Origin of the sequence: Variovorax stachyos, from assembly GCF_051400855.1 — a bacterium.
Lineage (GTDB): Bacteria > Pseudomonadota > Gammaproteobacteria > Burkholderiales > Burkholderiaceae_C > Variovorax.
Genome location: NZ_JBLFFN010000014.1, coordinates 54,060 through 108,297 on the forward strand (window position 1 = coordinate 54,060; position 54,238 = coordinate 108,297).

The window sequence follows — 54,238 nt, forward strand, 5'->3', positions numbered from 1 at the left end:
GCGCCGCAGCGCCTTGATGCGCGGCCCCACGCTCTGGAAGGCGGCGACCGGCGTGGCGTCGTCGGGCGGCAAGGCTGAAGCCGCAAGCGTGCGCGGCTTCCTCGCCGACGGTGCGGCTGCAGGGGCACTGCGGACAGAGGTTCTGGTGGCCATGGTGCTTTCGATGTTGACACAGGTCAACACGTTGACCAGAATAGGTCAACAAGTTGACCTGGAGAGCACATGCAAGACGATCAGGACATCAAGGCCGCGGTCTACCGCGACCTGCAGGACAAGACCAGCCCTTCGTCGTGGAGCACCGTCGAGCAGCTGGTGCTGGCCTGCCGCATGCTCGCGGCCGAAGGGCACTGGGCCAACGGCCTGGCGGGGCAGATCACGGCGCGCGGCGAGCGGCCGGGCACGTACTACACGCTGAAGTTCGGCATCGGCGCGGACGAGGCGACGCCGCAAGGCTTCATCCTGACCGACGACGACCTGCGACCGCTCGACGGCGTGTCGCTGCCCAACCCCGCGACGCGCTTCCACCTGTGGGTCTATCGCGCCAACCCGGCGGTGCAGTGCATCGTCCACACCCATCCGGCGGCGGTGTCGGCGCTGTCCATCATCGGCCAGCCGCTGGTCGTGGCCGGCATGGACGCCACCCCTTTCTTCGAGAACTGCGGCTACCTGTCGGAGTGGCCCGGGCTGCCGATCGGCAACGACGAGGGGCGCCTCATTTCCGAGGCCCTGGACGGACGCAAGGCACTGCTGCTGGCGCATCACGGCCTGTTGACCGCGGGTGCCACGGTGGCCGAGGCCGCGACGCTGGCGATCTGGATGGAGCAGGCCGCGGCGGTTCAGCTGCGCGCCGCGGCGGCCGGCACCATCAAGCCGGTGCCCGCGCACCTCGCGCGCGAGTCGCGCGACTTCCTGCTGAAGCCGCAGATCACCGATCTCACCTTCCAGTACTTCGCGCGCCGCGTGCTGCGCGCGGACCCCGCCTGTCTCACCGCCTGAGGAAAAGCGCCATGCAACGACGTTCCCTGCTCGCCGGCGCTGCCGTCGCCGCCGCCGTATCCGCACCTGCCATCGCGCAGGGCACGCCGACCGTCCGCTGGCGCATGCCTTCGAGCTTTCCGAAGTCGCTGGACACCGTGTTCGGCGGGGCCGTCGCCATCGCGGAGATCGTGCGCAAGCTGACCGACGGCCGCTTCACCATCTCGCCGTTTGCCGCCGGCGAGCTGATGCCGCCGCTGGCGGTGCTCGACGGCGTGCAGAACCGCAGCGTCGAGTGCGGCCACACCGCCGGCTTCTACTACGTCGGCAAGGAGCCGGCCCTCGCCTTCGACACCGGCATCCCCTTCGGCATGACGCCGCGCCAGCACACGGCCTGGATGATCCACGGCGGCGGGCTGTCGCTGATGCGGGAGATCTACGAGCGCTTCGACGCCGTGCAGATCCCCTGCGGCAACACGGGCGCGCAGATGGGCGGCTGGTTCCGCAAGGAGATCAAGCGGGTGGAAGATTTCCAGGGGCTGCGCATGCGCGTGCCGGGGCTGCTGGGCCGCGTCTACGCGAAGCTCGGCGTGACGCCGCTGCAGCTGGCCGCTGCCGACGTCTACCCGGCGCTCGAAAAGGGGACGCTCGACGCCGTGGAATTCGTCGGCCCTTATGACGACGAGAAGCTGGGCCTGGCCAAGGTGGCGCGCTACTACTACGGGCCGGGCGTGATGGAGCTCGGCGCCTCGCTGTGCTTCATCGCCAACAAGAAGGCCTGGGCCGAGCTGCCCGACAGCTATCGCGCCGCGCTGGAGGCCGCGTGCGCGCAGGCCGGCGCCGACATGCTGGCCAAGTACGACGTGGGCAACGTGCCGGCGCTGAAGCGGCTGGTGGGCAGCGGCGCCAAGCTCAACTACTGGTCCAGGCCCATCATGGATGCGCTGCACAAGGCCACGCAGGAGGTGCTGAAGGACGAGGCCGCAGCCAACCCGGTCTTCGCCAAGGTGCACGGCAAATGGCGCGAGTTCCTCGACGAACAGCTGGTCTGGTCCTCGGTCAACGACGGCGCTGCGGAGCAGTACATGCTGGGCACCAAGCGGACGGTGGCGGCGGCGCGCTGAAGCTCAGCCTGCGAGCGATTCTCAGAAGAACAGCCAGTAGAACAACCCACCGAAGATCGCCCACTTGACGAGGTAGTAGCTGGGCTTGTTCCAGGCCTTCAGCCGCTTGCCCAGCACGCGGATCTTGTAGACCTGTGCAAAGGCCTTGTTCAGGCCGCCGATCGGCTCGCCCTCCACGTTCTGGGTGGCGGCGGCCTTGATCATGCGCCAGCCGATCTCGCGATTGATCCAGCGCGCGATCCGGTTGTTCAGCGGCCGCTCGACGTCGCAGAACAGGATGAGCCGGGTTTCATCGGTGAGGTTCTCGGCGTGGTGGATGTAGGTCTCGTCGAACATCACCGCCTCGCCGTCCTTCCAGTGGTAAGGCTGGCCGTCGACGAAGATCCTGCAGTTCGGCGCATCCTGCGGCACCTTGAGACCCAGGTGGTAGCGCAGCGAACCCGCGAACGGGTCGCGGTGCCGCACCAGGTTGCTGCCCGGCGGCAGGACCGCGAACATCGCCGCGCGCACCGAGGGAATGCCCGCCAGCAGCTCGGTCGTTTTCGGACACAAGCCCTTGGCCGAGGGCAGGAAGTCGCCGTACCAGTTCAGATAGAAGCGCTTCCAGCCGGTGCGAAAGAAGGAGTTGAAGCCGATGTCGGTGTAGCCCGCCGCCGCCTTGATGTGTCCCTCGTCGAACAGCGCCAGGCCTTCGTCGCGGATGGTCTCCCAGTTCTGCTGGAGCACGTCGAGCTCGGGGAACTGCTTCAGGTCGATGTAGGGCTTCGACGGCACCGACGAGAACCAGTACATCAGCACGTTCAGGGGCGCGAAGAAGGTCGAGTGGTCGCCCAGCTGCCGCCCGAGCCGGTGCCGCACCTGGCCGCGAAAGTGCACGTAAAGGCCGGAGGCCAAAAAGGTAAGGGGGATGAGGAGCTTGTACGACAGGAAGGCGGGCATCGATGGGCGACGTGCGGTCGTCGTCGGGGTGAAGCGAAGCCGCGGATTCTCCCCGAATCTCGCGCGAAGCGCCCGACGAGAGCCTGGCGCCTCAGGCCCTGGCTGAAAAATGCTCGAAGGCTGCGAATTGCTGCGCAAGCGGCGAGCCGTGCGCATCGACGATGCGCAAGCCGGCCGCGGCCTCGATGCGGCCGATGCGCGCGACCGGAGTGGCGCTCTGGCGTGCGGCCTCGAGCACGGCGGCGGCGGCAGAGGCCGGTGCGGCGAAGAGCAGCTCGTAGTCGTCGCCGCCCGCGAGCGCGCAGCTGCGGCGCAACGCCGGCTCCAGCGCCGCCGCGGCGGGGATGCCGATGAGGGCGCAGGCGGCATCCGCGTCCACCGTCGCGCCCACGCCGCTGGCGGCAAGGATGTGGCCGAGGTCGCCGACCAGCCCATCGCTCAGGTCCACCGCGGCGCTCGCGATGCCGCGCAGCGCCTGGCCCAGCGCGACGCGCGGCTCGGGCTGCTCCATGCGAAGGCGCGCCTGTTCGAAGGCCTCGGGCGGCAGCGCCAGCGTGCCGCGAAAGACCTCCAGCGCGAGACGTGCGTCGCCCAGCGTGCCGCTGGCCCAGAGCTCGTCCCCGGCCTTGGCGCCGGAGCGCAGCAGCGCCGCCCCGGCGGGCACCTCGCCGAAGACCGTGATGCAGAGATTGAGCGGACCGCGCGTGGTGTCGCCGCCGACCAGCTCGCAGCCGTGCGCATCGGCCAGCGCGAACAGGCCGCGCGAGAAGGCCTCGAGCCAGGCCTCGTCGACCGCGGGCAGCGCCAGCGCGAGGGAAAAGGCCAGCGGCTTCGCGCCGCAGGCCGCCAGGTCGCTCAGGTTGACGGCGAGCGCCTTGTGGCCCAGGCGCGCAGGGTCGACCGTGGAGAGGAAATGCCGGCCCTCCACCAGCATGTCGGTAGACACCGCGAGCTGCATGCCGGGTGCCGGCGCGAGCAGCGCGCAGTCGTCGCCGATGCCGAGGGGGGAACGCGCGGCCGGGCGCTTGAAGTACCGGTCGATGAGGTCGAACTCGCCCATCGTCGTCACCCTCATCCGTGCCGGAAGCGCATTGCGGCCTGCCGCACCACCTCCGCCAGCAGCCGCTCCTTGGCCTGGCGCTCGCGCAGCCAGCGCGCGTCGTTGCGGTTGGCCTCGACGCTGGTGCGCAGCTGGCCCAGCGCCGCGGTGGCATCCAGCGCCTCGCTATGCCATTCGAGCTGCGTCATGGTCATGAGGATGTGGTCGCGCAACGGCATGTGGCTGCCGGTGGCCGGGTCGACGTAGAGCGCGTCGAGGCCGAAGCGGCAGGCCTGGAAACGGTTGTAGGTGTAGACCAGGTAGTCGTCCTCCGTCGGCGTGAAGGGCTGCTCCTGCAGGAACCAGGCGGCCAGCGACTGCACGTAGCCGGCCAGCGCGGCGGCGCGCTCCACCGTTAGCGGCGTGTCGAAGACGCGGATCTCGATGGTGCCGAACTCGGGCTTGGGCCGGATGTCCCAGTAGAAGTCCTTCATGCTGCGCACCACGCCGGTGCGGGTCATGCGCTCGAAGTAGTTGCCGAATTCGCGCCAGCTGAGCGTGAAGGGCGCGCGGCCCGACAGGGGGAAGGCGAAGACGGAGTTGAGCCGTGCCGAGTCGAACTGCGTGTCCTGCCCCTGCACGAAGGGCGAGGAGGCCGACAACGCGATGAAGTGCGGGATGTAGCGCGACATGCGGTGCAGCATCAGCAGGGCGCCGTCGGCATCGGGGCAGCCGATGTGCACGTGCTGGCCGAAGATGGTGAACTGCTTCGACAGGTATCCGTAGAGCTCCGACAGCTCGCGAAAGCGCGGCTTGTCGTAGATGCGCCGCTCGTGCCATTGCTGGAAGGCGTGCGTGCCGCCGCCCACCACCGCGATATTGAGCTTGTCGGCGTTCTTCACCAGCGCGTCGCGAATGGGCGTGAGCTGTGCCACCACGTCCTTGGCCGAGTGGCAGATGTCGGTCGAGATCTCGATCATGCTCGAGGTCATCTCAGGCACCACGCTGCCGGGCAGCGGGGTCAGGGCCATCAGGCGCAGCATGTCCTCGGCATAGGGCGCGAGGTCGTAGTCGTGGGTGTTGACCAGCTGCAGCTCCAGCTCGACGCCCAGCGACAGCGCGACCGACTTGTTGAAGGGCTCCAGCGGCACCACGCGGCTCTCCGGGGAGCCGGGGATCGGCGGCGTTCCCTCTGGCGGCCTGCCGGGTTCGAAGACGCTCATACCGGCCCCCTCATCGCTGCGTGTCTTCCGTGATGCTGAACGCCTCGGGCAGCCAGGGCCTGGAGCTTTCGCCGGCGCCGTGGATGGCGACGGTGGCGAGCACGGCGCCGAGCACCTCCATCAGCAGGATGGCGGGCAGCGCGATCTGGGTGATCATCGCGCCCAGCAGCGGCGAGGCGGTGACGAAGGCCGAGGTGATCAGGAGCGCGATGGACGACAGCGGCGACATCGCGCAGCCGACCCACAGCGCCTGGCGCCAGCTCGCGCCGCTGCCGGGATTGGCAATGGCCACGCCCGCGATCTTGGCGACCGTGCGCACGGCGATCACCGCCAGCACCACGCTGGCGACGGGCAGGCTCCAGTCGGCTTGCGCCGCCACCACCGACACCAGCACGAACATCAGCATGGTGAGCAGCGAGGCCGCGGTGCCCAGCTGCCGCGGCCAGACCCAGGGCTTGGGATGCAGGGCCTTGAGCAGCACTCCGCCGATCAGCGCCGCCAGCGGTGCCGAGCCGCCGAAGTGCGCGGCCAGCGCGGCGCCGGCCGCGATGATCGCGAGCAGCAGGATGGAGGTGTTCTCGCTGGCCGGGCTCATCACCCGCAACGCCGAGCGCAGCGACAACGCCATCAGCGCGCCCACCACGAAGGACAGGCCCAGCACCACCGCCACCGGGTAGAGCTTCTGGAACAGGCCCAGCGGCGCGTGCTCGATCAGCCCGGCCTGCGCGTAGCCCAGCGCCAGCGCGTAGAAGGTGTTGAGCGTGGCCAGCGTCAGCGCGCGCTCCGTTACCGGGCCGGAGCCGCGGGTGTCCATCACGACCCGGCTCAGCACCGCCGGCGAGGCCACGATTGCCATCAGCGCGATCGGGTTGGCCACCGGGTCCGGCACGTCCATCCAGTGCAGCGTCCAGAACACGCCGAGGTAGGTCAGCGTGGCTTCGAGCAGGCTTTGCACCAGCACCATCGGGTTGTGGCGGAACCAGCGCAGCGGCAGCCGGCCGCCGGCTTCGAACAACACGATCGCCACGCCGAGCTCGAGCAGGAACAGGCTGATGCCTTGCAGCGGCCACATCGCCCCCTCGAAGCCCAAGAGGCCGACGACCGTGCCGACCACCGAGTAGCCGACCACCTTGGGCATGCCCGTGTAGCGCTGCACCAGGTGGCCGGCAGCGGCGGCCGCGGCCAGCAGCAGCGACCACAGCACCGTGGGCAGGCCCGCCGAGGGCCGCACCCACTCGGACCAGAAACCCAGCAGGTCGTTGGGAATGAAAGAACTCATCAAGCCAATCTGTTCAACAAAGGACGCGGGCGCCGGGCAGGCACCGCGCATCGAGCAGAGCGCACGGGGGCGTTCATGGCTCGAGGAAGAAGGTTGCGTTCAGTGCAGCACGCGCGAGACGGGCGGGCCGCCCGTGTCGGCTTCCAGCACGAACACGGGAATTGCGACATCGAAGCGCTCGCCGTGCTCGGTCACGAAGAAGTAGCTGCCATGCATGGTACCGCTCGGCGCCTGCAGCCGGCATCCGCTGGTGTAGCGGAAGGACTGCCCCGGCGCCAGGAGCGGCTGCTGGCCGATCACGCCGAGGCCCTTGACCTCCTGCGTCTTCCCGGCCGCGTCGCTGATGAGCCAGTGCCGGGAGATCAGCTGCGCCGCCACGCGACCCGTGTTGGTCACGGTGATCGTGTAGGCGAAGGTGTAGACCCGGTCTTCGGGCGAAGACTGGTCCGGCAGGTAGCGCGGGTCGACCTGGATGTTGATCGGTTGGCTGGACATCGGGGTGATGTTAACAATGGATGAAAGACGGCCTGCGACAATCCACGCCCATGAGCAGCAGCCGCACCTTCCGCATCGCCCCTTCCATCCTCTCGGCCGATTTCGCGCGCCTCGGCGCCGAAGTGAGCGATGTGATCGCCGCCGGCGCCGACTGGATCCATTTCGACGTCATGGACAACCACTACGTGCCGAACCTCACCTTCGGCCCCATGGTCTGCCAGGCGCTCAAGCCCCATGCGAAGACGGCCGACGGCACGCCGGTGCCGATCGACGTGCACCTGATGATCGAACCGGTGGATGCGCTGGCCGCCGCCTTCGCCCAGGCCGGGGCCGACTACATCAGCTTCCACCCCGACGCCTCGCCCCACACGCACCGCAGCATCCAGGCCATCAAGGCAGCCGGCTGCAAGGCCGGGCTGGTGTTCAACCCGGGCGCGGGCCTGGAGCCGCTGGACTGGGCCATCGACGACATCGACCTGATCCTGATCATGAGCGTGAACCCGGGCTTCGGAGGCCAGAGCTTCATCGATTCGGCGCTGCGCAAGATCGAGCTCGCGCGCAAGCGCATCGAGGCCAGCGGGCGCGACATCCGCCTGGAAGTCGATGGCGGCATCAAGGCCGACAACATCGCGCGCGTGGCCAGTGCCGGTGCGGACACCTTCGTGGCCGGCAGCGCGATCTTCAATGCCAAGGACTACGCGGGCGTGATCGCGGAGATGCGCGCCCGCCTCGAAGCTAGCGCCTGACCTTTTCGTTGTAGACACGGTCGGCTTCGGGACCGCGGTCGGTGTCGACCACGCCGCGTTCCACATCTTCCATCGCCTTGCGACCCATCGCCGAGCCGTCCTGGTTCTGCTGGCTGTCCGAAGACTCGTCTCGCTCGTGCGGCAGCCGCGGGGCCGACTCGCCGCCCTGCTGGGTCTTGGTCTTGCCCTCGCCCGCATCCTTCAGGGGATCTGCCTTCGCTGGCGCCTTCTTGCTGGCCATTGCTTGCTCCTTGGTCATTCCACCCTTCTGGCACGCCATCGCGGAAAGCCCGGTAGGACCGCCATGCGCCGCCCTGTAGGATCTGCGGCCAGATGAGCGAGCAGCCACCACCCGCACCCGACCACCTTCGCATCCACGGCTTCGCCTCCCTCGAGCCCGGGCCGAGGCTGATCGTCCTGGGCGGCGTGCATGGCGACGAGACCTGCGGAACGGTGGGCATCGAGCGCACCCTCGCCGAGCTCGACAGCGGCGCGCTGCAGCTGCTGCGCGGCGAGCTCACGCTGGTACCCGTGGCCAACCCGCTGGCGCGCAGGCTGATGCGGCGCGAAGGGGAGCGCAACCTCAACCGCCTGTTCAAGCCCACCCCCGCCGACCAGGCTCCGGCCGACTACGAGGCCCGCATCACCGACCTGCTGTGCCCGCTGCTCGAGCGGCACGACGTGCTGCTGGACCTGCATTCCTTCCAGAGCGCGGGCGAGGCCTTCGCGATGATCGGCCCGCGCGACAACACCGGCACGCTCGAACCCTTCGCCCGCGCCTTCGAGGAAGGGCAGCTCGCGCTGCACATGGGCACGTCGCGCGTGGTCGAGGGCTGGCTCGACATCTATGCGGCCGGCCTGGCGCAGCGTGCCGGTGGCAAGCCGGCCGACGAGGCGGCGCTCGCATTCGGCTGGGGCACCAACGAATACATGCGCAGCCGCGGCGGCTACGGCGTCACGCTCGAGTGCGGCCAGCACCAGGACCCGGCCGCGCCAGAGATTGCGCACCGCGCCATTCATGCGGCGCTGCGCCTGCTCGGCATGATCGCGGCCGATCCGGCCGCCGAGCCGCCGGCAGCGCCTGCGCTGCTGCGCCTGGTCAGCGTGACCGACCGCGACAGCGAGGACGACCAGTTCGTGCGCGAATGGGCCACCTTCGACCCGGTGGCGAAGGGCGAGCCCATCGGCGTGCGCGCCGACGGGAGCGTCATCGCGGCCGAGCGCGACGGGTTCATCGTGTTCCCGAACTCGGCCGCGCTGCCGGGCACCGAGTGGTTCTACTTCGCGGTCGCGAGCGAGCGCGACCTGCGGCGGGCTTCCTTGCCGTAGCTGTTTCCAGCGACGAACGGCCGGCAGGTTGGCTCCGGAACGGAACCCGCGGCACCGACGTGTTACGAAGGGTGGCCGGCAAACCCGCCGGGAGACAACACGAGGACCTCATCCTGGCCGCACCCATCGAATCACCATCGCGCTTGGCCCATGAATAGAAATAGCTTCAATGGCCCGGGGCCCGCGCCTATCTTGCGGAATTCCGGCGAGAACGCGGCACGGGCGCAGCAAGGCCATTGGCCGGCCGTTCAAGTTCCATGGCCGCCGAACGCGGGAGGCGCTCATCATTTGCAGGGGTATCTCGTTCCCACTGCAATTGCTGCTCACATGCAAGTCGCCGAGTTTGTGACGAATGCACCTCCGGCCGGGTTTCCGCCACCTCTGCCGTCTGCGCTTCCGGACGAAAGACCACTCATTCCAGCGGATGAAGAATCCTCGTACGGAGAGGAGTACGGAGAGGAGTACGGAGAGGAGTTCGGAGAGGAGTTCGGACACGCGCCGGGTGAGGTATCGGCTCTCGCGGACCAGGAATTCCATTCGAGCAAGCGGCGGCGCACGGCGGAAACCTCGGCTGAGGGCGGTGATGGCGTCGCGGCTTGCTGGTCCCCTGAACAGCTACGGGATCTGCATCGCCGAAAGCCTGCATCCGCACCCGCCGCGATTCCCCATCGTGCAGCAGAAGCGGGGCGTTGTTCCCCCGGTGCAGGAGCAGTTCGCTGTAAGGAAAATACTGCCGCCGGGCGAGGCGCGTCAGCCTCAGCTACAGGAGCAACTGGAGGCAAGAATTCTGCACTTGTCGCCCAGCGAATTCTCGGTCGCAAGCGGCAGGCCCATGCTCACGCAATCCATTGCAGCCAGCTCCAACGGCGCAGCACCGCAGCAGCAGCCACAGGAAAGCTCCGGCACCGTGCTTGCCAAGGCATTCCGGAGCCGGCGGATGAAGGCCGGCACGAACAACGAGTCAGCCCACCTCCTCGTGCTGGAGAGGCTGACCTCATTCGGCGCCATGGTGAGCTACGCCGACAAGCTCGACACGCTCGCGCTGCAGACTCTCGCCAAAACGCTGCTTACGTTTAGTCAGACAGTGCGAACGAGTGGGCAGGCGGAAGATGTTCGCGTGTCACGTTTGGCAGCCATTCTGTACCTATTCACTCGCCGCGGATTTCCCAGCGGGCTCAAGAACAACTTGGCGGAGTTGCTGTCTGACGACGAACTTTGGCCCGCCGACATCGACGATCTGCGACCAGAGTGCGTCGAGCGCTGGCAGAACGTGCAGCCATGCACGCCGCAACGGAAGATCGTTCAAGACATCGTTTTGCGTCTCTACGGGAATGCTTGACACGCAGGCGAGCCCCTTGCTCGCCGGCACCGGGCCGTCGTTGCGCTACGACAACCCGTCCGAATGCCACGGCTGTGCGCCGCGCAAACGCCCAGCCCTGACGCAGGCGCCCGCCGCGTTCCTACATGAGCGCCGGCATGGCCGCCCTAGGGTGCCTTCCGGAGACCGCCCATGCCTGCCGTCAAGACCATGACCCCGAAGCCGCGCGTACTGCGGAAAGGCGCGATCAACTTCGGCCTGGCCCATGTCCCGGTCGCGCTCCATGCGGCCTCTGTGGCACGCAAGACGGCCATGCGCCGCAAGGCCGCCTGAGGCGCCACCGTGGCAAGAAGCCCACGTGCAAGCGAGGCGCTGGCGCCCTACCGCCGCAAGCGCGATTTCAGGAAGACCCCGGAGCCGCACCAGGTCGGCCGAGCCACCCAGGGCGGCCATGCCTTCGTGGTGCAGAAGCACCATGCCCGCCAGCTTCACTACGACTTCCGGCTCGAGCTCGACGGCACGCTCAAGAGCTGGGCCGTGCCCAAGGGGCCCTGCCTCGATCCGTCGGTCAAGCGCATGGCGGTGCATGTCGAGGACCACCCGGTGTCCTATGCCGACTTCGAAGGCACCATCCCGCCGCAGCAGTACGGCGCCGGCACGGTGATCGTCTGGGACCGCGGCGAATGGGAGCCCGAGGGCGATGCGGCGCGCGGCCTGGCCGAGGGCAAGCTCAAGTTCGAGCTGCGCGGCGACAAGCTGCGCGGCCGCTGGACGCTGGTGCGCATGCGCGGCAAGGGCGAGAAGCAGGAGCCGTGGCTGCTGATCAAGGAACAGGACGAGGAGGCGCGCCCGCTCGCGGACTACGACATCGTCGAGGCCGAGCCCGACAGCGTGCTGAGCGGCAGCGATGTCGATCACCCGCCGGCGGTGACCTACGGCCGCAACGCCGAGGCCGAGGCCGAGCCCGCGCCCAAGCCCAAGCCCGCGCCTGCCCGGGCGCCACGCAAGGCCGCCGCGCCCAAGCGCCGTCAGGCCGCGCTGCCCGAGCGCCTCGAGCCGGAGCTCGCCACGCTGGCGTCGACGCCGCCCGCAGTGCCCGGCGACTGGCTCTACGAGCTGAAGTTCGACGGCTACCGCGTGCTGGCCCGCATCGAGGGCGACGAGGTCCGGTGCATCACGCGCAACGGCAACGACTGGACATCGAAGCTGCCGACGCTGGCAAAGGCATTGGCGAAGCTGCCCACCCGATCGGCATGGCTCGACGGCGAGATCGTGGTCGCCGGCAAGAACGGCGCGCCGGACTTCCAGGCGCTGCAGAACGCCTTCGATCGCCACGCGACGGCCGACATCGTGTATTGGCTCTTCGATGCACCCTTTCTGGATGGCGAGGACCTGCGCGAGCTGCCCGTGGAAGAGCGCCGGGCCCGGCTCGCGAAGTTGCTGGGCGCAAAGCCGCCCGCCGGCCTGCGGCTGTCCGAGGCCTTCGGGGCTTCGCCGCGCGAGCTGCTGGCGTCCTCCGCGGAACTGGGCTTCGAGGGGATCATCGCCAAGCGCAAGGGCTCGGCCTATGTGTCGCGCCGCTCGTCGGAGTGGATCAAGCTCAAGAACCAGCGGCGCCAGGAGTTCGTGATCGGCGGCTACACGGCGCCCCAGGGCTCGCGCACCGGCTTCGGTTCGCTGCTGCTGGGCGTGTACGACGAACAGGGCCAGTTGCAGTACTGCGGCAACGTGGGCACCGGCTTCGACGCCGATCGGCTGACGGACATCAAGGGCAGGCTCGACACGCTGGCGAGCGACACCTGTCCCTTCGAGAAGCGGCCCGCCGGCGTCAAGCCGTTCTGGGTCAAGCCCAAGCTGGTGGCCGAGGTCGCCTTCGGCGAATGGACACGCGATGGCCGCGTGCGCCAGGCGGTGTTCCAGGGCCTGCGCAGCGACAAGCCGGCGTCGCAGATCCGGCGCGAACTGGCGCAGCCCCCGGCAGCCAACCCACCCGACCATGAAGCGAGCCCAGCGATGAAGGCATTGCACATCACCCATGCAGAGCGCGTGATCGACAAGACCAGCGGGGTCACCAAGGGCGAGCTGGTCGCCTTCTACGACCAGGTGGGACCGCTCATGGTCCCGCACCTGAAGGGCCGCCCCGTCGCGCTGGTGCGCGCCCCCGAGGGCGTGGGCGGCGAGCTCTTCTTCCAGAAGCATGCGAACAGGAACGAGATGCCGGGCGTGAAGCTGCTGGACCCGGCGCTCGACCCCGACCACGAGCCGCTGCTGCAGATCGACAGCGTGCAAGGCCTGCTCTCTGCCGCGCAGATGAACGTGCTGGAGCTGCACACCTGGAACGCCACCTCGAACGCCATCGACCGGCCCGATCGCATCACGCTGGACCTCGACCCCGGCGAAGGCGTCGAATGGGCCACGATGCAGGAGGCGACCCTGCTGGTGCACACCCTGCTCGACGAGCTGGCGCTGCCGGCCTTCCTGAAGACCAGCGGCGGCAAGGGCATGCACGTGATCGTGCCGATCCGGCGCCATTACGGCTGGGACGCGGTCAAGGGCTTCGCGCAGGCGCTGGTGATCCACCTGGCCGAGACCATTCCCGAGCGCTTCGTCGCCAAGAGCGGGCCCCGCAACCGGGTCGGCAAGATCTTCGTGGACTACCTGCGCAACGGCTTCGGCGCGACCACGGTGAGCGCGTGGTCGGTGCGCTCGCGGCCGGGCCTGGGGGTTTCCGTGCCGGTCGAATGGGACGAGCTGCCGATGCTGCAGAGCGCCGCCCACTGGACCGTGCGCACCATCGGCGAGCGCCTGTCCGTCGGCAACAAGCCCTGGGCGGCGCTGGAGGAAAGCCGCAAGGGGCTGGCGGCGGCCATGAAGCGCCTGGGCTATGCGCCGCCGGACGCGCCCTGAACGTCAGCCCACCACTTCCTCGGTCACCACCTCGAAGCGCTCCAGCGTGTGCTGGCCGAACACCATGGTGATCGGCACATCGGCTGCGTCGCGGCCGTGCGCGATCATGATGCGTCCGATGCGCGGCGTGTTGTGCCGGGCGTCGAAGGTCCACCAGCGGTCGCCCAGGTAGACCTCGAACCAGGCGCTGAAGTCCATGGGGTACGGCACCGGCGGGATGCCGATGTCGCCGAGGTAGCCGGTGACGTAGCGGGCGGGCACGTTCATGCAGCGGCACAGCGTGATCGCGAGATGGGTGAAGTCGCGGCAGACGCCCACCCGCTCTTGCCACGCCTCCAGCGCGGTCCGCGTGGGGCGCGCGCTCGCATAGTCGAAGACCAGGTGATCGTGCACGTAGTCGCAGATCGCCTGCACCAGGGACCAGCCCTTGGGCACCTGGCCGAAGTGGTTCCAGGCGAAGGCCAGCAGCTCGCCATCGACTTCGCAGTAGCGGCTCGGCAGCAGGAAGCGCAGGGTGTCTACCGGCAGGTTGTCCGGCGTGTGCTCGACCGCGCCGAGGTCGACCGGGTCGGGCCAGCCGGTGTCGAAGACCTGCGCCTCGTTGCGCAGGCGCACCCGCGTGACGCCCGCGGGCACGCGCACGCGTGCGCACTGGTTGTCGAAGCCGTCGCGGTAGAAGTCGGTCGCGAGCGGCGGACTGAGGGCGATGTTCTCGCTGCCGACGACGTCGCCGGCGCGCGAAGGGTGCACCTGCAGCAGGTAGATCAGCGCAGTCGGCGCGCTCACGCCGAGTTCGATGTCGTAGCCGATTCGGATGAGCATGGGCTGTGGAGGTCGCGAAAGTGAGAGGGGCCGGTCGAGCAGCATCCTAAGTGGCGACGCAAGATCCGTGCGTGGCCTGCAGCGCGACCGCACGTAGGCCGGACTTCGAATCCGTCAGTTCGGTCCTACCGCGAACCGCTGGCCGCTCCCACAGACACCGGTGCGCGGCCACTACGGGCGCAGGGCCGCCCGCAGCCTAAGCTTGCCATTCCACACGGCTGCATGTCGGCCGTGCCCCCCACGCACCCCCATCCCCACACAATGACTCGGAGCCAATCATGGAGCTTTCCTCGCTTTTCAGCGCACTCGATGCGGCATGGATCGACGATGTCATCCTCTGGTCCGTGGTGGCGGTGGCCGGCATCGCCGGCCTCGCGGTCGTGGTCAACGCCCTGGACGTCTTTTTCGATGCCGGCTGATGCCGCGGCGCTCCGGAACAACCGAAGGAACGCCCGATGACGCCCATGAAGAAGCCCTCCGGCAGCCGCCGCCCCAAGCCGACGAACGGCAGCAACGACAAGCTCGAGCAGCTGGCCGAGTCGATCGCCGAGAGCACACCGCGCATCACCACCAACCAGGGCGTCCAGATCCCCGACAACCACAACTCGCTGCGGGCGGGCGTGCGGGGGCCCTCGCTGCTGGAAGACTTCATCCTGCGCGAGAAGATCACGCACTTCGACCATGAGCGCATCCCCGAGCGCGTGGTGCATGCGCGCGGCGAGGCAGCCCACGGCTACTTCGAGGTCTACAAGTCGATGTCGCAGTTCACCTCGGCCGACTTCCTGCAGGACCCTTCCGTCAAGACGCCGGTCTTCGTGCGCTTCTCCACGGTGGTCGGTTCGCGCGGCTCGGCCGACACGGTGCGCGACGTGCGCGGCTTCGCCGTCAAGTTCTACACGCGAGAGGGCAACTACGACCTGGTGGGCAACAACATCCCGGTCTTCTTCATCCAGGATGCGATCAAGTTCCCCGACCTGGTCCACGCGATCAAGCCCGAGCCGCACCACGAAATGCCGCAGGCCGCGAGCGCGCACGACACCTTCTGGGACTTCGCCTCGCTGATGCCCGAGACCACCCACATGCTGATGTGGGTCATGTCGGACCGCGCGATTCCGCGCAGCCTGCGCATGATGGAGGGCTTCGGCGTGCACAGCTTTCGCTTCGTCAACGCGCGCGGCGAGAGCCACTTCGTCAAGTTCCACTGGAAGCCCAAGCTGGGCATCCACGGCCTGGCCTGGGACGAGGCCCAGAAGATCTCCGGCAAGGACCCGGACTTTCATCGCCGCGACCTGTGGGAAGCCATCGAGCGCGGCGACTTCCCCGAATGGGAACTGGGCGTGCAGATGATCCCGCAGGACAAGGAGCATTCGCTGCCCTTCGACCTGCTCGACCCGACCAAGCTCATTCCCGAGGAGATGGTGCCGGTGCAGCGCATCGGCCGGCTGGTGCTCAACCGCAACCCCGACAATTTCTTCGCCGAGACCGAGCAGGTCGCCTTCCATCCGGGGCATCTGGTGCCCGGCATCGACTTCACCAATGACCCGCTGCTGCAGGGCCGCCTGTTCTCGTACACCGACACGCAGCTCTCGCGGCTGGGCGGGCCCAACTTCCACGAGCTGCCGATCAACAAGAGCGTCTGCCCGTTCCACAACTTCCAGCGCGACGGCATGCACCGCCAGGCCATCGCGCGCGGCCACGTGGCCTACGAGCCGCACTCGCTGAACGACGGCAAGGAGTTCCGCATCGACGGCGGCAGCGCGGGCTTCCAGTCCTTCCCCGAGGCGCTCGAGACGCCGAAGGTGCGGCGCCGCAGCCCCAGCTTCGACGACCACTTCACCCAGGCGCGGCTGTTCTTCAACAGCCAGAGCGTGCCCGAGAAGGAGCACATCATCGCGGCCTTCCGCTTCGAGCTCTCGAAGGTCGCTGCGCCCATCATCCGCCAGCGCATGGTCGACAACCTCGCGCTCGTCGACGAGAAGCTGGCGCGCCGGGTGGCCGAGCCGCTGGGCATCGGTGCGCCCGATCCGAAGGCGGCCGCCGGCCGCGCCGGCTATCGCGAGCACCGGATGAAGCTGCCGATCGAGGAATCGCCGGCGCTGCGCATGGTCGACACGGGCGATGGCTCCATCAAGACCCGCCAGGTCGCCATCCTGGCGGTGGACGGCATCGACTCGGCCTCGCTCAAGCCGATCCGCGAGGCCATCGAACAGGCCGGCGCGCAATGCAAGGTGGTGGGGCCGCGGCTGGGCACGGTCACCAGCGCGTCGAAGCGCCAGCTCGAGGTGGACGCCACCTTCCTCGCCATGCCCTCGGTGATGTTCGACGCGGTGCTGGTGCCGGCCGGCGCGCCGGGTGCCGAGGCCATGGCGCGCAACGGCGACGCGGTGCACTTCGTGCTCGAAGCCTACAAGCACTGCAAGGCCATCTGCACCGTGGGCGAGGGCGTGCGGCTGCTGTCGACGCTGGGCATCGGCACCGACGCCAGGTCGTTCCCGCCCGGCATCGTGGTGGCGGCGACGCCGGCCACCAATCTCGGCGACAACACGGCTGCGGTGAAGATCGCGCACGACTTCGTCGCGGCGATCGCCAAGCACCGGCACTGGGACCGGCCCGACATCGACGCCGTCCCCGCGTAGCGCGCCGGCGCGGCGCTCCACGTGCGCTGCCCCTGCGGCAACGACGGCATTGCGCGAGCACGACCTGCCCAACCGGGCAGGTGCCCCGGCTCTTGCGGCTGCACACAATGCGGCCATCTGAAGCGCATGCTCGACACATCCGCTCCCTCTCCCGAACCGCTTGCCGGCGGCGCTCCCGAGCCGGCCTCCGACCCGCTGATCGACGCCTACTCGCGCGCCGTGGCGGAGGTGGCCGATCGCGTCGGACCGGCGGTAGTGCGGGTACAGGCCGCCGCGGGCGGGCGGCGCGGCGGCTCGGGCTCCGGCGTGGTGATCGCCGGCGACGGGCTGGTGCTGACCAACAGCCACGTGGTTGCCGGCGCGCGACGCGCCCGCATCGGGCTCACCGAGGGCGGGGAGCTCGACGCCGACCTGCTCGGCGACGATCCCGCCACCGATCTCGCGCTGCTGCGCACGGAGCTGCCGCGCGGCGCCACCGTGGCGACGCTGGGCGACTCCAAGCTGCTGCGGCGCGGGCACCTGGTGGTGGGCATCGGCAACCCGCTGGGCTTCGAGTCGACGATCACGGCCGGCATCGTCTCGGCACTCGGCCGATCGCTGCGCTCGCAGAGCGGGCACCTGATCGACGACGTGATCCAGACCGATGCCGCCCTCAACCCGGGCAACTCCGGCGGCGCGCTGGTAGCCGCTTCGGGGATGGTGGTGGGCATCAACACGGCCATGATCGCCGGCGCGCAAGGCCTCGCCTTCGCGGTCTCCAGCAACACGGCCCGCTTCGTGATCGGCGAGTTCATCGCCCACGGCCGGGTGCGGCGCGCCCATCTTGGCATCGCGGCGCAGACGGTGCCGCTGTCGCGCCGCGTGGCGCTCGCTGTCCAGGCCGGGCCGAACGCAGTGCGCATCGGCGAGGTGCTGGCGGGCGGCGCAGCGGACCAGGCCGGGCTGCGTGTGGGCGACCTCCTGCTTGCGTTGGACGGCGTGGTGGTGGGCGGCGCGGACGACCTGCTGCGCCTGCTCGGCGCCGAGCGCATCGGGCGCGCCGTGCAGGCCTCGCTGCTGCGTGAAGGCCGGCTGGTCACGCGCACCGTGACGCCGCAGGAGCGCGTGCAGCCGATGCGCGGCGGCTGAGGCGCAAGCTTGTTGCGCAATGGTGACGCAATGCACGGTTGGCCCCTGGCCAAACAGCCGCCGGACCGTTTGGCCGATAGGCAAGCGCGCACTTCGTGCCTACGATGACATCGAAGCTCTCTCTTCGGAGTCATGTCATGGACACCAAGCCCGCCATCCTGCAGCCGCAAGACCCGATCGCCGCCAAGCTCGGGATCTACGTCACCCGCGCCGGCATCGCGCTCGCCGCCATCCTCTTCGCTCTGTCGTACCTGCGCGGCTGACGCGGCCCGCCCGCGCCTCCAGCGTCTACTCGCCGTCCGGCGCCACCGGGTGCGCCGCCATCTGCTCGAGCGCCTTCACCAGGGCCGAGTGATCCAGCTGGTCCCAGCCGTGCGCGGCGCAAGACTGCATCAGCTGCGCCGCCGAAGCCGTCTGCGGCAGTGAGACCCCCATCGAACGCGCACCGGCCAGCGCCAGGCTCAGGTCCTTCTGGTGCAGCGCAATGCGGAAGCCCGGGTTGAAGGTGCGCTTGATCATGCGCTCCCCATGCACCTCCAGGATGCGGCTGGCCGCGAAGCCGCCCATCAGCGCCTGCCGCACCTTGGCCGGATCGGCGCCCGCCTTGCTCGCGAACACCAGGGCCTCGCCCACCGCGGCGATGTTGAGCGCCACGATGATCTGGTTCGCCACCTTGGTCGTCTGGCCGTCGCCGTTGCCGCCCACCAGCGTGATGTTCTTGCCCATCTTCTCGAACAGCGGCTTCGCACGCTCGAAGGCTGCCTCGGGTCCGCCGACCATGATGGTCAGGCTGGCCGCCTTGGCGCCCACCTCGCCGCCCGAGACCGGCGCGTCCAGGTAGTCGCAGCCGAGCTCGTTGATCTTCGCGGCGAAGCGCTTGGTATCGATCGGCGAGATCGAGCTCATGTCGATCACCAGCTTGCCCTTGGCGAGGCCGGCCGCCACGCCCTCCTCGCCGAACAGCACCTGCTCGACGTCGGGCGTGTCCGGCAGCATGAGGATCACCACCTCGGCGGCGCGCGCCACCTCGGCGTTGGTCTTGCACACGGTGGCGCCCTTCAGCGCATCCGGCACCTTGCTGCGGGTGCGCACGATCATCTCGTGGCCGGCCTGCATCAGGTTCTGCGCCATCGGCGCGCCCATGATGCCCAGGCCGATGAATCCGATCTTCATGTCGATGTCCTTTCAGTAGGTGGAGGAGTTGGAGGGCGCTGCGTCCGGTGGCGCGGCGCGCATCTTGGCCAGCACTTGCTGCGCGCCGGCGGCGATCAGGCGGGCGTCCGAGCTCACGGTGACGAACTGGAAGCCCTTGGCGATGCGCGCCAGCGCGCCCTCGGGCGTGCCGTTGTGGATGCCGGCGACCAGGCCGTGCGCCTTGGCGCGCGCGAGGATGTGGTCGATCGCCTGCGCGACCGGCGGGTCCACGTCGTCGAAGACGGGCCGGCAGCCGAGCGCCAGCGACAGGTCCGACGGGCCGATGTAGACCGCGTCCAGGCCCTCGACCGAAAGGATGTCGTCGAGGTTGTCCAGCGCCTGCGCGGTCTCGATCATCGCGAAGGTGACGATGGTGTCGTTGGCCTGCTGCGGGTAGTCGGCCCCGCCGTAGAGCAGGGCACGCACCGGGCCGAAGCTGCGCGTGCCGCGCGGCGCGTAGTGGGTGTAGGCGACCAGGCGCTGGGCGTCCTCGCGCGTGTTGACCATCGGGCAGATCACGGCGTAGGCGCCCGCGTCGAGCGCCTTCATCAGCGCGCCGGGCTCGAGCCAGGGCACGCGCACCACGGGCACGGTGTCGGTGGTGGAGATGGCCTGCAGCATCGTCACCATGGCCTGGTAGTCCACCACGCCGTGCTGCAGGTCGATGGTGAGCGAATCCCAGCCCTGGTGGGCCATGGTCTCGGCAGAGAAGCCGTTGGGGATGGCGAGCCAGCCGTTGACGGCAGCCCCACCGGATTTCCACAGCGTGCGCAGGCGGTTTTCTCTCATGGGGCTTCCTTAAGAAGGAGGATCAGCGGACGAAGGCAGGGCGCTTCGGATCGAAGGTCCAGCCTGGGATCAGGAATTGCATCGCAGCCGCATCATCGCGGGCCCCCAGGCCATGCTGCTTGTAGAGCTGGTGCGCCTTCTCGACCACGGCCATGTCCAGCTCGACGCCCAGCCCGGGCTTCTTCGGCACCTGCACCAGGCCGCCTTCGATCTTCAGCGGCTCCTTCGTGAGGCGCTGGCCGTCCTGCCAGATCCAGTGCGTGTCGATCGCCGTCACGCGGCCCGGCGCGGCAGCGCCGACCTGCGTGAACATGGCGAGCGAGACGTCGAAGTGGTTGTTGGAATGCGAGCCCCAGGTCAGCCCCCAGTCGCGGCAGGTCTGGGCCACGCGCACCGAGCCGGCCATGGTCCAGAAATGCGGGTCGGCCAATGGGATGTCGACCGACTGCAGCGCCAGCGCGTGGCTCAGCTGGCGCCAGTCGGTGGCGATCATGTTGGTCGCGGTCGGCAGGCCGGTGGCGCGGCGGAACTCGGCCATCACCTCGCGGCCGGAGAAGCCCTCTTCCGCCCCGCAGGGGTCTTCGGCATAGGCGACCACGCCGCGCATGCGGTGGCCGAGCCGGATCGCATCCTTCAGGAGCCAGCCGCCGTTCGGGTCGAGAGTGACGCGCGCCTCGGGGAAGCGCTCGTGCAGCGCGACCACGGCATCGACTTCCTCGTCCCCGCGCAGCACGCCGCCCTTGAGCTTGAAGTCGTTGAAACCATAGCGGGCCTTGGCTGCTTCGGCCAGGCGCACGATCGCCTCGGGCGTCATCGCCTTCTCGTGGCGCAGGCGCGACCAGTCGTCGGCCGCATCGGGCTCGCGCGCGTATGGCAGGTCGGTCTTGTCGCGGTCGCCGATGTAGAAAAGGTAGCCAAGCATCTCCACCGCATCGCGCTGCTGGCCTTCGCCGAGCAGCGCCGCCACCGGCACGTCCAGGTGCTGGCCCAGCAGGTCGAGCAGCGCGGACTCGATTGCCGTCGCGGCATGGATGGTGGTGCGCAGGTCGAAGGTCTGCAGGCCGCGGCCGCCGCTGTCGCGATCGGCGAACTTTTGCTGCACCTGCTGCAGCACCCGCTGGTGGGCGCCGATGGGCTGGCCCACCACCAGTTCGCGCGCGTCTTCCAGCGTCTGGCGGATCTTCTCGCCGCCGGGCACCTCGCCGACGCCGGTGCGGCCGGCGCTGTCGGTCAGGATCAGCAGGTTGCGAGTGAAGTAGGGACCGTGGGCGCCGCTCAGGTTGAGCAGCATGCTGTCGCGGCCGGCGACCGGGATCGCGCGCAGTTCGGTGATGACGGGGGTCTGATTCATAGGAGCGTTGATCCGTGTCGGTTGCTGTCGCAGTCGCGGGCGGCGAAGCCAGCCCCGTTCGGGGGACACCGCGGAACCGGCTTTGCCGGGCCGCTGGGGTCGCCCCCGGTGAGGGGGTTGGCGGCTACACGAAGTGAGCAAGCCTGGGGGAGAGTCAATCTATCGTGATCTTGCCGGTCTCGATCACTTTCTTCCAGCGGTCGAACTCCTGTTTCTGAAAGCTTGCGAACTGGGCGGGCGTGTTCCCGACCACTTCGAGGCCGATGGCGGTGAACTGCTGCTTGACCGCGGGTTCGTTCAGCGCAGCCACCATCGCCTCGCTGGCCTTGGTGCGCACCGCCGGCGGCAGCCCCTTGGGCGCGACGATGGCCTGCCACGAGTAGACCTCCACGTTCTTCACCCCTGCCTCGGCCATCGTGGGTACGTCGGGCAGCACCGGCGAGCGCTTCGCGCCGGTGACTGCCAGCGCCTTGAGCTTGCCGGCCTTGATGTGCGGCACCACCGCGTTGACGTTCTGGAAGGACGCTTCGACCTGGCCGCCGAGCAGGTCGGTGATGGCCGGCGCGCCGCCCTTGTAGGGCACATGCAGGCCGGTGGTGCCGGTCTCCTGCCAGAACAGCTCGGCCGTGAGGTGATCGCTGGAGCCGTTGCCGGAGGAAGCGAAGGTCATCTTGCCGGGGTTCGTCTTCTGGTGGGCGATCACGTCGGCCACCGTCTTGTGCGGCGAGGCGGCGGGCACCACCAGCACGTTGGGCGCCTGCACGGCCACGGTGATCAGGTCGAAATCCTTCAGTGCGTCGTACTGCAGCCCCTTGATCAGGTGCGGCGCGATCACCAGCGGCCCGAGCGAGGTGACCAGGAAGCTGGAGCCGTCCGCGGGCGCGCGCTTGACCTGGGTCGCGCCGATGGTGCCGGTGGCGCCAGCCTTGTTGTCCACCACGAAGGGCTGGCCGAGCCTCTCCGTGAGCTTGGGAGTGATGGCGCGCGCCACCATGTCGGTCGAGCCACCAGCGGGGAAGGGGACCACCAGCGTCACTGGTTTCTGGGGCCATTCCTGGGCTTGGGCGAGGCAGGCGGTCAGGCCGATGGCCAGGGCGCCGAGCAGCTTCTTCATAGGGCTTGTCTCCGAAAAAGTTGAAAGATGATCGCGCTTGGGTGCGCTGATCTTGGTAGCGCTACCGTTGATGGATCAAATGGTAGCGCTACCGTTTCTGGCGTCAAGCACCTGTTGCTAAGGGTTTTCACTGATCAGGCGCTGGCGCGGTCGACGATCGAGAAGCCGATGTCCACGACTCGTTCGGCCACCTCGCGACCCTCGGCCCGGTCCACGATGAAGCGCGCCGCCTGCCGACCGATGGCCGCGCTGTCGATGCGCACCGTGCTGAGCGCCGGATGCAGGTCGGCCGCGAACTCCAGGTCGCCGAAGCCCACCACGCCCAGCCGGTCCGGCACCGCGATGCCGCGGGCCTGGGCTTCGGTCATCACGCCCAGGGCCAGCAGGTCGGAGCTGCAGAACACGGCCTCGATGCCAGGGGCCGACGCGAGCAGCTCGGCCAGCGCACGGCGCCCGCTTCCGAGCGTGGTCGGCGCCGGCACGTGGATCAGCGGCACCTCGGGCAGGCCGGCATCGCGGGCCGCGTCGCGAAAGGCCTGGTGCCGGCGCCGCGAGCGCTCGTCGTCGCCGGCCACCACCGCCAAGTGGCGGCGGCCCCTGGCGCGCAGGAAATCCACCACCGCGCGCCCCACCTCGGTGTGCGAGAAGCCGACCAGCATGTCCAGCGGCGTGGGCGTGAGGTCCCAGGTCTCCACGACCGGGATGCCGGCGGCCAGCAGGCGCCGCCGGCCCTCGGTCGAATGCAGGATGCCGGTGAGCACGATGCCGTCGGGACGGCGGCCGATGATGGCGTCGAGCAGCGCGTCCTCGCGCGAATCGGTGTAGCCGCTCTGGCCCAGCATCAGCTGGTAGCCCTGCTCGGCCAGCGCCTCGGTGAGCGACTGCACGGTCTGCAGGAACACCGGCCCGGCGATGGTGGGCACCACCGCCGCGACCAGCCGGCTGCGCGTGGACGCCAGGCCGCCGGCCAGCACGTTGCGCACATAGCCGGTGCGGGCGACGGCCTCGCTGACCTTGCGGAGCACCTCGGGGGAGACTTGTGCCGGCGTATTGAGCGCCCGCGACGCGGTAATGGGCGCGACGCCTGCCAGCTTGGCCACGTCGTGCAGCGTGACGGCGCCACTGCCGCGGCGACTGCGGCGTACGGGGGAGGCCTCGGCGTTCATGACGGCGATTCTAGTGGCGACGATAGCGCTACCGCCGGTGCTTGGTCGCCCCATGCTCGGAACGAAACGTCCCAAAGGCCCCAAATCTCCTTTTCGCCTAGTGCTTCTGGTGAATGCTTCTGTATGCATCCCCGCAGTAGAGTCAATGCTCACATAGGGGATCGGACGCCATGGACAGCCTCGCCGCCCTCAGCCTGCCCGCCGTTCCCGGCCCAGCGACCCAGAGCAGCGACTGGCCGGCGCCACATCCCGACTGGGCCGAGTTCGAACGCGACCGCGCGCGCGCACTCCCCGAAGGCCTGCGCCTGCGCGACTACGAGATCGTCGGCCCGATCGGCGAGGGCGGCTTCGGCGTGGTCTACCTCGCCTGGGACCACGCGCAGCAGCACCATGTCGCCATCAAGGAGTACCTGCCGGCGGTGCTGGCGGTGCGCGATCGCGCCTCGACCGCGGTGGTTGTCCGATCGCCGCGGCACCAGGACAGCTTCCGCATCGGCCTGCGCAGCTTCGTCAACGAGGCCCGCATCCTGGCGCGCTTCGACCATCCCGCGCTGGTGCGCGTGCTGCACCACTGGGAGGACAACGGCACGGCCTACATGGCGATGCCCTACTACCAGGGCCCGACGCTGGCGCGCGCCCTCGCCTGCCTGGGCCGCCCTCCCGACGAGGCCGAGCTGCGCGCCTGGCTGCGCCCGCTGCTCGACGCGCTCGGCACGATGCATGCGCTGAGCTGCTTCCACCGCGACATCGCGCCCGACAACATCCTGCTCACCGACAGCGGCCCCGTGCTGCTGGACTTCGGCGCCGCGCGGCGCGTGATTGACGGCGCGGGCCAGTCGCCGGCGGTGGTGTTCAAGCCCGGCTTCACGCCCGTCGAGCAGTACGGCGAGCTCGCCTCGATGCGGCAGGGGCCGTGGACCGACCTCTATGCGCTGGCGGCGGTGGTGTACGCAGCGATCACCGGGCAGCCGCCGATCTCGTCGATCGAACGGGTGCCCAACGACCCCCTGCAGCCCCTTTGCGCACTTGCGCGCGGCCGCTACAGCGAGCCCTTTCTGGCAGCCGTCGACGCGGCGCTGTCGGTGTTTCCGCAGGACCGGCCGCAGAGCGCCGCCGAATTCAGCGCGCGGCTGGGCGGCGATGGCATGGCGAGCGATGCGGGCGGCGATGCCGAGGACTTCGTGCCCGGCGGCCTGTCGGCTTCCGATGCTGCCGAGGCGCAGGCACTGCACGCCGCGGCCCTGAGCTTCGTGCCCCCGATCGCGCCTTCGATGGCCCGCCGGATCGAGCCGTTCGCAGCGATGGCGCCGCGCCCCCGCTCGAAGCCGGCGCCGGTGCGGCGCACTCGCCTCAAGTTCCCTGCGCTCGCGGGGACGGCGGCACTGCTGATCGGCCTGGTGACAGCCGGTCACTATCGCATCGGGGATCCGGTCCGCACCGACCTGCCTCCGGCCGTGCTGGCCTCGTTGCCAGCAACGCCCGCGCTGCCTGCGGCTGCGATGCGGGAGCGCACGCCTCCGGCGCCGGTGCCGGCGTCGCCCGACATGCAGCCGCTGCCCGTCGTCGCCGTGCCGTCGATCGTGCTCGACACACCGCCGGCCGCCCGGTCCGCCGGGGCCGCGCCATTGCCGCCCCCGGCGCCGCGCCGCAAGCCGCGGCCCGCGGTCGCATCCGCACCGGCGCTCGACGACCCCTTGTTCGGCACGGTGTCGCGCCCCACCGTCCGGGCTGCACGCCCGGCCCAGCGCGAAGTACCCGCGCTTGCCGCCGAGCCGCCGGCCCGCCTGCTGGCCGGTGCCGCGCCCGCACATGACGGCCGCTGCAGCGAGCTGCTGCTGCGCGCCTCCCTCGAACCCGTGGGCGCCGGGGATGCGGCCAGTCTCAAGAAGGGCTGTGAATGACGACCACGACCTTCGCCCGCAGCCGCCTGGCCCTGTCCCTGTCCGGCGCCCTGCTGATCCTGGCCGGCCTCGGCGGCTGCGCGACGCCCGCGCCGCCGCCGCCGCCCTCCAGGGCCGAGCTGCCCTTCGACCAGGCCATCGCTCAGGCCACCGACGGCTTGGTCATGCAAACGCAGAAGCCGGTACCCTTGATCCCCCGCACGAGTGCCAGGCGCGGGGTCGTGCTCGACCCGATGATCGACGCCGGCAGCGCCCAGCAGACCGTGGCCACGCAGCTGCTGCAGGAGCGGGTCAGCGAGCGCGTGGGCTCCCGGCACGACACGGTCGAGCTGCTGCCCTTCGAGAGCGCGAACCTCGCCAGGGCCCGCTACCTGCTGACCGGCACCCTGACGCGGCTGTCGGTCGAACAGGCGCGCAGCCCGCTGCGCATCGACCTGGCCCTGACCGAGCTGGCCACCGGCATGGTGGTGGCCCAATCCTCGGCGGTGGCACGCGACCACGGCCTGGATCACACGCCACTGCCCTACTACCGGGACACGCCCGTGCCGCTCAAGGACCAGGTCATCGACAGCTACGTTCGCACCACCGCCACGCCCGCAGGCCAACGCGCCGACCCGTACTACCTGGAGCGCATCGCGGTGGCCCCGGCAATCAAGGATGCCACCACGCACTACAACGCCGAGCGCTACCAGGACGCGCTGGTGCACTACAACAGCGCCGCCGGCGGCACGGCCGGCAACGCCCAGCTGCGCGTGCTCAACGGCATCTACCTGAGCTCGGCCAAGCTCGGCCGCACCGCCGAGGCCGAGCAGGCCTTCGGCAAGATCGTGGCCTTCGGCATCGCGCAGCAGCAACTGAGTGTGAAGTTCCTGTTCAATCCGGGCAGCACCGCGTTCTGGCCCGATGCCAAGGTCAGTGGCCCCTACCCCATGTGGCTGCGCGAGATCGCCAGGGCCAGCGCCGATGCCAAGGTGTGCATGGACATCGTCGGCCACACCAGCCGCACCGGCTCGGTCGCCTTCAACGACATGCTGTCGGTGCAGCGGGCCCGCTACATCCGCCAGCGGCTGATCGGCGAAGCCGGCGTGCTGGGCGAACGCACCAAGCCGAGCGGCAAGGGCTTTCGCGAGAACATCATCGGGACCGGGACCGACGACGCGGTGGACGCACTCGATCGCCGGGTCGAGTTCAGGATCGTGGATTGCGGCTGAGCGCCGCGGTCTTCAGGGCCTGCGGGGCCCTTGCCGAGATCCCAGGGAAGCGCTCAAGCGAGATAGCGCGTGCGCCGGTTCGACAACTTCACCTGCAGTTCGTCAGCCACCTCGACCGCGCGATGCTCCATCACCGCGACCGGATAACTGCCGATCACGATGTTGTCGACGCTCACGGTGGCATAGCTGAACTCGCGGCCCAGGGCCGCCGCAGCGTCTTGCAGGCACTGGGCCAACGACGCCAGGCCTTCGCGCGCGTAGCGCCAGGTCCCGTCGCCGATGCCCACATACGAATTGAAGTTGCGGTCGCCCCGCTTGGTGATTTCAACTGCCGGTTGCATCGCTGTTCTCCCAGGGTTCGCTGGGGCGATTCTCGCGAGCACCCGGGCGCGGCGGAACTGGCCATTGGTCGAATTCGCCGCTCGGAATCCTTCAATTGGAGGAGGCCGCTCGACCTGCGCGGCCCCCCTCTTCGCTCAACCGCGGGCGCGCGCCTGGTCGCGCAGCATCTTGATCTGGTCGTGGTTGCGCTGCGCGCCCTCGGCTTGGCGCTCGACCACGCTGCGCACGTCGGCCGGCAGGTTCTGCTTCAGGGCCTTGCGGTAGCGCGCCACGGCCGCGTCCTCGCCGCGCTCGCATTCCTCGAGCATCGACAGTTCGCTGTTGGCGCCGACCGCCCCCTTCACATGCACCCAGCCGCGGTGCATCGCACCGGTGGCGGTGCCGCCCTCGGCCGGCTTGCCGCCATACGCCATAACCAGCTGCACGAGCTCGCTCGCACCCTGCGCGCAGGCTGCGGCGCGGTCGCTGAACAGGCGCTTCAACTCGGCCGACTCCACTTCTTCGGCGCAGGTGCGAAAGCCGTACTCGCCGTCGCGCGAGTTCTCGATCAGGTCGTTCAGGATGTCCACCACGTCGTCGGAGGCCAGGGTTTCGGTATTCACTGCCATGAAAGTACTCCTTGGGTTTCAGCGGTCCCGTGCGGGACGCTTGCTGGAGCCTCAATGATTGGGCGCAGGCTCGGCCGCAGCGTCAGCGTCGCCTGACGGCGCCTGTAGGGCGGTGTCGCCTCACACGCTTCAAAGGCCACCCATGCGCCGCCTACGCCCTTCGCGCTAGACCGTCTTGCGAATAGCCCCTCCCCGACCCCCCTCCTAGACTCGCCCCCGACGAGGTCCGAGGGGCGCGCACTCCGCGTGCCGGCGGTACGCAAGCGCGCCGCAGGGGCCGCGCGCGGGGGTCGAATGCAAAGTCTTTCGGGATTCGGACGAGCGCATGCGCGCAGGTGGATCGGAGCAGGCGCCCTCGGGCTCGCGGCGCTGTTCGGCGGACATGGAGCGCTGGCCCAGGCACCCGACGCCGAGGCGGCGGCCAGCAGGCAGGAACAGGCGCGGCTCGCCGACACCGACACGCTGCTGGCACTCACCAGCGACGGCGCGGTGCTCTACGCGCAGGACAGTCCCAAGCTCTCGGGCTACCAGTACTGCAGCCAGGCGGTGGCACTGGCAGAGGCCGGCGAATTCCGCCAGAGCGTGCGCGCCGCGAGCAAGGCGCTGCACCTGGCCAACACGACGCGCGACCCCAACCTGCTCGCGATGGCGAATCGTGACCTCGCCATCGTCTACAGCTACTCGGGCCAGTTGGAAAAAGCCGAAGAGTTCGCACGCGAGGCGCTCAAGCATCCGGCGCGCGACCCCAAGCTGGTCGTGGGCCCGGCGAACAAGGTCATCGGCGACGTGCAGACCCGGCGCGGCGACTACGCCGGCGCGGTCGCCAGCTACGAGACCGCGCTCGCCAGCAGCTCGCACCGCTACGCGCCGCTGGTGCAGTCCTCGCTGGTCAACGCCCTGATCGAATCGGGCGATGCGCCGCGCGCGCGCCAGCTGCTCGGCACCCTGCCGCCACCGCGCGAGGCGCCGCTTGCCGCGCAACTGGAGCGCACCCGGGCGCGGCTGCTGCTTGCCGAGAACAAGCCGGCCGAGGCGCGCGACCTTTACCTGCAGCTCACCACGCGGCAGGTGGGCACCGACAGCGGCTACTACCGCCTCTGGGCCTGGGACGGCGTGGCGCGCAGCGAGCTCGCGCTCGGACAGAAGCAGGCGGCGGCCGATGCGGTGGGCCGCGCGCTCGGCAGCGTCGATGCGGTGCGCGCGAAGTTCCGCAGCGAGGAATTCAAGATGGGCCTGTTCTCGGACCTGCAATCGGTGTTCGAGCGCGGAGTGGACCTCTACAGCGAGGTGGGCGATGCGCGCCAGGCCTTCGAGCTCAGCGAGCGCAGCCGCTCGCGCGCGCTGCTCGACGCAGTGCGCGGCCGGGCGCGGCTGAACAGCGAGGCCGCCGCCACCGTCGACCTCGCGACGCTGCAGCGCACGCTGGCGCCCGATGAGCGCGTGTTGCAGTTCCATGCCCTGCCCGACCGCCTGCAGGCCTGGGTCGTGAGCCCGGCGGGCATCGAGGCCAGGAGCTTCGCGATCAAGCGCGACGACCTCGCCGAGCTGGTCGAGACCTTCCGCAACTCGGTGGTGCGCGGACGGCGCGCCGCCATCGCCAATGCCGACAAGCTGGGCGCCGCACTGATCGCGCCGCTGAACCTGAGGGCCGGCGAGCGGCTGGTGATCGTGCCGCACGGGCCGCTGCACTACCTGCCTTTCCAGGCGCTGCGCGTCGACGGCCGCTACCTGATCGAAACCCATCCGGTCTCCGTCGCGCCCTCCATGAGCATTGCGGTGCAGCTGGCGCAGCGCTCCCCGCGCGCGGATGCGGTGCTCACCGCTTTCGGCAATCCGCGCATCGACGACAAGTACGACCTGCCCGGCGCCGAAGTCGAGGTCAAGCAGCTGGCCCAGCTGTTCCCGCGCAACAGTGTCTACATGGGCGCCGCGGCGACCAAGACGCAGTTCCGCGACGTTGCCGCGCGCGCGCCGCTGATGCATGTGGCTGCCCATGCCGAGGCCGACCAGGTCGACCCGCTCTATTCGCGCATCCTGCTGGCCAACGAGGGCGGCCGGCAGAGCTTCCTGGAGGCGCACGAGATCCTCGGGCTGCCCATGCAGGGCAACGCGTTGGTCACGCTGTCGGCGTGCGAGTCGGGCCTGGGCCGCATCGCGCAGGGTGACGAGGTGCTGGGCTTCACCCGCTCCTTTCTCTCCGCGGGCACCGGCAGCCTGATCTCTTCGCTGTGGCCGGTCTCGGACGATGCCACCGCCGTCCTCATGGGCACCCTCTACGCCGAGCTGGCCAAGGGTCGCGACATCCAGCAGGCCATGCAGGCAGGCCAGCTCGCCGTGTTGAAAGAACCCCGCATGTCGCATCCCTTCTTCTGGGCCCCGTTCAACCTGATCGGCAACTGGCGGCTCAAGGTGGGGAGCCCGGCATGAGGGGGCCACGCGCGCTGTCGAGGCCCCCGCAGATCCGTCGTCCCGTCGCGCTCGCCGCCGCCTCGCTCGTGGTGGTGGCGCTGGCGCTGGCTGCCTCGCGCGTGCACGCGGCCGGCGAAGAGACCGTCACGCTCGCGCCCAGCCAGGACCCGTGTGGCAGTTGCGACCGCCCCGTGGCGCAGGCACCCGCCGCGCCGCAGAGCCTGCCGGCGCCGCCCGCACCCGCGCCCGTCGCCAGCTTCCGGCTCAACGACCTGCGGCTCAATGGCGCGCAGACGCTCGGCAGCGAGGAGCTGCAGGCCATCACCCGCCCCTACATCGGCCGAGAGGTCACGCTGGCCGACCTGGAGGCGCTGGCGCAGGCCATCACCGCCCGATACCGCGAGCGAGGCTACTTCCTCGCGCAGGCCATCGTGCCGGTGCAGACGGTGCAGGGCGGCATCGTTGAGATCAGCGTGATCGAGGGCCGGCTCGGCAAGGTCGACGTGGCCGTCGCGCCCGATGCGCCGATCGGCGAGCAGCGCGTGCGCGCCTTCTTAGCGCCGCTGCAGCCGGGCGAGGCCCTCAGCGGCGACCGCTACGAACGCGCGATGCTGCTGCTGTCGGACCAGCCAGGCGTGCGCGTGTCCTCCGCCCTGCAGGAAGGCACCCAGCCCGGCACCACCGATCTCACGGTCGAGGTCACGGCCGGGCCGCGCTGGGCCTTCACCGCGGAAGCCGACAACCACGGCACCGAGGAGTCGGGCCGCTATCGTGTGGGCGGCACGGCACGCTGGCTCGGTCCGGCCGGCATCGGCGACAACCTCGACCTGCGCGCGATGGTGTCGGACGACGGGCTGTGGTTCGGCCGCGCCGCCTACGAGGCGCCCATCGGCGCGAGCGGGCTGCGCGCCGGCATCGGCCTGGCGCGGGTGCGCTACGAGCTCGGCGGCCAGTTCGCCGAGCTGGACGCGCGGGGCCGGGCCGACGTGTTCGACGTGTCGCTCAGCTACCCGCTGATTCGCCAGCGCCGGCAGAACCTGTTCCTGCGCCTCTCGGCCGACACCAAGAAGCTCGAGGACGAGCTCGGCGCCGTGAACCTCAGCTCCGACAAGCGGATCCACGGCCTCGGCCTGGGCTGGGCCTGGGAGCGGCGCGACCAGGTGCTGGGCGGCGGCTACTGGGCGAGCTCCGGCACGCTCTACCACGGCAAGCTCGACATCCGCGACCCGCTGACGCTGGCCTTCGACCAGGGCATCGGCGGCCACCGCACCGAAGGCAGCTTCACCAAGCTGAGCTTCCTGGTCTCGCGGCTGCAGTCGGTCATGCCGCGGCACTCGCTGTTTCTTTCGCTGGGCGGCCAGTGGGCCAGCAAGAACCTCGATGCGTCCGAGAAGCTGGCGCTCGGCGGCGCCCGAGCCGTGCGCGCCTACCCTTCGGGCGAGCTGCTGGCCGACCAGGGCTGGATTGGCACCGTCGAATGGCGCTGGTCCTACAACGAGGCGCTCACGCCCTTCGTGTTCTACGACGCAGCGCGCGGCAAGCTCGCGCACGACCCCACGCCCTTCGACGGCGTCAACCGGCTGAGCCTGCGCGGCTACGGCATCGGCCTGTCGTGGTCGCGGCCCGGCAACTTCGCCATCAACGCGACGCTGGCCTGGCGCGACGGCACCCGGCCGGCGCAGACCGACGGCGGCGGCCGCAACCCGCGCCTCTACGTGCAAGCGCAAAAGGCCTTCTGACATGAACTCCCAACCGAAGCCAAGGCGCACCGAACGCACACGGCCCGCGCGTTTCCCGTTGCGCCCGGTGGCGCTGGCCCTCGCCTGCATGAGCGTCGCGGCGCTTGCGCCGGCGCAGCAGCTGCCGACCTGGAACAACTTCATCGTGCGCGGCGGCACGGTCGCGGTGGGCAGCGGGCCGGGCAACATGCCGATCACCGCCGCCGGACTGCCTTCGCCCGCGGGCACGATCCTGCCGATCACGCAGGCCACGCCGCGCGCCATCATCGACTGGCAGGGCTTCTCGATCGGGCCGGGGAACGCGGTCAACATCACGCAGCAGGCAGGCCCGCGCAGCGTGCTGCTCAACCGCGTGACGGGCAACGAGCTCTCGACCATCGCTGGCTCGATGACAGCCAACGGCCGGGTCTTCCTTGTCAACCCCAACGGCGTGCTGTTCGCGAACGGCGCGACGGTGAACGTCGGCGGCATGGTCGCCTCCACGCTGGCGATGGGAACCAGCGACGCGGACTTCATGGGCGGCAGCGAGCGGCTGGTGTTCCAGCAGGTGGGCGGCGCGTTCGACACGGTCGAGAATCGCGGCAGCATCACCGCGACGGGAGGCGGCACCGTCGCGCTGATCGGCGCCAACACCGTCAACAGCGGCAGCATGGTGGCGCAAGGCGGCACGGCCGCACTGGTGTCCGCCAACACGGTGACCGTCGACTTCGCGGGCGACGGGCTCACCACCTTCAAGGTGACACCGGGCCTCTACGGCAATGCGACCAACAGCGGCCTGGTGCAGGCCGACGGCGGCCGGGTGGTGCTGATGGTCACCGGCGGCAGCGAGGTGGGGAATGGCGTGGTCAACACCCGAGGCGTGCTGCGTGCCGACACGCTGGCATCGCGCAACGGGGAGATCGTGCTCGACAGCGGCAGCTCGGCAGCCGGCGTCACCCTCGACGGAGGCCTGCTCTCCGCGGCGGGCAACGAGGCCGGCCTGCAGGGCGGCAAGATCGACATCACAGGGCGCACCATCCTGCTGCAGCCCTTCGTGGCTCTGCCGGCGGGCATTCCGGGGCCGAACGACAGCGGCATCGTCGATGCCAGCGGCGCTGCCGGCGGCGGGCGCATCCAGCTGCACGCCACTGCTGTCGGCGGCAACCCGCAGACCGGCGCCATCGCCGTTGCCGCCGGCACCCGCATCGGTGCCGACGCCACTGCCGCCGGCAACGGCGGCGAGATCCGCGTGCTGGGCGAGCGCACGCTGCGCGCCTACGGTCCGATCACGGCCAAGGGCGGGCCCGCCGGCGGCAACGGCGGCCTCATCGAGACCTCGGGCGGCTATGCGGTGCCCGCGGGCGACAACAATGGCGGCATCGACCTCGCGGGCCTGCGCACCGATGCCTCGGCGCCGAAGGGGACCGCCGGGCAGTGGCTCGTCGATCCCTTCGACGTCACGATCGTCAACGGCAATGCCGCGGGCACCTTGCCCGGCACGCCCTTCGTGCCGATCGCCGATTCGATCATCCAGGACGGCGACATCAACGCGGCGCTCAACAGCGGCACCAGCGTGCGCATCACCACCGGCAATCCTGCGGCGGGCGCGCCGGGCACCGGCGACATCTTCATGGACGACGTGCAGATCGAGTACAGCGCCAGCAAGGGCCCGCTCACCCTGCAGCTGGATGCCCACCGCAGCGTGCGCGGCAACACGGCCTCGGTCATCGCCTCGGTGGGCGATCCGCTGAACGTGATCTTCAACGCCGACGCGAACGGTGCGGGCGCCGCGGTGGGCGGCGGCCAGGTCAGCTACAGCGGTTCGATCTACACCAACGGCGGCAACGTCGCGATGAACGGCACCTGGGCGAACGCCAGCAACGGCATGTGCAGCATCTGCCTGACGACGGCGCTGATCGACACGCGCACCGGCAACCAGCAGCTGGCGCCCGGCGTGGCCGGCGCGTACACCGGCGGCAGCGACGCGGGGCTGGGCGGTGCGGTGCAGCTGCGCGGCATCAGCACCTTTGGTGATCCGGCCGCGGACAGCGTCGGCGCGGTCTTCGTCCAGAACAGCGTCATCAGCACCGCCACCGGCGACATCTCGATCTTCGGCAGCCACAGTGCGGGGACCGGCGTCCAGCTTGAGAACTTCGAAAGCGTCGGCACGCTCACTACCACCAGCGGCAACATGTCGGTGACCGGCATCGGCACCTTCGCCGCGCAGACACCGACCCATGGCGTGCTGATCGACAGCGAGACGCTGCGCACCGCCAACGGCAACATCACGATCACCGCCCGGCGCCTGGCCGGCGGTCCGGCGGGCTCGGGCGTGATGCTGAGCAACGGCGCGCTGCTGCAGACCACCGGCAGCGGCGATATCCGCGTGACCGGGCAGTCCGATGGCAACGGCGCGGGCGTCAACGTCGCGCCTTCGCCCGCGCCCACGGCCGGGCCGCCCGGCCAGATCGACGGCAACCGCAACGTGGTGCTGCGCGCGGTCAACGACGGCAGCACCGATGCGCTGGTGATCGGCGGCCCGGTGCGTGCCGGCAATGCGCTCGACCTGCGGCCCGGCGGCGTCGACCTTGCAGGCAATGCGCTGGACCGCACCGACGTGCCGATCGCCATCGGCGGCACTGCCAGCACCGGTTTCGCAGTCTCCGCCGGGGAGCTCGGGCAGATCACCACGCCGACCCTGGTAGCCGGCAGCAACACGCATGCAGCCGACATCACCGTGGTGGGGCCCTTGGCGCTGGCGTCGGCGCTCACGCTGCACAACGGCGGGGGCGGCAACATCCGGCTCGGCGCGCCGGTAGCCACGCCGCAGCTGGGCCTGCTGAGCGCGGGCGACATCACGCAGGCCGCCGGCGCGACCATCACGGCCGGAGCGCTGCTGGCGCGCTCCAGCGGCGGCAACGTGCTGCTCACCGAGGCGGGCAACAACGTCGCGGCAGTGGGCGGCGGCGCGGCCGGCCGCTTCGAATACACCGACGCCGACGCGCTGGCGCTGAGCACGCCTTCGGTCACCGGCTTCGATGCCGCCACGCAACTGCCGCAGACGGTGACGGGCACGACCGTGAGCGCCGACCGGGTGCTGGTGCGCACGCTGAGCGGCGACCTCTCGCTCGGCACCAACGTCACGAGCACCACCAGCACCGACCTGGTGGCTGCGGCACGCTTCCAGAACCTGGGCAGCTTCGGCATTGCCGGCGCGCCGTGGCGCGTGTGGGCCGATACGTGGGTCGGCGAGATGCGTGGCGGGCTGTCCGGTTCGGGCCTGCTGCCCAACCTCTATCACTGCGCCTACCTGGGCCTGTGCACGGTGACCGTGACGCCAGCAGACAACCACTTCATCTATGCGCAGCAGCCCACCGCGACCGTGCGGGTCCACAGTGCCGCGCGAGCCGCCGGCCAGCCCAATTCGCTGTTCACCTACAGCATCACGGGCCTGATCCTGGGCGACACCGGCGCGGGCTTCGCGGGCACCCTCGCCAGCCCGGCCACGTCCTTCAGCCTGCCGGGCAACTACCCGATCAACGGCAGCTTCACCTCGGCCGAGGGCTACGCGGTCAACGTGGTGCCGGGCGTGCTGACCGTGGGGGCACTGCCGGAGCTGATCAAGCCGGACCTGGTGCGGGAGACCCCGAGCACCTGGCTGTACGACCGCAACATCGGGCCTGCCCCCATCTGCCTGGCCACGGGGCCGCTGGACGGCGACCGCGCCGCGCAGGAAGGCGACGTGCTCGCGCGCGAATGGTCGCGGGTGCGCTCGCGGCCCAACCTCACGAACTGCGTCGACACGGAGCGGCGCAATGGGTGCGCGGATTTTTAGTAAGGCAGTAGCCCATGCCCGATCCGATCTCGCTGCGGCGGGGGGCAGGGGCAATCTTCGACGAGATTTGAAGCCACGCTACCTCGCCCGTCATGGCCTCGACGTCTTTGCCGATCTTCAGGAGGCGCAGGACACGGTACGCGAACATGCGCACCATTTCACCTACGGCATGGTTCGCAGGACGATCCGGATAGAACCTGCACGGGAGACGAATCATCCGCAAGGCTGATGAGCGCCTGCGCCGCTGCTGCGTGCAGCGCCACCCTTCTGGCCGGATCATCGACCCCTCCCATCCAGATGAAGGTGTCGCGTCCCAGTTGCTCGTCGCTGAACATGGCGCGCAGGACATTGTGCAAGTCGCCATCCGACAGCAGAGGCGTGCCATTCACTTGAATTACTTGAAGTTGCAGCATGGTATTCAGGGCGTCCTGAGCCACGGGGTACTTCAATCGATGCAGCAGTTCATCCGCGCCGCCGCGCAGGCTGTCTGCGGCGGCAGCATCGATCGCTTTCACTCCCAGCAGAAGCATGGGTTCCGCCGGGAACTTGGTGCTCCAGCGCCCGATTCAGGGACTGAGGCAGTTCGCGTCCACCAGATCCGTGATGAGGTTAGCGATGACGTGCCGGCTTTGGCCGTCAAGCATCGAAGGAAAGACGATGCGGTCGGGCTCGATGATCAAGCCCTCGACCTGCTTCAGCGACGACAGCACATGCCTCCATTGACGGCGGCATCCGCTTTCCTCGGAGCCGGAAGTGGCTTGACCGCATGTCTCCTGTCTCCGGGCTGTCGTGGCGAAGCGACTGGCAGCGGGTTTGATTCGAATGTTGAACGCTTGGTCGACTCGGTCGACTCAGTCGATTCGGTCGAGAGGCGTTGCGTCCTCTCCAATAGCGTAGAGAGAGATCTCACGGTAATTGCCCATCTGAAGTAGGTTGGAAACGTAGAGCGCTTGCAAGCAAGCCGGCTTCTGCCAGCTCAGCAGCGCAGGAACGCGCCCGAGCCGATCTCGGTCAGTCCGATGCCGCGTGCGGCAACGGATCGGGTGGCTCGCGGTGGAGGCGTGCGATCCACGAATCGGCGGTGCGTCTGAATGCATCCAGCACGCCGGGCCATTCGCCCGGACCGTGGGGAAGGGCGGGGATGATCATGGACAAGGTCAGCAGGCCCGTCTCTCGGTGGACGTCGACGGCCCAGTGCGCACCCTCGCCCGTCCATCGCGCCATGATGTCCTGCACGTGGCCCGGCTCATCGTCGTCGAAATCGTCATCCTCGTCGGCTTCCACGATGGCCTGCAGCAGCTCGGCGCGCACGTAGCCTGCGCCCGCAAACAGCTCGACCCGGCCATCCGGCAGCGTGGCGGCGTGAACCTGCAGTCGCTCTCCGGCGTCGAACGCGAGGCTGCCATCGGCGCTGACGCACGTGGGCGCCCGCTCCACCGAGGCAAGATACTGGTCGAGGCTGTGACCAAATTGAGCGGTCATCTTGGTGTCGCTCCTCTGGGGTAGTGGTTATCCCGCTGAGTAACGGATCCTTCGGCTTGGTTCCACCGTGGAAGATGACGTGACTTGGCGAAGAAGGCCGCCTTCATGACGCGTGCCCCTATGCAACCGAAATCGGAGAGCAATGAAACGTCGATGCCACCCATGGATGACGGGCCGCCCTGGTCCGAGCGAGACCCGAGCACCGCAGGCGGAGCGCTCCTCGTGAGCGCCGCCCCCGACAAGATGGGTGAAGCGCTCGCCGCGCCCGCCCTTGCCACCTTCGCCGAGGCCTTCCGCTTCTGGCTCAAGCTCGGCTTCATCAGCTTCGGCGGGCCGGCAGGGCAGATCGCGATCATGCACACCGAGCTGGTCGAGCGCCGCCGCTGGATCAGCGAGAAGCGCTTTCTCCACGCGCTGAACTACTGCATGCTGCTGCCCGGCCCCGAGGCGCAGCAGCTGGCCACCTACATCGGCTGGCTGATGCACCGGACCTGGGGCGGCATCGTCGCTGGTGCCCTGTTCGTGCTGCCTTCGCTGTTCATCCTGATTGCGCTGTCATGGATCTACCTGCGCTTCGGCGACGTGCCGGCAGTGGCGGGCCTCTTCTACGGCATCAAGCCGGCCGTCACCGCCCTGGTGCTGCACGCGGCGCACCGCATCGGCACGCGGGCGCTGCGGAACTGGTGGATGTGGGGCATCGCGGCAGCGGCCTTCGTGGCCATCTTTGCCTTCCACATGCCCTTTCCGGCGATCGTGCTCGCGGCCGGGCTGATCGGCCACTTCGGCGCGCGCCGCGCGCCGGCGGTGTTCGCCCTCGGCGGCGGCCATGGCGGCGCGCAGCACAGCTACGGTCCGGCGCTGATCGACGACCACACGCCGACACCCCCGCATGCGCGCTTCTCGCGCGCCCGACTGGCGAAGCTGCTGGCCGTCGGGCTGGGAATGTGGGCGCTGGCAATGGGTGCGCTGGTCGCCACGCAGGGCCTGCAGGGCACGTTGACGCAGATGGGCTGGTTCTTCACCAAGGCCGCGCTCCTGACCTTCGGCGGTGCGTACGCGGTTCTGCCCTACGTCTACCAGGGCGCGGTCGAGCAGCACCATTGGCTCTCGGGTGCGCAGATGATCGATGGCCTGGCCCTGGGCGAGACGACGCCCGGCCCGCTGATCATGGTGGTGGCTTTCGTGGGCTTCGTCGGCGGCTGGCTCCGGCAGGTGCTCGGGCCCGAGGCCCTCTTTCTCGGCGGCGCGCTGGCGGCCGCGGTGGTCACCTTCTTCACCTTCCTGCCTTCCTTCGTCTTCATCTTGGCCGGCGGGCCGCTGGTCGAAGCCACGCACGGCAGGCTGGGCTTTACCGCGCCGCTGTCGGCGATCACCGCGGCAGTGGTGGGCGTGATCCTGAACCTGGCGCTGTTCTTCGCCTACCACGTGCTCTGGCCGCAGGGCTTCACCGGCCCATTCGACTGGGTCTCGGCCCTCATCGTCGTGGCGGCAGCCCTTGCCCTCTTCCGCTTCAAGATCGGCGTGATGCCGTTGCTCGGCGCCTGTGGGCTGGTCGGACTCGCCGTCACGCTGGGCCGGCCCTTGCTCTTTTCCTGATGGTCAAGGCCGGTGCGAGAACAGCGGCGCGCCGGCCATCGGCAGCTCGGCCGCGAGCACGCTGCCAGTGGCCGATTCGGTCATCACCAGCTCGCGCGTGCCGGGCCGGAACGCGAGATTGGTGACCGTCTGGCCCGCGGGGCTGCGCACGAAGTGCGTGAGTTCGCCGCGCGCATTCAGCACGAAGGCGCCGCCCAGGCTGGCATGGGCTACCACGAGGCTGCCGTCGGCTGCGAGGGCCAGGCCGTCAGGGCCGCTGCTGCCGAAGAAGGTCTGGAAAGCGCCCATCTTCGAAACGCTGCCGTCGGCCAGCAGCGGCGCGCGCCACACCTGGTTGCCGCGCGTGACGGCGAGGAAGAGCACTCGCCCGTCTTCACTGACCGCGATGCCGTTCGGGCTGGGTGCGTTGGCGAGCAGCTGGTCCAGCTTGCCGTCGGTGCCCAGGCGGTAGACGCGGCCGGTGGGATCGTGCAGGCCTGTCTGGCCCTGGTCGGTGAAATAGAGCTGCCCCTCGGCGTCGAAGCTCAAGTCGTTCACGCCCTTGAAAGATTCGCTGTTTCGATGCGCGAGCACCGGCGTGATGTCGCCGCTCGCCGCTTCGAGCTTCAGGATACCGCGCCGATAGTCGGCGATCCGGAGGCTCCCGTCCGCATGGATCGCCAATCCGTTGGGCCAGCCTTCGTACTGCACGACGAGTTCCCATTCGAGGGCCGGCGTAACGCGGAAGATGCGGCCATGGGGGATGTCGGTCACGTAGAGATTGCCGGCGCGGTCGAAGGCCGGCCCCTCGAGGAAGCTGTCCATCACATGGCCGGACTTGTTGGCATCGACCCAGTCGGTGCGGCGCGCTTCGCGAAAGGACTCGGGCAGCCGTGTCAGCACCCGGGCCTCGAGGACGTCCGGGGGAGCGAAGCTCAGGTTCCACATGCGCGCCGCTCACTCGGGCTGCACGCCGGCCGCCTTGATGACCGCACTCCAGTCCTGGGTCTGGCGCTTCAAGAAGGTCTGGAACTCTGCCGTTGCCATGCCTCCTGGCGACGCACCCTGCTCGGCGAAGCGCTTGACCAGCTCCGGCGAGGCCAGTGCCTTCTTCACCTCGGCCTGGAGCTTGTCGATGATCGCCTGCGGCGTGCCCTTGGGCGCGGCAATGCCGAACCAGTTGGTGGCGGCGAAGGCCTTCATGCCAGCCTCGGCGCTGGTCGGTACCTCGGGCAGCGCGTCGAGCCGCTTGGGCGAGGTGACCAGCAACGCGCGCACCTTGCCGCCCTTGACTTGCGGGATGGCGGTTGGCGCGGCGGTGACCAGCACATCGATCTGGCCCGAGACAACGCCCAGCATCGCCTCGCCAGCCCCCTTGTAGGGCACGTGCGTGAGGGCCAGCTTGCCATGCTGCTTGAACAACTCGCCGCCGAGATGCGTGGAACTGCCCACGCCGCCGGAGCCGAAGGTGAGCTTGTCGGGACTCTTGCGCGCGGCGTCGACCAGATCCTGCACCGCCTTGTAGGGCGAGGCCGTGCCGACCACCAGCACCAGCGGCGCGTCGACGATGGTGGTCACCGGCACCAGGCCAACGGCGTGGTCCCACGGCAGCTTCTTGAACAGGTGCGGCAGCATCGCGTACGTGGTGTCGTTGACGAGGAAGGTGCCGCCGTCCGGCACGGCCTTGGCCACCAGATCGGCGCCGATGGTGCCGCTGGCGCCGGCCTTGTTCTCGACGTAGAAGGACTTGCCGGACTGCTCCGTGAGCTTCTGCGCGATCTGGCGCGCCGCGTAGTCGGTGGTGCCGCCGGGTGCGTAGGGCACCACCAGGCGCACGGGCTTGTCGGGCCAGTCAGCGGCCTGGGCTGGGGCGGCAGCGGCAAGCGCGCAGGCGGCCGCCGCGGCGCCGAGCGCCGCGCGAATCGATGTCCTCATGTGTCAGTCTCCGAAAGTGATGTTGTGTTGCCTGAGCGCGGCGATCTCCGCCTCGCTGTAGCCGATCTCGCGCAGCAGTTCTCCCGTGTGCTCTCCCAGCAGCGGCGGCTGCAGCCGGATACCCGGCCGCTCGCCGCCCAAGGTGAAGGGCATCAGCGGCACCTTCGACTCGCTGCCGTCGTTCATGCGCACCGGTGCCAGGCCGCCCGTGGCGTTGAGGTGCGGGTCGTCGAAGAGCTCGTGCGGCTTGGCGATGGGGGCGAAGGGCAGTTCGTTCCGCTCGAACACGGCGCTGAGCTCGGCCGCGCTGTAGCCCGCGAGATGCGAGCGCAGCATCGGCATCATCCAGTCGCGCGCGAGCACGCGGTCGTTGTTGGTCTTCAGGCGCGGATCGGCCAGCATGTCTTCCAGGCCGAAGGCCTTGCAGAAGATGGTCCACTGCTTGTCGCTGACCGCGGCCAGGAAGATCTGCTCGCCGTCCTTCACGGTGAAGACGTCGTACACGCCCCAGGCCGAAATGCGGCTGGGCATCGGATCGGCCGGCTTGCCGGTGGCCGCGAACTGCATCATGTGCTGCGCGACCAGGAAGATGTTGTTCTCGAACAGCGCCGACTGCACCTCGCAGCCCTCGCCGGTCAGCTCGCGCTGGCGCAGCGCCGCCATCGCGCCGATGGCGCCGAACATGCCGCCCATGATGTCGTTGACGCTGGTGCCGGCGCGCAGCGGGTCGCCGATGCGGCCCGTCATGTAGGCCAGGCCGCCCATCATCTGCACCACTTCGTCGAGCGCGGTGCGGTGGTCGTAGGGGCCGGGCAGGAAGCCCTTGTGGCTCACGTAGATGATGCGCGGGTCGCGCTTCTTCAGGCTTTCGTAGTCCAGCCCCAGCTTCTTCATCGTGCCCGGCTTGAAGTTCTCGCTCACGATGTCGGCGGTGGCGATCAGGCGCAGCGCGGCCTCGATGCCCTCGGGCTTCTTGAGATCGAGGGCGATGCTCTTCTTGTTGCGGTTGAAGGTGGGGAAGAAGCCGGCGCCGGAGCCCAGCAGGCGTCGCGTGGAGTCGCCCTCGACCGGCTCGACCTTGATGACCTCGGCACCGAGGTCGCCCAGCAGCATGCCGCAGGTGGGGCCCATCACCATGTGGGTGAACTCGACGACGCGGACGCCGGCGTAGGGCAGTGGCTTTGTGGTGCTGTCAGGCATGTGCGGTTCCTTGGGTTTTTTGGGCAAAGCCCTTGGGCAGGCCGGCCTCGGGCGTCATGCCGTAGACCGGCTCGCCCGGCAGGCCGGCGATGAGCGGCGCGCGCGCCGCAATGAGCTTGCCGATGTCGATGCCGGTGGAGACGCCCATGGCCTCGAACATGAAGACCAGGTCCTCGGTGACCACGTTGCCCGAGGCGCCGGGCGCATAGGGGCAGCCGCCCAGGCCGCCGAGCGAGGCGTCGAAGGTACGCACGCCCTCTTCGAAGGCCGCGAGGCAGTTGGCCAGGCCCAGCCCGCGGGTGTTGTGCATGTGGGCCGCGCCGGCCTTGTCGCCGAGCTCGGCGCGCAGGCGCCTGAAGAGGCGCCGCACCTGCGCCGGGTTGGCGTAGCCGACGGTGTCGGACAGGCCCGCCTCGTCGGCACCCGCTGCCACGCACTGCACCGCGAGGCGGATGACCTCGTCCTCCAACACCGCGCCCTGCAGCGTGCAGCCGAAGGCGGTGGAGATGCCCGCCTCGAGCTTCACCTGGGGCGCGATCTCGCGGCGCAGCGTGGCGATGGCGCGCACCTCCTCGACCATCTCCTCGCGCGTCTTGCGCACGTTGGCCAGCGAATGCGCAGCGCTGGCCGACACCGGTATGGTGAGCTTGTGCACGCCCGCCGCGAGCGCAGCCTCCGCGCCCTTGCGATTGGGCACCAGCGCCATCACGGTGAGCCCGGGCAGCGTCACAGCATGGCGCACCACTTCGGCGGCATCGGCCATTTGCGGCAGCAGGCGGGCCGGGACGAAGGAGGCGACCTCGATCTCGCGCACGCCGGCGGCGTGGAGCGCGTCGATCCACCGCAGCTTGTCGGCGGTCGGCATCGTCGCCTTGACGGACTGCAGGCCGTCGCGCGGGCCGACCTCGCTGATCAGCACGTCGGGGCTCGTCATCGGGCTTGTCTCCTGAAGAAGCGTTTGGAAGTGTTTGGAAGCGTTTAAAAGTGATCTGCTTGACCGTTCTGTTGTACAGAACTATATTCTGTCACACTGAATTAGACCCTGGCTCATCCTTCACTGTCAAGCCGACCATGCCCCGCAAAGCGCTGACCGAATCGATCGCCGACCTCGATGCCGCCCCCGGCGGCGCTGCCGCGGTCGATCGCGCGCTGAGCCTGCTGGCCTGCTTCCAGCCCGGCGACGAGGCGCTGAGCCTGGCGCAATTCGCGGAACGGACCCAGCTCTACAAGAGCACCGTGCTGCGGCTGCTCGCCTCGCTGGAGCATGCACGGTTGATCCGCCGCCGGGAAGACGGCCGCTATGCCCTCGGCACGGAGATCGCTCGCCTGCACGGTCTCTACGCAGCGGCCTTCTCGCTCGACCGCATCGTGCCGCCGGTGCTGCGCGACCTGGTCGCGGCCACGGGCGAGAGCGCGGCGTACCACGTGCGCCAGGACCAGGGCGAGCACTGGGGCAGGCTGTGCCTCTACCGGGTCGACTCGCCGCATGTGGTGCGCGACCATGTGCGCCCCGGCGATCTGCTGCCGGCAGACCGAGGCGTGGGCGCGCGTGTCCTCATCGCCTTCGGTCCCGAGGCCGAGCGCCCGAAAGGCGGGAAGGCACGCAAGCTCTACGACCAGATCCGCGAGCAGGGCTACTGTGCGCTGGTCGGCGACCGCTCGGCCGAGCTGGCCGGCATCTCGGCGCCGGTCTTCCATGCCGACGGCCGTTTGGCCGCTGCGCTCACGCTGACCATGCCGGCGCACCGCTACGACGAGCGGCACATCGAGCCGGTGTGCGCCGCCGCGCGGCGGCTCAGTGGACAGGTCTGAAGGGGCTCACTCGGCCTTAAAGCCAGAGGCCTTGATCGGCCCCTCCCAACGCTTCAGGTGCGCTGCCTCAATGGCGGCGAGCTCGGCCGGGCCCCCGTGCGCCGGCACCAGGCCCAGGCTGTAGATCCGCTCCTGCACCTCGGGCACGCGCAGGGCCTCGGCCACCGCACGGTCGATGCGCTGCACCAGGTCGCTCGGCATGCCCGGCGGTCCGTAGAGGCCGAAGAAGGCATCGGCCGTGACCTCGATCCCCGCCTCCTTCAGCGTCGGTACCTCGGGCAGCGCCCGGTTCCGCTGCGCGCCGGTGACGGCCAGGATGCGCACCTTGCCGGCGCGATGGTGCTCGATGGTTTCGACCACCGTCCACCATCAGCGGCACTTGTCCGCCGATCAGATCCTGCGCGGCAGGCGCGCCGCCGCGGTAGGCCACATGGGTCATCGGCACGCCGGCCGCCTGCGAGAGCAGCTGGCCGGCGAAATGCGGCACGGTGCCGGCACCCGAGGTGGCGTAGTTCGCCTTGCCGGGGTTTGCCTTCATCCAGGCCAGCACGGCCTTGGGGTCCCGCCGGCGCGCCGGGGCCAGCCGTCACCGCAAGGTCGAAGGTGCTGACCAGCGAGATGGGGGTGAAGTCCTTGGCGGTGTCGAAGCCCAGGTTCGAATAGAGCCAGGGATGGATCACCATAGCCCCGCTGGGCGAGAAGATCAGCGTGCTGCCGTCGGGGGCGGAGCGCTTGAGCTCCGACAGCGCGAGCCGGCCGGCGGCGCCGGGCTTGTTGTCGACCACGACGTTCTGCGCGAGCGAGACGCGCATCCCGTCCGCCAGCAGGCGCGCCACCACGTCGGCCGAAGCGCCTGGCGGAAAGCCGATCAGGATGCGCGTGCTGCGTTCCTGCGCGAAAGCCAGCGGGATGGCGAGCGCGCTCGCGGCCAGCACGGCGAGGTGACGGCGTTTCATGGGGTGGGTCTTCTCGTCGTCCGAGGGTCTTCCGGGCGCGTTCAGCGCGCAGGCGCCTCGTCGCGCAGCGCAGTCAGGACCGCCTCGTTCTGCTCTGGCAGTCCGACGGTGATGCGCAGCCACTGCGGCAGGCTGTAGTTGTCGAGCAGCGCGACCTCGATGCCCGCGGCCAGCAGGCGCGCGTGCACGGTGCGGCCTTCACCGACCTGCACCATCAGGAAGTTGCCCGAGGAGGGGATCGACGCGAGCCGCAACTCGTGCAGCCCCGCTTCGAGCCGCGCCCGCCCGGCGGTGTTGAGCTGGTAGCTGCGCGCGAGGAAGGCTGGATCGGCGAGCGCCGCCACGGCTGCGGCCTGCGCCGGCGTGTTGACGTTGAAGCGCGGCCGCCGCCCATTCAGGCGCGCTGCCAGCGCGTGCTGCGCGACGCCGTAGCCGATGCGCAACCCGGCCAACCCGTAGGCCTTGGAGAAGGTGCGCGCGACGATGAGATTCGGGAAGCGGCGCACCCAGGCGACGCTGTCGTAGCGTTGCGCGGGCGCGAGGTATTCGCCGTAGGCCTCGTCCAGCAGCACCGTCACCCGCGGCGGCACCGCCTCCAGGAAGGCGAGCAGCGGCGCGGCCTCGATGAAGGTGCCGGTGGGGTTGTTGGGATTGGCGACGAAGACCAGCCGCGTGTCGTCGCCGATGGCGGCGCGCATGGCGTCCAGGTCGTGGCCGAAGTCCCGCGCCGGCACCACGGTGCTGCGCGCGTGTGCGTGCGCGGCCGCCTGTCCGTAGACCACGAAGCCGTACTGCGAGTAAACGACATGCTCGCCCGGCTTGGCACTGACCTGGGCCGCCAGCTCGAGGATCTCGCTGGAGCCGCTGCCCAGCACCAGCCAGTCGGCCGGCACGTCGAGCCGCGCCGACAGCACATGCTTGAGCGCGGTGCCATTGCCGTCCGGGTAGTTGCCTGCGCCCTGGAGCGCGGCGGCTGCGGCGCGGCGGGCAGACTCGGGCATGCCGAGCGGGTTTTCGTTGGAAGCCAGAAGGAGCATCGCGAGGGCCGACTTATTTAAGAAGTTAAATATATGGACCCTTTGCAGGCTGCCTATCGGGGCCTACCCTTTGCCTGTGCGTTCGCAAGCGTGCGCAAGGTGATTACCTCTATTTTGGTCACTGATCATTCACGCTTGAGGCCCTTACTCGCCAACCAGGTATCGAATAAAGTCGTCGACTGCATTCTTCCGTCTTGATTCAAGGAGTAGCTCACCATGACCGCCCGCACGACCGTCCACGCCCTCCAGGTCGCCACCGAACTCCATCGCTTCATCGAAGACCAGGTGCTGCCGGCCACCGGCGTCGCCAGCGGGCTTTTCTGGAAGGGCTTCGACGCCATCGTCGGCGATCTCGCCCCCAAGAACATCGCGCTCCTCGCAGAGCGCGATCGCCTGCAGTCGGAGATGGACGCCTGGCACCAGGCCCATCCCGGCCCGATCGCCGACATGCCGGCCTATCGCGCCTTCCTCGAGAAGATCGGCTACCTGCTGCCGCAGCCCAAGGGCGCGAAGGCCACCACCACCAACGTCGACGCCGAGCTCGCGCTGCAGGCCGGCCCGCAGCTCGTGGTGCCGATCCTCAACGCCCGCTATGCGCTGAACGCCGCAAACGCACGCTGGGGCTCGCTGTACGACGCGCTCTACGGCACCGATGTCATTGCCGAGACCGGCGGCGCGGACAGGGGCCAGGGCTACAACCCGGTGCGTGGCGCGAAGGTGATCGCCTTCGCGCGCGAGGTGCTGGACCAGGCCGCGCCGCTGGCCAACGGCTCGCACAGGAACGCAACCGGCTACTCGGTGAAGGACGGCCAGCTGTTGATCGCGCTGCAAAGCAGCAGCACGCCGCTGGCCGACCCCTCGCAGTTCGTCGGCTACCAGGGCGATGCAGCGGCGCCCAGCTCGGTGCTGCTCAGGCACAACGGCATTCACGTCGACATCCGGATCGATCGCAACACGCCGATCGGCAAGACCGACCCGGCCGGCATCAGCGACGTGGTGCTCGAGGCGGCGCTGTCCACCATCCTCGACCTCGAGGACTCGGTGGCGGTGGTCGATGCGCAGGACAAGGTGCTCGCCTATTCGAACTGGCTCGGCATCCTGCAGGGCACGCTGACCGAGGAAGTGCAGAAAGGCGGCAAGACCTTTACCCGCGGCCTCAACCCGGACCGCGAGTACACCGGGGCCGACGGCAAGCCGGTCAGGCTGCACGGCCGCTCGCTGATGTTCGTGCGCAACGTCGGCCACCTGATGACCAACCCGGCCATCCTCTACGGCGAGGGCAAGGAGATCCCCGAGGGGATCATGGACGCGGTGATCACCACCACCATCGCCACCATCGACCTGAAGCGCAAGGGCAACTCGCGCACCGGCAGCGTCTACATCGTGAAGCCGAAGATGCACGGCCCGGCCGAAGTGGCCTTCGCCAGCGAGCTGTTCGGCCGCGTCGAGCAGATGCTCGGCCTTCCGGCCAATACGGTGAAGCTGGGCATCATGGACGAGGAGCGCCGCACCAGCGTCAACCTCAAAGCCTGCATCGCCGAGGCGGCGGCGCGCGTGGCCTTCATCAACACCGGCTTCCTGGACCGCACCGGCGACGAGATGCACACCGCGATGCGCGCCGGCCCGATGCTGCGCAAGGGCGACATGAAGACCACGCCCTGGATCCAGGCCTACGAGAAGAACAACGTGCTGGTGGGCCTCTCGTGCGGCCTGCGCGGCAAGGCGCAGATCGGCAAGGGCATGTGGGCCATGCCCGACCTGATGGCCGCGATGCTGGAGCAGAAGATCGGCCACCCGAAGGCCGGCGCCAACACCGCCTGGGTGCCTTCGCCCACGGCCGCCACGCTGCATGCGCTGCACTACCACCGCGTGAACGTCGCCGAGGTGCAGAAGGAGCTGGAGAAGATCGACGCCGACGCCGAGCGCGACAACATCCTCGCCGACCTGCTGAAGGTGCCGGTCGCGCCCGAGGTGAAGTGGACGGCGGCCGAGCGCCAGCAGGAGCTCGACAACAACGTGCAGGGCATCCTCGGCTACGTGGTGCGCTGGATCGACCAGGGCGTGGGCTGCTCCAAGGTGCCTGACATCCACAACGTGGGGCTGATGGAAGACCGCGCGACCCTGCGCATCTCGAGCCAGCACATCGCCAACTGGCTGCTGCACGGGGTGGTGACGAAGGAACAGGTGGAAGCCACCTTCCAGCGCATGGCCGCGGTGGTGGACGAGCAGAACGCCGCCGATCCGTTCTACAGGAAGATGGCAGGCAACTTCGAGACCTCGGCGGCCTACCAGGCGGCGCGGGACCTGGTGTTCAAGGGCGTGGAGCAGCCGAGCGGGTACACCGAGCCGCTGCTGCATGCGTGGCGGTTGAAGGTGAAGGCAGGGCAGGCCTGATCGCCATGCCGGCCACCACGCAAGAAATCGCAGCGTTCATTGCACGCGAGTTTCCGCAGACGAAGTGCACCGTCCTCCAAGCCGGCAATGCCGGCTCGACCGTCGCACACGAGGTGGGGCCCGCCGAGCTGCGGCCCGGCGGCACGGTCTCCGGGCCGGTCCTCATGGCCACGGCCGACGTGGCGCTGTACGTGGCGATCCTCGGTGAAATCGGCATCGTTCCCTTGACGGTGACCACCAGCCTGAACATCAACTTCCTTCGCAAGCCGGAGGCCGGCGCGCGCGTCATCGGCGTCTGCAAGCTCATCAAGCTGGGTCGCTCGCTGGCGGTCGGCGAGGTCAGCCTTTATTCGGAGGGGCGCAGCGAAGTCGTGGCACATGCCGTGGGGACGTATTCCATTCCGTCGAAGGCAGGCTGAGCCCCGTCGCGAGTGGACCCGGGCTCGCAAACCCCAGCAAGCGGCGGGACTCTCCGGCCGCGATGACAATCGCCGGCTTGTTCATTTCTCGGGGCAACGCTCATGGCGTGGATACTGCTGATCATTGCCGGCCTCCTGGAGGTCGGGTGGGCCATCGGCTTGAAGTACACGGAAGGCTTCACGCGCCTTTGGCCCAGCTTCTTCACGCTCGCCTCGATGGTCCTGAGCGTCGTGCTGCTGGGTATTGCGATGAAGTCCCTTCCGGTCGGCACCTCCTACGCCGTCTGGGTGGGCATCGGTGCGATCGGTACGGCCATTCTGGGCATCGTGCTCTTCGCGGAACCCGCAACGGCGGGGCGCCTCGCCAGTCTCGCGCTCATTCTTGCAGGCATCATCGGGCTGAAGCTGGCAACGCCCGGCTGATGCAAGGAACCGCACACATGACCCTCCCGCACCGCCGACCCCAGGTCTGCATCCTCGGCAGCGCCGAACCCGGCTCTGCCGCCTACGAGCTCGCGGCCGAGGCGGGCGCGCTGCTGGCGCGCCTTGGCATCACCGTCGTCAGTGGCTGCGGAAGCCCGGCGACCAGGGTGGCCGCAGAGCGCGCCGTCGGCGCTGGTGGACTGGTGCTCAGCATCGTCCCGCCGGGCGAGATGCCTCCGGCGGACTGGCCGGCCACCGTGGTCGTCCCCTGCGGCATGGGCGATGCACGCAACCTGCTCATGGCGCTTTCCGGAGATGCCTGCATCGTCATCGGTGGCCGCGCAGGCACGATCTCCGAAGTCTGCCTGGCCTGGCTTCACAAGCGCCCGTTGCTGCCGCTGGTGGGCTGCGGCGGCTGGTCCGACACGCTGCCGTCGAATCCTCCGGACGAGCGGCAGAACTCTCCCATCCTGCCCTGGGGCTCCACCGGCGAGCTCGAGGCCCGGCTTCGGGGCCTGGGGCTGATCTAGGGAGAGCGACTCAAACGGGGTCCGGGGCCTCGGGACGCGCTCGCGCAGGGCCCAGCGTTCGCTTGACCTCCGCCGGATCCATCCCGTACATCTCCGCGAACTCGGCGACGCTGCGACCGCTGGCCTCGAAGGCCCGGCGCAGCGCCTCGCGCTTGGCGTTGCGCGCGCCCAGCTCGGCAAAGGCCTCGTCGAGCACCGCGTTGGCGGTTTCGTCGTTGCTGCGCACGACGAGCATGTAGTCCTCGCGCGAAAGACCCGAGGCCTCGATGGCCGCCATCAAGCGCGCGCGCAGTTGCGGGCGCAGGTCCTCGCCGCTGCGCGCCTGACGCCTGCGGAACACTTCGAGGATGGCATGGTGCACATGCTCGGGGGCCACAGGCTCCACGGGCGTGCCGTTCAGGTCATGGCGCGCCTTGCCCGCTGCCACGGCCTCGAGGTAGCGCGTGGAACGCGCATGCAGCCCGAGCGCGACCTTCAGGTCCTCGCGCTTGAACTCGTCGCCGTGCGCCGCGAGCAGGTCCTCGAAGACGCCGAGCTTCAGCGGAAGGAAGCGGGCGCCGAACAGGCCGGGGTAGAGCTCGAACAGGCGTTCGAGCACGGGGTGGGTCTTGCGTGGATGCGGCGGCTGCTTGCCCTGCGACGGCTGCTGCGCCTGGGGCTTCTGCTGCGCCGGGCGGGCGCGCCGGTGCTTCCGGCCGGCCCGTGCGGTCTGTTCCTCCTTGGGCGGCGCGGGCTGCGGCGAAGGTGCGGTATCGGTGTCTGCTGTGTTCGAGGTCATGGATGTCGGGCCCTCCCAGGCCTATGGCCGCATGAAACGGCGCGGACCCGAACTGTAATGCCGCGGGGCGATGCTCCGCCGCCCCGCCCGCAACAGCCTGCCTTCCGTCGCCCGTCCGTCCTACACCCATGCGCGCGCCGCACCGACCCGGGCCTGGGCCCATGTGTTTACGTTTGCAAACACTGAGGCCCCAGTCACAACCATCCACCCATTCAAGGAGAACGCTCATGACATCCCTCTCGTTTCGTGCCGCACTGAAAACCTCGGCCGCTGCCCTGGCCATCGCCGGTGCAAGCTTCGCCGTCGCCCAGGGCAACCCGCCGACGACCACCTCGCCGAATCCCGCAACGGGCGCAGGCCAGCAGGCGCAGGGCACCCCGGGCACCCAGGGCAGTACGCCCATGGGCACCACCGGCACGCCTGCCGCACAGGGCTCCGGGACGACGGGTTCCGGCTCCGCAGCCAGCGGCACCACCTCGGGCAGCGGGACGATGTCCTCGACCGACACGACCACGCCGAGGTCCGAGCGTATGGCGCGGGCTGACCGCAACTGATCGTGCGCCCCAGCTCACCGACCTTGCCGGGCCAAGCGCCCGGCGTCCTCGCGCTGGCCCTGGTGGCTGCCGCGCTGGCGCTCCCCGTGCCGGCGCGGGCCCAGGGTGAGCTCGAGCGCCTGGTCCAGTGGGTGCAAACCACCGGCGACAACCAGGGGGCGGCCTTCGCCGTGGTCGACAAGAAGGGCGCACGCGTCCACGTCTTCGATGCGGGCGGGAAGGAGCGGGCGTCCGCGCCGATCCTTCTCGGCCTGGCGCGGGGGGACGATTCGGTGCCCGGCATCGGCGAGCGCCCCATGGCGCAGATCCGGCCCGAGGAACGCACCACGCCGGCCGGTCGCTTTGCGAGCGAGCCGGGTCGAAACCTGCAGGGCGAGGACATCGTGTGGGTCGACTACGACGCAGCGGTCTCGATGCACCGCGTGCGTGCCACCAACCCGGCCGAGCGCCGGCTGCAGCGCCTCGCAACGCCCAGCGTCGAGGACAACCGCATTTCCTACGGCTGCATCAACGTGCCGGCGGCCTTCTACGACGCGTACGTGAAGCCCACGCTCGGCGCCCGCCGCGGCGTGGTCTACGTGCTGCCGGAAACCAGGCCGCTCGCAGCAGTGTTCGGCTTGGGCACGCGGGTCGCCGCGACCCCCGCCGCGCAACGCTGAAGTACATCAGGCGCGCTGCGCCGCCTCGGCCTCGGCGCGCAACCATCGGATGAAGTCCTGCGCGTTCGCGTTCTGCGCAGCGCGGCGTGAGCTGTCGATGAAATAGGCCCGGCGCGAGGCCACGTCCGTGCCGAAAGGCGCCACGAGGCTCCCGTTCTCCACCAGATCGCGCAGCAACGGCAAGCGGCCGATCACCACGCCCTGGCCGGCCACCGCTGCGGCGACGGCGTCGGTGTACAGGGTGAAGCGCAGCGAATTCTTCATGCGCAGGCCGGTGAGCCCCATCACTTCGAGCCAGGGCTCCCAGTCGACCGTGGGGGCGTCGTTGTGCTTGGGCATGTCGATGGTCAGCAGGGTCTGGTCGACGAGGTCGTCGGGCGAGCGCAGCTTTTCGGCGATCGTCGGCGCGCACAACGGTATCACCGACTCCTCGAAGAGCGCGGGGCCGGTGCCGCGCTCGATGGGCACGAAGCGCACCGCCACGTCGATGCGGCTGCGCTCCAGGTCCAGCACCTCGAGCGTGGCCGACAGCCGCACGTCGACCCGCGGATGGTCCGCCGTGAAGCGCGCGAGCCGCGGGATCAGCCAGAACGAGGCAAAGCCCGGCGTGCAGGTGATCGCAACCTGGCGCAGGGCCGGCGCGGCGCGCAGCCGCGCGGTGGCGTCGCGCAACCGCTCCAGGCTTTCGACGACGGCGCGCTGCAGCACGCCGCCGGCCTCGGTCAGTGCGAGGGCGCGATGGCGGCGCTCGAACAACAGCACGCCCAGGCTGGCCTCGAGCTGCTGGATCTGCCGGCTGACGGCGGACTGGGTCAGGAAGAGCTCGGCCGCCGCCTGCGTGAAGCTCAGCGTGCGCGCCGCGGCCTCGAAGCTGCGCAACAGCTCCAGAGGCGGCAGCTCGGCGCCGGTGGGATTGGGTTTGGCATTCTCTATCCGCATGCAACGAGTTCCATATGACCGTGTGACCACGGACCTCCGGCTCACTATATTCATTCCACAGCTGAATGCATAGGAGTCCGCCATGAACACCGCCCCCACACGTTTGCACCTGAGCCTGGCCAAGCGCACCATCTTCACCCTGCCCGATGCCGCGGGCGTGGGCATCGAATGCCGCAGCGGCAGCGTGTGGGTCACGCTGGACCACGATCCGCGCGACATCGTGCTGGCGCCGGGCGAGCGGTTCGAAGGCGACCAGCACCGGCGCGTGCTGGTGTCGGCGCTCGAGCCATCGTGCATCACGGTCTGGGGCTCGAAGCCGGCGGCGCTGCCGCCACAAGAGCAGCCGGCGCGGTCGCCCTGGCGACTCTGGCCCCACGGGATGTCCCCGGCTTGACCTGCGGTGCCCGGGCGTTGAACCATCGACGCTCGTGACCGTGGACGCAGCGGCGCCGTCACTCCTTGGTGACGGCGTTTTGCTTCATGCGCGCGCCACGGCTTTTCGGGTTGAACGAGGGCATCACATGGCAGAGGCATACATCGTGGCCGCGACGCGCACCGCCGGCGGCCGCCGCGGCGGCAGGCTGGCGGGCTGGCATCCGGCCGACCTGGCGGCGCAGGTGATCGACGCACTGGTCGCGAAAAGCGGCATCGACCCCGCCGCGGTAGAGGATGTGATCCTCGGCTGCGTCAGCCAGGTCGGCGAGCAGGCCAGCAACATCGCGCGCAACGCAGTGCTGGCCTCGAGCCTGCCCGAGTCGGTGCCGGGCACCTCGGTCGACCGGCAATGCGGCTCCTCGCAGCAGGCGCTGCACTTCGCCGCGCAGGCCGTGATGGCGGGCAGCATGGACGCGGTGATCGCGGGCGGCGTCGAGAGCATGACGCGCGTGCCCATGTTCACGCCCAACGCACTGCCGGCCAAGGCCGGTCTCGGCAGCTACATGAGCCCCGCCATGCAGCGCCGCTACCCGGGCGTGGAGTTCAGCCAGTTCACCGGCGCCGAGATGATCGCGAAGAACTACGGGATCGCGAAGGAGGCGCTGGACCGCTACGCCTTCGAGACCCACCGGCGCGCGATCGCCGCCACCCGCGAGGGCGCATTCGCCGACGAGATCCTTCCCGTCGCATTGCGCCTCGCCGATGGCAGCCCCTCGGGCGAGATGCACCAGGTGGACGAAGGCATCCGCTTCGACGTCACGCTGGAAGGCATCGCCGGCGTGAAGCTGATCGCCGAGGGCGGCCGCTGCACCGCCGCCACCGCCAGCCAGATCTGCGACGGCGCCAGCGGCGTGCTGGTGGTCAACGAGCGCGGGCTCAAGGCGCTGGGCGTGAAGCCGCTGGCGCGCATCCACCACATGAGCGTGCTGGGCCACGACCCGGTGATCATGCTGGAGGCGCCCATTCCCGCCACACGGCGCGCGCTGCAGAAGGCCGGCATGAAGATCGAGGACATCGACCTCTACGAGATCAACGAGGCCTTCGCGCCGGTGCCCATCGCCTGGCTGCAGGCGCTGGGCGCCGATCCGGCGCGGCTCAACGTCAACGGCGGCGCGATCGCGCTGGGCCATCCGCTGGGCGCCTCCGGCACCAAGCTCATGACCACGCTCATCCACGCGCTGGGCAAGCGCGGCAAGCGCTATGGGCTGCAGACCATGTGCGAAGGTGGCGGGATGGCCAACGTGACGATCGTCGAGAGGCTCTGATGCCGGGAACACCATGATCGAACGCACCCTCTTCACCCCCGACCACGAGGCCTTTCGCGACAGCTTCCGCCGCTTCATGGACAAGGAGATCGCGCCCTTCCACGAAGACTGGGAAGCGCAGGGCTACGTCGATCGCCAGCTCTGGAACAAGGCGGGCGAGAACGGCTTCCTGTGCATGTCGCTGCCCGACGAATACGGCGGCGCGGGCGCCGACCCGCTTTATTCGGTGATCCAGTTCGAGGAGCTG

53 protein-coding genes and 2 pseudogenes (2 of these 55 only partly in view) are annotated in these 54,238 nt (G+C 69.4%); 27 read left to right on the plus strand and 28 right to left on the minus strand.

Annotation, left to right across the window (positions count from 1 at the left end):
• On the minus strand, positions 1 to 153 hold the start of the coding sequence (locus tag ACMGEZ_RS22025) for a helix-turn-helix domain-containing protein (RefSeq protein ID WP_436824406.1). 507 nt of this gene lie to the left of the window's left edge; 153 of the gene's 660 nt are visible here — the first part of the coding sequence; the start codon lies at positions 151 to 153; its stop codon lies beyond the left edge, outside the window.
• Between the two features lie 69 nt (positions 154 to 222).
• On the opposite strand from ACMGEZ_RS22025, the gene ACMGEZ_RS22030 reads away from it, so the two are divergent.
• The gene (locus ACMGEZ_RS22030; RefSeq protein ID WP_162588967.1) at positions 223 to 996 is read left to right on the plus strand and encodes an aldolase; all 774 of its coding nucleotides are present in this window, start codon (positions 223 to 225) and stop codon (positions 994 to 996) included.
• 11 nt (positions 997 to 1,007) lie between these two features.
• Complete coding sequence (locus ACMGEZ_RS22035) at positions 1,008 to 2,099, plus strand: TRAP transporter substrate-binding protein (protein ID WP_436824407.1); 1,092 nt, start codon at positions 1,008 to 1,010, stop codon at positions 2,097 to 2,099.
• A gap of 21 nt (positions 2,100 to 2,120) precedes the next feature.
• Here ACMGEZ_RS22035 and ACMGEZ_RS22040 read toward each other — a convergent pair whose 3' ends face one another.
• From ACMGEZ_RS22040 to apaG, 5 genes are all read right to left on the minus strand, one after another.
• Positions 2,121 to 3,038, minus strand: coding sequence for an aspartyl/asparaginyl beta-hydroxylase domain-containing protein (locus ACMGEZ_RS22040; RefSeq protein ID WP_436824408.1), 918 nt, complete (start codon positions 3,036 to 3,038; stop codon positions 2,121 to 2,123).
• A 91-nt stretch (positions 3,039 to 3,129) separates the two neighbouring features.
• Complete coding sequence (gene thiL / locus ACMGEZ_RS22045) at positions 3,130 to 4,098, minus strand: thiamine-phosphate kinase (RefSeq protein WP_436824409.1); 969 nt, start codon at positions 4,096 to 4,098, stop codon at positions 3,130 to 3,132.
• Between the two features lie 11 nt (positions 4,099 to 4,109).
• Positions 4,110 to 5,228: a YbdK family carboxylate-amine ligase gene (locus ACMGEZ_RS22050; protein ID WP_436824484.1), complete on the minus strand. Its 1,119-nt coding sequence runs from the start codon at positions 5,226 to 5,228 to the stop codon at positions 4,110 to 4,112.
• Positions 5,229 to 5,310: 82 nt separating this feature from the next.
• The gene (locus ACMGEZ_RS22055; RefSeq protein ID WP_436824410.1) at positions 5,311 to 6,579 is read right to left on the minus strand and encodes a cation:proton antiporter; all 1,269 of its coding nucleotides are present in this window, start codon (positions 6,577 to 6,579) and stop codon (positions 5,311 to 5,313) included.
• A gap of 99 nt (positions 6,580 to 6,678) precedes the next feature.
• The gene (gene apaG / locus ACMGEZ_RS22060; RefSeq protein ID WP_436824411.1) at positions 6,679 to 7,074 is read right to left on the minus strand and encodes a Co2+/Mg2+ efflux facilitator ApaG/CorD; all 396 of its coding nucleotides are present in this window, start codon (positions 7,072 to 7,074) and stop codon (positions 6,679 to 6,681) included.
• 50 nt (positions 7,075 to 7,124) lie between these two features.
• Here apaG and rpe point away from each other — a divergent pair, with 50 nt between their 5' ends.
• Positions 7,125 to 7,820, plus strand: a complete 696-nt coding sequence (gene rpe, locus ACMGEZ_RS22065) for a ribulose-phosphate 3-epimerase (RefSeq protein WP_436824412.1) — start codon at positions 7,125 to 7,127, stop codon at positions 7,818 to 7,820.
• Here the strand turns inward: rpe and ACMGEZ_RS22070 are convergent.
• On the minus strand, positions 7,810 to 8,061 hold the full coding sequence (locus ACMGEZ_RS22070; RefSeq protein WP_436824413.1) for a hypothetical protein: 252 nt from the start codon (positions 8,059 to 8,061) through the stop codon (positions 7,810 to 7,812). The genes rpe and ACMGEZ_RS22070 overlap by 11 nt on opposite strands.
• A 92-nt stretch (positions 8,062 to 8,153) precedes the next feature.
• Between ACMGEZ_RS22070 and ACMGEZ_RS22075 the strand changes: the two genes are divergently transcribed.
• From ACMGEZ_RS22075 to ligD, 4 genes are all read left to right on the plus strand, one after another.
• Positions 8,154 to 9,149 carry a M14 family metallopeptidase gene (locus ACMGEZ_RS22075; protein WP_436824414.1) on the plus strand — a complete coding sequence of 332 codons (996 nt, stop codon included), beginning with the start codon at positions 8,154 to 8,156 and terminating at the stop codon, positions 9,147 to 9,149.
• Between the two features lie 583 nt (positions 9,150 to 9,732).
• On the plus strand, positions 9,733 to 10,488 hold the full coding sequence (locus ACMGEZ_RS22080) for a hypothetical protein (protein WP_436824415.1): 756 nt from the start codon (positions 9,733 to 9,735) through the stop codon (positions 10,486 to 10,488).
• 171 nt (positions 10,489 to 10,659) lie between these two features.
• Positions 10,660 to 10,800 (plus strand): hypothetical protein, encoded by a 141-nt coding sequence (locus ACMGEZ_RS22085; RefSeq protein ID WP_436824416.1) that lies wholly within the window; start codon positions 10,660 to 10,662, stop codon positions 10,798 to 10,800.
• Positions 10,801 to 10,809: 9 nt separating this feature from the next.
• Positions 10,810 to 13,374, plus strand: a complete 2,565-nt coding sequence (gene ligD, locus ACMGEZ_RS22090; RefSeq protein ID WP_436824417.1) for a DNA ligase D — start codon at positions 10,810 to 10,812, stop codon at positions 13,372 to 13,374.
• A gap of 3 nt (positions 13,375 to 13,377) precedes the next feature.
• On the opposite strand, the gene ACMGEZ_RS22095 is transcribed toward ligD, so the two are convergent.
• Positions 13,378 to 14,196: a transglutaminase-like domain-containing protein gene (locus tag ACMGEZ_RS22095; RefSeq protein WP_436824418.1), complete on the minus strand. Its 819-nt coding sequence runs from the start codon at positions 14,194 to 14,196 to the stop codon at positions 13,378 to 13,380.
• A gap of 278 nt (positions 14,197 to 14,474) precedes the next feature.
• On the opposite strand from ACMGEZ_RS22095, the gene ACMGEZ_RS22100 reads away from it, so the two are divergent.
• From ACMGEZ_RS22100 to ACMGEZ_RS22115, 4 genes are all read left to right on the plus strand, one after another.
• A complete protein-coding gene (locus tag ACMGEZ_RS22100; RefSeq protein ID WP_436824419.1) occupies positions 14,475 to 14,615 on the plus strand; it encodes a hypothetical protein in 141 nt (46 codons plus the stop codon).
• A gap of 36 nt (positions 14,616 to 14,651) precedes the next feature.
• The gene (locus ACMGEZ_RS22105; protein WP_436824420.1) at positions 14,652 to 16,832 is read left to right on the plus strand and encodes a catalase; all 2,181 of its coding nucleotides are present in this window, start codon (positions 14,652 to 14,654) and stop codon (positions 16,830 to 16,832) included.
• A gap of 126 nt (positions 16,833 to 16,958) precedes the next feature.
• Positions 16,959 to 17,960, plus strand: coding sequence for a S1C family serine protease (locus ACMGEZ_RS22110; protein ID WP_436824421.1), 1,002 nt, complete (start codon positions 16,959 to 16,961; stop codon positions 17,958 to 17,960).
• A 137-nt stretch (positions 17,961 to 18,097) separates the two neighbouring features.
• On the plus strand, positions 18,098 to 18,223 hold the full coding sequence (locus tag ACMGEZ_RS22115; protein ID WP_436824422.1) for a hypothetical protein: 126 nt from the start codon (positions 18,098 to 18,100) through the stop codon (positions 18,221 to 18,223).
• A 25-nt stretch (positions 18,224 to 18,248) separates the two neighbouring features.
• On the opposite strand, the gene ACMGEZ_RS22120 is transcribed toward ACMGEZ_RS22115, so the two are convergent.
• From ACMGEZ_RS22120 to ACMGEZ_RS22140, 5 genes are all read right to left on the minus strand, one after another.
• Entirely contained in the window at positions 18,249 to 19,133 is an 885-nt protein-coding gene (locus ACMGEZ_RS22120) for a 2-hydroxy-3-oxopropionate reductase (protein WP_436824423.1), read from the minus strand.
• 12 nt (positions 19,134 to 19,145) lie between these two features.
• On the minus strand, positions 19,146 to 19,943 hold the full coding sequence (locus tag ACMGEZ_RS22125; RefSeq protein WP_436824424.1) for an HpcH/HpaI aldolase family protein: 798 nt from the start codon (positions 19,941 to 19,943) through the stop codon (positions 19,146 to 19,148).
• A 22-nt stretch (positions 19,944 to 19,965) separates the two neighbouring features.
• Positions 19,966 to 21,294: a glucarate dehydratase gene (gene gudD, locus ACMGEZ_RS22130; protein WP_436824425.1), complete on the minus strand. Its 1,329-nt coding sequence runs from the start codon at positions 21,292 to 21,294 to the stop codon at positions 19,966 to 19,968.
• Between the two features lie 154 nt (positions 21,295 to 21,448).
• Positions 21,449 to 22,408, minus strand: coding sequence for a Bug family tripartite tricarboxylate transporter substrate binding protein (locus ACMGEZ_RS22135; RefSeq protein ID WP_436824426.1), 960 nt, complete (start codon positions 22,406 to 22,408; stop codon positions 21,449 to 21,451).
• Positions 22,409 to 22,542: 134 nt separating this feature from the next.
• Entirely contained in the window at positions 22,543 to 23,574 is a 1,032-nt protein-coding gene (locus ACMGEZ_RS22140; protein WP_436824427.1) for a LacI family DNA-binding transcriptional regulator, read from the minus strand.
• Positions 23,575 to 23,744: 170 nt separating this feature from the next.
• On the opposite strand from ACMGEZ_RS22140, the gene ACMGEZ_RS22145 reads away from it, so the two are divergent.
• Positions 23,745 to 25,475 (plus strand): serine/threonine protein kinase, encoded by a 1,731-nt coding sequence (locus ACMGEZ_RS22145; RefSeq protein ID WP_436824428.1) that lies wholly within the window; start codon positions 23,745 to 23,747, stop codon positions 25,473 to 25,475.
• Positions 25,472 to 26,686, plus strand: a complete 1,215-nt coding sequence (locus ACMGEZ_RS22150) for an OmpA family protein (RefSeq protein ID WP_436824429.1) — start codon at positions 25,472 to 25,474, stop codon at positions 26,684 to 26,686. Before ACMGEZ_RS22145 ends, ACMGEZ_RS22150 begins: the two co-directional genes overlap by 4 nt.
• Positions 26,687 to 26,739: 53 nt before the next feature.
• Here the strand turns inward: ACMGEZ_RS22150 and ACMGEZ_RS22155 are convergent, their stop codons facing one another.
• Both ACMGEZ_RS22155 and ACMGEZ_RS22160 read right to left on the minus strand, forming a co-directional pair.
• Positions 26,740 to 27,027: a hypothetical protein gene (locus ACMGEZ_RS22155; RefSeq protein WP_436824430.1), complete on the minus strand. Its 288-nt coding sequence runs from the start codon at positions 27,025 to 27,027 to the stop codon at positions 26,740 to 26,742.
• Between the two features lie 135 nt (positions 27,028 to 27,162).
• Complete coding sequence (locus ACMGEZ_RS22160; RefSeq protein WP_436824431.1) at positions 27,163 to 27,636, minus strand: ferritin-like domain-containing protein; 474 nt, start codon at positions 27,634 to 27,636, stop codon at positions 27,163 to 27,165.
• A gap of 294 nt (positions 27,637 to 27,930) precedes the next feature.
• On the opposite strand from ACMGEZ_RS22160, the gene ACMGEZ_RS22165 reads away from it, so the two are divergent.
• The 3 genes from ACMGEZ_RS22165 to ACMGEZ_RS22175 are packed head-to-tail and all read left to right on the plus strand — an operon-like array spanning position 27,931 to position 35,598.
• Positions 27,931 to 30,063: a CHAT domain-containing protein gene (locus tag ACMGEZ_RS22165; RefSeq protein WP_436824432.1), complete on the plus strand. Its 2,133-nt coding sequence runs from the start codon at positions 27,931 to 27,933 to the stop codon at positions 30,061 to 30,063.
• Positions 30,060 to 31,784 carry a ShlB/FhaC/HecB family hemolysin secretion/activation protein gene (locus ACMGEZ_RS22170; protein ID WP_436824433.1) on the plus strand — a complete coding sequence of 575 codons (1,725 nt, stop codon included), beginning with the start codon at positions 30,060 to 30,062 and terminating at the stop codon, positions 31,782 to 31,784. The genes ACMGEZ_RS22165 and ACMGEZ_RS22170 overlap by 4 nt, the downstream gene beginning before the upstream one ends.
• A gap of 1 nt (position 31,785) precedes the next feature.
• Positions 31,786 to 35,598 carry a beta strand repeat-containing protein gene (locus ACMGEZ_RS22175; RefSeq protein ID WP_436824434.1) on the plus strand — a complete coding sequence of 1,271 codons (3,813 nt, stop codon included), beginning with the start codon at positions 31,786 to 31,788 and terminating at the stop codon, positions 35,596 to 35,598.
• A gap of 158 nt (positions 35,599 to 35,756) precedes the next feature.
• Here ACMGEZ_RS22175 and ACMGEZ_RS22180 read toward each other — a convergent pair whose 3' ends face one another.
• The 3 genes from ACMGEZ_RS22180 to ACMGEZ_RS22190 all read right to left on the minus strand — a co-directional run bounded on the left by ACMGEZ_RS22180 (position 35,757) and on the right by ACMGEZ_RS22190 (position 37,080).
• Complete coding sequence (locus ACMGEZ_RS22180; protein ID WP_436824435.1) at positions 35,757 to 36,128, minus strand: hypothetical protein; 372 nt, start codon at positions 36,126 to 36,128, stop codon at positions 35,757 to 35,759.
• 36 nt (positions 36,129 to 36,164) lie between these two features.
• Positions 36,165 to 36,308 (minus strand): hypothetical protein, encoded by a 144-nt coding sequence (locus tag ACMGEZ_RS22185; RefSeq protein WP_436824436.1) that lies wholly within the window; start codon positions 36,306 to 36,308, stop codon positions 36,165 to 36,167.
• 301 nt (positions 36,309 to 36,609) lie between these two features.
• Positions 36,610 to 37,080 (minus strand): hypothetical protein, encoded by a 471-nt coding sequence (locus tag ACMGEZ_RS22190; protein ID WP_436824437.1) that lies wholly within the window; start codon positions 37,078 to 37,080, stop codon positions 36,610 to 36,612.
• Between the two features lie 243 nt (positions 37,081 to 37,323).
• On the opposite strand from ACMGEZ_RS22190, the gene chrA reads away from it, so the two are divergent.
• The gene (chrA, locus tag ACMGEZ_RS22195) at positions 37,324 to 38,676 is read left to right on the plus strand and encodes a chromate efflux transporter (protein ID WP_436824485.1); all 1,353 of its coding nucleotides are present in this window, start codon (positions 37,324 to 37,326) and stop codon (positions 38,674 to 38,676) included.
• 3 nt (positions 38,677 to 38,679) lie between these two features.
• Here the strand turns inward: chrA and ACMGEZ_RS22200 are convergent, their stop codons facing one another.
• The 4 genes from ACMGEZ_RS22200 to ACMGEZ_RS22215 are packed head-to-tail and all read right to left on the minus strand — an operon-like array spanning position 38,680 to position 42,724.
• A complete protein-coding gene (locus tag ACMGEZ_RS22200) occupies positions 38,680 to 39,603 on the minus strand; it encodes an SMP-30/gluconolactonase/LRE family protein (RefSeq protein WP_436824438.1) in 924 nt (307 codons plus the stop codon).
• A gap of 9 nt (positions 39,604 to 39,612) precedes the next feature.
• Positions 39,613 to 40,590 (minus strand): Bug family tripartite tricarboxylate transporter substrate binding protein, encoded by a 978-nt coding sequence (locus tag ACMGEZ_RS22205; protein ID WP_436824439.1) that lies wholly within the window; start codon positions 40,588 to 40,590, stop codon positions 39,613 to 39,615.
• A 3-nt stretch (positions 40,591 to 40,593) separates the two neighbouring features.
• Positions 40,594 to 41,790, minus strand: a complete 1,197-nt coding sequence (locus tag ACMGEZ_RS22210; protein WP_436824440.1) for a CaiB/BaiF CoA transferase family protein — start codon at positions 41,788 to 41,790, stop codon at positions 40,594 to 40,596.
• Entirely contained in the window at positions 41,783 to 42,724 is a 942-nt protein-coding gene (locus ACMGEZ_RS22215; RefSeq protein ID WP_436824441.1) for a hydroxymethylglutaryl-CoA lyase, read from the minus strand. The genes ACMGEZ_RS22210 and ACMGEZ_RS22215 overlap by 8 nt, the downstream gene beginning before the upstream one ends.
• A gap of 137 nt (positions 42,725 to 42,861) precedes the next feature.
• Here ACMGEZ_RS22215 and ACMGEZ_RS22220 point away from each other — a divergent pair, with 137 nt between their 5' ends.
• Positions 42,862 to 43,602 (plus strand): IclR family transcriptional regulator, encoded by a 741-nt coding sequence (locus tag ACMGEZ_RS22220; RefSeq protein ID WP_436824442.1) that lies wholly within the window; start codon positions 42,862 to 42,864, stop codon positions 43,600 to 43,602.
• Positions 43,603 to 43,608: 6 nt separating this feature from the next.
• On the opposite strand, the gene ACMGEZ_RS22225 is transcribed toward ACMGEZ_RS22220, so the two are convergent.
• From ACMGEZ_RS22225 to hisC, 4 genes and pseudogenes are all read right to left on the minus strand, one after another.
• A complete protein-coding gene (locus ACMGEZ_RS22225; protein WP_436824443.1) occupies positions 43,609 to 43,962 on the minus strand; it encodes a tripartite tricarboxylate transporter substrate-binding protein in 354 nt (117 codons plus the stop codon).
• Between the two features lie 64 nt (positions 43,963 to 44,026).
• Positions 44,027 to 44,140: pseudogene (locus ACMGEZ_RS22230) on the minus strand (Bug family tripartite tricarboxylate transporter substrate binding protein); the annotation flags it as partial.
• Between the two features lie 88 nt (positions 44,141 to 44,228).
• A pseudogene (locus tag ACMGEZ_RS22235) lies at positions 44,229 to 44,558 on the minus strand (tripartite tricarboxylate transporter substrate-binding protein); the annotation flags it as partial.
• Positions 44,559 to 44,599: 41 nt separating this feature from the next.
• Complete coding sequence (gene hisC, locus ACMGEZ_RS22240; protein WP_436824444.1) at positions 44,600 to 45,595, minus strand: histidinol-phosphate transaminase; 996 nt, start codon at positions 45,593 to 45,595, stop codon at positions 44,600 to 44,602.
• 216 nt (positions 45,596 to 45,811) lie between these two features.
• Here hisC and ACMGEZ_RS22245 point away from each other — a divergent pair, with 216 nt between their 5' ends.
• From ACMGEZ_RS22245 to ACMGEZ_RS22260, 4 genes are all read left to right on the plus strand, one after another.
• Positions 45,812 to 47,989 (plus strand): malate synthase G, encoded by a 2,178-nt coding sequence (locus ACMGEZ_RS22245; RefSeq protein WP_436824445.1) that lies wholly within the window; start codon positions 45,812 to 45,814, stop codon positions 47,987 to 47,989.
• 5 nt (positions 47,990 to 47,994) lie between these two features.
• Entirely contained in the window at positions 47,995 to 48,408 is a 414-nt protein-coding gene (locus ACMGEZ_RS22250; protein WP_436824446.1) for a PaaI family thioesterase, read from the plus strand.
• A gap of 102 nt (positions 48,409 to 48,510) precedes the next feature.
• Positions 48,511 to 48,831, plus strand: coding sequence for a quaternary ammonium compound efflux SMR transporter SugE (gene sugE / locus ACMGEZ_RS22255; RefSeq protein ID WP_436824447.1), 321 nt, complete (start codon positions 48,511 to 48,513; stop codon positions 48,829 to 48,831).
• A gap of 17 nt (positions 48,832 to 48,848) precedes the next feature.
• The gene (locus tag ACMGEZ_RS22260; protein WP_436824448.1) at positions 48,849 to 49,361 is read left to right on the plus strand and encodes an SLOG cluster 4 domain-containing protein; all 513 of its coding nucleotides are present in this window, start codon (positions 48,849 to 48,851) and stop codon (positions 49,359 to 49,361) included.
• 10 nt (positions 49,362 to 49,371) lie between these two features.
• Here the strand turns inward: ACMGEZ_RS22260 and ACMGEZ_RS22265 are convergent, their stop codons facing one another.
• On the minus strand, positions 49,372 to 50,139 hold the full coding sequence (locus tag ACMGEZ_RS22265; protein WP_436824449.1) for a ProQ/FINO family protein: 768 nt from the start codon (positions 50,137 to 50,139) through the stop codon (positions 49,372 to 49,374).
• A gap of 227 nt (positions 50,140 to 50,366) precedes the next feature.
• Here ACMGEZ_RS22265 and ACMGEZ_RS22270 point away from each other — a divergent pair, with 227 nt between their 5' ends.
• Complete coding sequence (locus ACMGEZ_RS22270) at positions 50,367 to 50,693, plus strand: proteophosphoglycan ppg4 (protein WP_436824450.1); 327 nt, start codon at positions 50,367 to 50,369, stop codon at positions 50,691 to 50,693.
• Positions 50,694 to 50,779: 86 nt separating this feature from the next.
• Positions 50,780 to 51,352: a L,D-transpeptidase gene (locus ACMGEZ_RS22275; RefSeq protein WP_436824486.1), complete on the plus strand. Its 573-nt coding sequence runs from the start codon at positions 50,780 to 50,782 to the stop codon at positions 51,350 to 51,352.
• 6 nt (positions 51,353 to 51,358) lie between these two features.
• On the opposite strand, the gene ACMGEZ_RS22280 is transcribed toward ACMGEZ_RS22275, so the two are convergent.
• The gene (locus tag ACMGEZ_RS22280; RefSeq protein WP_436824451.1) at positions 51,359 to 52,291 is read right to left on the minus strand and encodes a LysR substrate-binding domain-containing protein; all 933 of its coding nucleotides are present in this window, start codon (positions 52,289 to 52,291) and stop codon (positions 51,359 to 51,361) included.
• Positions 52,292 to 52,373: 82 nt separating this feature from the next.
• Here ACMGEZ_RS22280 and ACMGEZ_RS22285 point away from each other — a divergent pair, with 82 nt between their 5' ends.
• The 3 genes from ACMGEZ_RS22285 to ACMGEZ_RS22295 form a co-directional block, all read left to right on the plus strand.
• Complete coding sequence (locus ACMGEZ_RS22285; protein ID WP_436824452.1) at positions 52,374 to 52,685, plus strand: DUF2917 domain-containing protein; 312 nt, start codon at positions 52,374 to 52,376, stop codon at positions 52,683 to 52,685.
• Positions 52,686 to 52,812: 127 nt separating this feature from the next.
• Complete coding sequence (locus ACMGEZ_RS22290) at positions 52,813 to 53,991, plus strand: acetyl-CoA C-acetyltransferase (protein WP_436824453.1); 1,179 nt, start codon at positions 52,813 to 52,815, stop codon at positions 53,989 to 53,991.
• A 13-nt stretch (positions 53,992 to 54,004) separates the two neighbouring features.
• Positions 54,005 to 54,238, plus strand: the beginning of a protein-coding gene (locus tag ACMGEZ_RS22295) for an acyl-CoA dehydrogenase family protein (protein ID WP_436824454.1). 930 nt of this gene lie beyond the right edge of the window; 234 of the gene's 1,164 nt are visible here — the first part of the coding sequence; its start codon is at positions 54,005 to 54,007; the stop codon falls past the right edge of the window.

What these genes read in the sequence shown, in the direction of transcription:
- ACMGEZ_RS22030 (WP_162588967.1), top strand. Translation starts at nt 223, where the DNA reads ATGCAAGACGATCAGGACATCAAGGCCGCGGTCTACCGCGACCTGCAG.
- ACMGEZ_RS22035 (WP_436824407.1), top strand. Translation starts at nt 1,008, where the DNA reads ATGCAACGACGTTCCCTGCTCGCCGGCGCTGCCGTCGCCGCCGCCGTA.
- ACMGEZ_RS22040 (WP_436824408.1), bottom strand. Translation starts at nt 3,038, where the DNA reads ATGCCCGCCTTCCTGTCGTACAAGCTCCTCATCCCCCTTACCTTTTTG.
- thiL (WP_436824409.1), bottom strand. Translation starts at nt 4,098, where the DNA reads ATGGGCGAGTTCGACCTCATCGACCGGTACTTCAAGCGCCCGGCCGCG.
- ACMGEZ_RS22055 (WP_436824410.1), bottom strand. Translation starts at nt 6,579, where the DNA reads ATGAGTTCTTTCATTCCCAACGACCTGCTGGGTTTCTGGTCCGAGTGG.
- apaG (WP_436824411.1), bottom strand. Translation starts at nt 7,074, where the DNA reads ATGTCCAGCCAACCGATCAACATCCAGGTCGACCCGCGCTACCTGCCG.
- rpe (WP_436824412.1), top strand. Translation starts at nt 7,125, where the DNA reads ATGAGCAGCAGCCGCACCTTCCGCATCGCCCCTTCCATCCTCTCGGCC.
- ACMGEZ_RS22070 (WP_436824413.1), bottom strand. Translation starts at nt 8,061, where the DNA reads ATGGCCAGCAAGAAGGCGCCAGCGAAGGCAGATCCCCTGAAGGATGCG.
- ACMGEZ_RS22075 (WP_436824414.1), top strand. Translation starts at nt 8,154, where the DNA reads ATGAGCGAGCAGCCACCACCCGCACCCGACCACCTTCGCATCCACGGC.
- ACMGEZ_RS22080 (WP_436824415.1), top strand. Translation starts at nt 9,733, where the DNA reads ATGGCGTCGCGGCTTGCTGGTCCCCTGAACAGCTACGGGATCTGCATC.
- ACMGEZ_RS22085 (WP_436824416.1), top strand. Translation starts at nt 10,660, where the DNA reads ATGCCTGCCGTCAAGACCATGACCCCGAAGCCGCGCGTACTGCGGAAA.
- ACMGEZ_RS22095 (WP_436824418.1), bottom strand. Translation starts at nt 14,196, where the DNA reads ATGCTCATCCGAATCGGCTACGACATCGAACTCGGCGTGAGCGCGCCG.
- ACMGEZ_RS22100 (WP_436824419.1), top strand. Translation starts at nt 14,475, where the DNA reads ATGGAGCTTTCCTCGCTTTTCAGCGCACTCGATGCGGCATGGATCGAC.
- ACMGEZ_RS22105 (WP_436824420.1), top strand. Translation starts at nt 14,652, where the DNA reads ATGACGCCCATGAAGAAGCCCTCCGGCAGCCGCCGCCCCAAGCCGACG.
- ACMGEZ_RS22110 (WP_436824421.1), top strand. Translation starts at nt 16,959, where the DNA reads ATGCTCGACACATCCGCTCCCTCTCCCGAACCGCTTGCCGGCGGCGCT.
- ACMGEZ_RS22115 (WP_436824422.1), top strand. Translation starts at nt 18,098, where the DNA reads ATGGACACCAAGCCCGCCATCCTGCAGCCGCAAGACCCGATCGCCGCC.
- ACMGEZ_RS22120 (WP_436824423.1), bottom strand. Translation starts at nt 19,133, where the DNA reads ATGAAGATCGGATTCATCGGCCTGGGCATCATGGGCGCGCCGATGGCG.
- ACMGEZ_RS22125 (WP_436824424.1), bottom strand. Translation starts at nt 19,943, where the DNA reads ATGAGAGAAAACCGCCTGCGCACGCTGTGGAAATCCGGTGGGGCTGCC.
- gudD (WP_436824425.1), bottom strand. Translation starts at nt 21,294, where the DNA reads ATGAATCAGACCCCCGTCATCACCGAACTGCGCGCGATCCCGGTCGCC.
- ACMGEZ_RS22135 (WP_436824426.1), bottom strand. Translation starts at nt 22,408, where the DNA reads ATGAAGAAGCTGCTCGGCGCCCTGGCCATCGGCCTGACCGCCTGCCTC.
- ACMGEZ_RS22140 (WP_436824427.1), bottom strand. Translation starts at nt 23,574, where the DNA reads ATGAACGCCGAGGCCTCCCCCGTACGCCGCAGTCGCCGCGGCAGTGGC.
- ACMGEZ_RS22145 (WP_436824428.1), top strand. Translation starts at nt 23,745, where the DNA reads ATGGACAGCCTCGCCGCCCTCAGCCTGCCCGCCGTTCCCGGCCCAGCG.
- ACMGEZ_RS22150 (WP_436824429.1), top strand. Translation starts at nt 25,472, where the DNA reads ATGACGACCACGACCTTCGCCCGCAGCCGCCTGGCCCTGTCCCTGTCC.
- ACMGEZ_RS22155 (WP_436824430.1), bottom strand. Translation starts at nt 27,027, where the DNA reads ATGCAACCGGCAGTTGAAATCACCAAGCGGGGCGACCGCAACTTCAAT.
- ACMGEZ_RS22160 (WP_436824431.1), bottom strand. Translation starts at nt 27,636, where the DNA reads ATGGCAGTGAATACCGAAACCCTGGCCTCCGACGACGTGGTGGACATC.
- ACMGEZ_RS22165 (WP_436824432.1), top strand. Translation starts at nt 27,931, where the DNA reads ATGCAAAGTCTTTCGGGATTCGGACGAGCGCATGCGCGCAGGTGGATC.
- ACMGEZ_RS22170 (WP_436824433.1), top strand. Translation starts at nt 30,060, where the DNA reads ATGAGGGGGCCACGCGCGCTGTCGAGGCCCCCGCAGATCCGTCGTCCC.
- ACMGEZ_RS22175 (WP_436824434.1), top strand. Translation starts at nt 31,786, where the DNA reads ATGAACTCCCAACCGAAGCCAAGGCGCACCGAACGCACACGGCCCGCG.
- ACMGEZ_RS22180 (WP_436824435.1), bottom strand. Translation starts at nt 36,128, where the DNA reads ATGCTTCTGCTGGGAGTGAAAGCGATCGATGCTGCCGCCGCAGACAGC.
- ACMGEZ_RS22190 (WP_436824437.1), bottom strand. Translation starts at nt 37,080, where the DNA reads ATGACCGCTCAATTTGGTCACAGCCTCGACCAGTATCTTGCCTCGGTG.
- chrA (WP_436824485.1), top strand. Translation starts at nt 37,324, where the DNA reads ATGGGTGAAGCGCTCGCCGCGCCCGCCCTTGCCACCTTCGCCGAGGCC.
- ACMGEZ_RS22200 (WP_436824438.1), bottom strand. Translation starts at nt 39,603, where the DNA reads ATGTGGAACCTGAGCTTCGCTCCCCCGGACGTCCTCGAGGCCCGGGTG.
- ACMGEZ_RS22205 (WP_436824439.1), bottom strand. Translation starts at nt 40,590, where the DNA reads ATGAGGACATCGATTCGCGCGGCGCTCGGCGCCGCGGCGGCCGCCTGC.
- ACMGEZ_RS22210 (WP_436824440.1), bottom strand. Translation starts at nt 41,790, where the DNA reads ATGCCTGACAGCACCACAAAGCCACTGCCCTACGCCGGCGTCCGCGTC.
- ACMGEZ_RS22215 (WP_436824441.1), bottom strand. Translation starts at nt 42,724, where the DNA reads ATGACGAGCCCCGACGTGCTGATCAGCGAGGTCGGCCCGCGCGACGGC.
- ACMGEZ_RS22220 (WP_436824442.1), top strand. Translation starts at nt 42,862, where the DNA reads ATGCCCCGCAAAGCGCTGACCGAATCGATCGCCGACCTCGATGCCGCC.
- hisC (WP_436824444.1), bottom strand. Translation starts at nt 45,595, where the DNA reads ATGCTCCTTCTGGCTTCCAACGAAAACCCGCTCGGCATGCCCGAGTCT.
- ACMGEZ_RS22245 (WP_436824445.1), top strand. Translation starts at nt 45,812, where the DNA reads ATGACCGCCCGCACGACCGTCCACGCCCTCCAGGTCGCCACCGAACTC.
- ACMGEZ_RS22250 (WP_436824446.1), top strand. Translation starts at nt 47,995, where the DNA reads ATGCCGGCCACCACGCAAGAAATCGCAGCGTTCATTGCACGCGAGTTT.
- sugE (WP_436824447.1), top strand. Translation starts at nt 48,511, where the DNA reads ATGGCGTGGATACTGCTGATCATTGCCGGCCTCCTGGAGGTCGGGTGG.
- ACMGEZ_RS22260 (WP_436824448.1), top strand. Translation starts at nt 48,849, where the DNA reads ATGACCCTCCCGCACCGCCGACCCCAGGTCTGCATCCTCGGCAGCGCC.
- ACMGEZ_RS22265 (WP_436824449.1), bottom strand. Translation starts at nt 50,139, where the DNA reads ATGACCTCGAACACAGCAGACACCGATACCGCACCTTCGCCGCAGCCC.
- ACMGEZ_RS22270 (WP_436824450.1), top strand. Translation starts at nt 50,367, where the DNA reads ATGACATCCCTCTCGTTTCGTGCCGCACTGAAAACCTCGGCCGCTGCC.
- ACMGEZ_RS22280 (WP_436824451.1), bottom strand. Translation starts at nt 52,291, where the DNA reads ATGCGGATAGAGAATGCCAAACCCAATCCCACCGGCGCCGAGCTGCCG.
- ACMGEZ_RS22285 (WP_436824452.1), top strand. Translation starts at nt 52,374, where the DNA reads ATGAACACCGCCCCCACACGTTTGCACCTGAGCCTGGCCAAGCGCACC.
- ACMGEZ_RS22290 (WP_436824453.1), top strand. Translation starts at nt 52,813, where the DNA reads ATGGCAGAGGCATACATCGTGGCCGCGACGCGCACCGCCGGCGGCCGC.